The organism is Psychrobacter submarinus (genome assembly GCF_904846685.1).
Classification (GTDB): domain Bacteria; phylum Pseudomonadota; class Gammaproteobacteria; order Pseudomonadales; family Moraxellaceae; genus Psychrobacter; species Psychrobacter submarinus.
Map to the genome: position 1 here is coordinate 230,685 of NZ_CAJHBQ010000004.1, position 57,671 is coordinate 288,355.

47 protein-coding genes and 1 tRNA gene (2 of these 48 cut by a window edge) are annotated in these 57,671 nt (G+C 44.6%); 23 read left to right on the forward strand and 25 right to left on the reverse strand.

All coding sequences use genetic code 11. The features are described from left to right. Nucleotides 1–2,647: the 5' portion of a response regulator gene (locus JMY03_RS11825; protein ID WP_201603915.1), read on the reverse strand. It extends 359 nt beyond the left edge of the window; only the first 2,647 of its 3,006 coding nucleotides appear in the window; it begins with the start codon at nt 2,645–2,647; its stop codon lies off the left edge, out of view. A gap of 363 nt (nt 2,648–3,010) precedes the next feature. Here JMY03_RS11825 and fmt point away from each other — a divergent pair, with 363 nt between their 5' ends. From fmt to JMY03_RS11840, 3 genes are all read left to right on the forward strand, one after another. Continuing rightward, entirely contained in the window at nt 3,011–4,057 is a 1,047-nt protein-coding gene (gene fmt / locus JMY03_RS11830) for a methionyl-tRNA formyltransferase (RefSeq protein WP_201604009.1), read from the forward strand. Between the two features lie 98 nt (nt 4,058–4,155). Further along, entirely contained in the window at nt 4,156–5,712 is a 1,557-nt protein-coding gene (locus JMY03_RS11835) for a transcription antitermination factor NusB (RefSeq protein WP_201603917.1), read from the forward strand. Between the two features lie 80 nt (nt 5,713–5,792). Then, nucleotides 5,793–7,139, forward strand: a complete 1,347-nt coding sequence (locus JMY03_RS11840; RefSeq protein ID WP_201603919.1) for a KAP family P-loop NTPase fold protein — start codon at nt 5,793–5,795, stop codon at nt 7,137–7,139. A 2-nt stretch (nt 7,140–7,141) separates the two neighbouring features. Here JMY03_RS11840 and JMY03_RS11845 read toward each other — a convergent pair whose 3' ends face one another. Beyond that, nucleotides 7,142–7,681, reverse strand: a complete 540-nt coding sequence (locus tag JMY03_RS11845) for a hypothetical protein (RefSeq protein WP_201603921.1) — start codon at nt 7,679–7,681, stop codon at nt 7,142–7,144. 385 nt (nt 7,682–8,066) lie between these two features. Between JMY03_RS11845 and thrC the strand changes: the two genes are divergently transcribed. The 8 genes from thrC to JMY03_RS11885 all read left to right on the forward strand — a co-directional run bounded on the left by thrC (nt 8,067) and on the right by JMY03_RS11885 (nt 16,275). Beyond that, nucleotides 8,067–9,485, forward strand: a complete 1,419-nt coding sequence (gene thrC / locus JMY03_RS11850) for a threonine synthase (RefSeq protein ID WP_201603923.1) — start codon at nt 8,067–8,069, stop codon at nt 9,483–9,485. Nucleotides 9,486–9,697: 212 nt separating this feature from the next. After that, complete coding sequence (locus JMY03_RS11855) at nt 9,698–10,792, forward strand: LysM peptidoglycan-binding domain-containing protein (RefSeq protein WP_201603925.1); 1,095 nt, start codon at nt 9,698–9,700, stop codon at nt 10,790–10,792. A gap of 91 nt (nt 10,793–10,883) precedes the next feature. After that, the gene (gene dprA / locus JMY03_RS11860) at nt 10,884–12,107 is read left to right on the forward strand and encodes a DNA-processing protein DprA (RefSeq protein ID WP_201603927.1); all 1,224 of its coding nucleotides are present in this window, start codon (nt 10,884–10,886) and stop codon (nt 12,105–12,107) included. A gap of 84 nt (nt 12,108–12,191) precedes the next feature. Continuing rightward, nucleotides 12,192–12,833, forward strand: a complete 642-nt coding sequence (locus tag JMY03_RS11865; RefSeq protein ID WP_201603929.1) for an L-threonylcarbamoyladenylate synthase — start codon at nt 12,192–12,194, stop codon at nt 12,831–12,833. Nucleotides 12,834–13,164: 331 nt separating this feature from the next. Continuing rightward, on the forward strand, nt 13,165–13,683 hold the full coding sequence (locus JMY03_RS11870; RefSeq protein WP_025645295.1) for a GbsR/MarR family transcriptional regulator: 519 nt from the start codon (nt 13,165–13,167) through the stop codon (nt 13,681–13,683). A 49-nt stretch (nt 13,684–13,732) separates the two neighbouring features. After that, entirely contained in the window at nt 13,733–14,698 is a 966-nt protein-coding gene (locus tag JMY03_RS11875; RefSeq protein WP_201603931.1) for an epimerase, read from the forward strand. A 42-nt stretch (nt 14,699–14,740) separates the two neighbouring features. Continuing rightward, nucleotides 14,741–15,004 (forward strand): hypothetical protein, encoded by a 264-nt coding sequence (locus JMY03_RS11880; RefSeq protein ID WP_201603933.1) that lies wholly within the window; start codon nt 14,741–14,743, stop codon nt 15,002–15,004. 134 nt (nt 15,005–15,138) lie between these two features. Further along, a complete protein-coding gene (locus JMY03_RS11885) occupies nt 15,139–16,275 on the forward strand; it encodes a metallophosphoesterase (protein WP_201603935.1) in 1,137 nt (378 codons plus the stop codon). 7 nt (nt 16,276–16,282) lie between these two features. Here the strand turns inward: JMY03_RS11885 and JMY03_RS11890 are convergent, their stop codons facing one another. After that, nucleotides 16,283–17,701, reverse strand: a complete 1,419-nt coding sequence (locus JMY03_RS11890) for an alpha/beta hydrolase (protein ID WP_025645290.1) — start codon at nt 17,699–17,701, stop codon at nt 16,283–16,285. Nucleotides 17,702–18,136: 435 nt separating this feature from the next. Between JMY03_RS11890 and grpE the strand changes: the two genes are divergently transcribed. Both grpE and dnaK read left to right on the forward strand, forming a co-directional pair. Beyond that, nucleotides 18,137–18,742 (forward strand): nucleotide exchange factor GrpE, encoded by a 606-nt coding sequence (grpE, locus tag JMY03_RS11895; RefSeq protein ID WP_201603937.1) that lies wholly within the window; start codon nt 18,137–18,139, stop codon nt 18,740–18,742. 298 nt (nt 18,743–19,040) lie between these two features. Then, entirely contained in the window at nt 19,041–20,981 is a 1,941-nt protein-coding gene (gene dnaK, locus JMY03_RS11900) for a molecular chaperone DnaK (protein ID WP_201556988.1), read from the forward strand. 578 nt (nt 20,982–21,559) lie between these two features. Here the strand turns inward: dnaK and JMY03_RS11905 are convergent. Continuing rightward, nucleotides 21,560–22,795, reverse strand: a complete 1,236-nt coding sequence (locus tag JMY03_RS11905; protein ID WP_201603939.1) for an 8-amino-7-oxononanoate synthase — start codon at nt 22,793–22,795, stop codon at nt 21,560–21,562. Nucleotides 22,796–23,086: 291 nt separating this feature from the next. Here JMY03_RS11905 and JMY03_RS11910 point away from each other — a divergent pair, with 291 nt between their 5' ends. The 3 genes from JMY03_RS11910 (at nt 23,087) to JMY03_RS11920 (ending at nt 25,410) form a co-directional block, all read left to right on the forward strand. Continuing rightward, the gene (locus JMY03_RS11910) at nt 23,087–23,629 is read left to right on the forward strand and encodes a porin family protein (RefSeq protein ID WP_201603940.1); all 543 of its coding nucleotides are present in this window, start codon (nt 23,087–23,089) and stop codon (nt 23,627–23,629) included. A gap of 194 nt (nt 23,630–23,823) precedes the next feature. Then, nucleotides 23,824–24,438 (forward strand): NfeD family protein, encoded by a 615-nt coding sequence (locus tag JMY03_RS11915; protein ID WP_201603942.1) that lies wholly within the window; start codon nt 23,824–23,826, stop codon nt 24,436–24,438. Between the two features lie 90 nt (nt 24,439–24,528). Next, on the forward strand, nt 24,529–25,410 hold the full coding sequence (locus JMY03_RS11920; protein ID WP_025645281.1) for an SPFH domain-containing protein: 882 nt from the start codon (nt 24,529–24,531) through the stop codon (nt 25,408–25,410). A gap of 65 nt (nt 25,411–25,475) precedes the next feature. On the opposite strand, the gene hemN is transcribed toward JMY03_RS11920, so the two are convergent. Then, nucleotides 25,476–27,017 (reverse strand): oxygen-independent coproporphyrinogen III oxidase, encoded by a 1,542-nt coding sequence (gene hemN / locus JMY03_RS11925; protein ID WP_201603944.1) that lies wholly within the window; start codon nt 27,015–27,017, stop codon nt 25,476–25,478. 297 nt (nt 27,018–27,314) lie between these two features. On the opposite strand from hemN, the gene JMY03_RS11930 reads away from it, so the two are divergent. Next, nucleotides 27,315–28,892 (forward strand): YifB family Mg chelatase-like AAA ATPase, encoded by a 1,578-nt coding sequence (locus tag JMY03_RS11930; RefSeq protein WP_201556983.1) that lies wholly within the window; start codon nt 27,315–27,317, stop codon nt 28,890–28,892. 158 nt (nt 28,893–29,050) lie between these two features. Here JMY03_RS11930 and JMY03_RS11935 read toward each other — a convergent pair whose 3' ends face one another. The 5 genes from JMY03_RS11935 to JMY03_RS11955 form a co-directional block, all read right to left on the reverse strand. Beyond that, nucleotides 29,051–30,760, reverse strand: coding sequence for a formate--tetrahydrofolate ligase (locus tag JMY03_RS11935; RefSeq protein ID WP_201603946.1), 1,710 nt, complete (start codon nt 30,758–30,760; stop codon nt 29,051–29,053). Nucleotide 30,761: 1 nt separating this feature from the next. Continuing rightward, the gene (locus JMY03_RS11940; protein WP_201603948.1) at nt 30,762–31,451 is read right to left on the reverse strand and encodes a phosphoglycolate phosphatase; all 690 of its coding nucleotides are present in this window, start codon (nt 31,449–31,451) and stop codon (nt 30,762–30,764) included. 116 nt (nt 31,452–31,567) lie between these two features. Beyond that, nucleotides 31,568–32,068, reverse strand: a complete 501-nt coding sequence (locus JMY03_RS11945; RefSeq protein ID WP_201603950.1) for a DUF4385 domain-containing protein — start codon at nt 32,066–32,068, stop codon at nt 31,568–31,570. 200 nt (nt 32,069–32,268) lie between these two features. After that, nucleotides 32,269–32,344, reverse strand: a tRNA-Phe gene (locus tag JMY03_RS11950). 93 nt (nt 32,345–32,437) lie between these two features. Beyond that, entirely contained in the window at nt 32,438–32,860 is a 423-nt protein-coding gene (locus JMY03_RS11955) for a hypothetical protein (protein ID WP_201603952.1), read from the reverse strand. A 237-nt stretch (nt 32,861–33,097) separates the two neighbouring features. On the opposite strand from JMY03_RS11955, the gene hisB reads away from it, so the two are divergent. The 4 genes from hisB to JMY03_RS11975 all read left to right on the forward strand — a co-directional run bounded on the left by hisB (nt 33,098) and on the right by JMY03_RS11975 (nt 36,010). Then, the gene (gene hisB, locus JMY03_RS11960) at nt 33,098–33,736 is read left to right on the forward strand and encodes an imidazoleglycerol-phosphate dehydratase HisB (protein ID WP_201603954.1); all 639 of its coding nucleotides are present in this window, start codon (nt 33,098–33,100) and stop codon (nt 33,734–33,736) included. Beyond that, nucleotides 33,736–34,371 (forward strand): imidazole glycerol phosphate synthase subunit HisH, encoded by a 636-nt coding sequence (gene hisH, locus JMY03_RS11965; RefSeq protein WP_201603955.1) that lies wholly within the window; start codon nt 33,736–33,738, stop codon nt 34,369–34,371. The genes hisB and hisH overlap by 1 nt, the downstream gene beginning before the upstream one ends. A 171-nt stretch (nt 34,372–34,542) precedes the next feature. After that, nucleotides 34,543–34,920, forward strand: coding sequence for a hypothetical protein (locus JMY03_RS11970; RefSeq protein WP_025645257.1), 378 nt, complete (start codon nt 34,543–34,545; stop codon nt 34,918–34,920). Between the two features lie 151 nt (nt 34,921–35,071). Beyond that, complete coding sequence (locus JMY03_RS11975; protein WP_201603957.1) at nt 35,072–36,010, forward strand: DJ-1/PfpI family protein; 939 nt, start codon at nt 35,072–35,074, stop codon at nt 36,008–36,010. Nucleotides 36,011–36,213: 203 nt separating this feature from the next. On the opposite strand, the gene JMY03_RS11980 is transcribed toward JMY03_RS11975, so the two are convergent. The 15 genes from JMY03_RS11980 to JMY03_RS12050 form a co-directional block, all read right to left on the reverse strand. Next, nucleotides 36,214–37,542, reverse strand: a complete 1,329-nt coding sequence (locus JMY03_RS11980) for a valine--pyruvate transaminase (protein ID WP_201603959.1) — start codon at nt 37,540–37,542, stop codon at nt 36,214–36,216. 191 nt (nt 37,543–37,733) lie between these two features. Continuing rightward, nucleotides 37,734–39,446: an ATP-binding protein gene (locus JMY03_RS11985; RefSeq protein ID WP_201603961.1), complete on the reverse strand. Its 1,713-nt coding sequence runs from the start codon at nt 39,444–39,446 to the stop codon at nt 37,734–37,736. Between the two features lie 299 nt (nt 39,447–39,745). Beyond that, nucleotides 39,746–42,373: an ABC transporter permease gene (locus tag JMY03_RS11990; RefSeq protein WP_227675621.1), complete on the reverse strand. Its 2,628-nt coding sequence runs from the start codon at nt 42,371–42,373 to the stop codon at nt 39,746–39,748. Beyond that, on the reverse strand, nt 42,366–43,064 hold the full coding sequence (locus JMY03_RS11995) for an ABC transporter ATP-binding protein (RefSeq protein ID WP_201603963.1): 699 nt from the start codon (nt 43,062–43,064) through the stop codon (nt 42,366–42,368). Before JMY03_RS11995 ends, JMY03_RS11990 begins: the two co-directional genes overlap by 8 nt. A gap of 63 nt (nt 43,065–43,127) precedes the next feature. Beyond that, complete coding sequence (locus tag JMY03_RS12000; RefSeq protein WP_201603965.1) at nt 43,128–43,916, reverse strand: arylesterase; 789 nt, start codon at nt 43,914–43,916, stop codon at nt 43,128–43,130. A 58-nt stretch (nt 43,917–43,974) separates the two neighbouring features. Then, complete coding sequence (locus tag JMY03_RS12005; RefSeq protein ID WP_201603967.1) at nt 43,975–45,231, reverse strand: MFS transporter; 1,257 nt, start codon at nt 45,229–45,231, stop codon at nt 43,975–43,977. Between the two features lie 396 nt (nt 45,232–45,627). Next, nucleotides 45,628–45,873, reverse strand: a complete 246-nt coding sequence (gene nqrM, locus JMY03_RS12010) for a (Na+)-NQR maturation NqrM (RefSeq protein ID WP_025645214.1) — start codon at nt 45,871–45,873, stop codon at nt 45,628–45,630. A 133-nt stretch (nt 45,874–46,006) separates the two neighbouring features. Next, nucleotides 46,007–47,086: an FAD:protein FMN transferase gene (locus JMY03_RS12015; protein WP_390880377.1), complete on the reverse strand. Its 1,080-nt coding sequence runs from the start codon at nt 47,084–47,086 to the stop codon at nt 46,007–46,009. Between the two features lie 329 nt (nt 47,087–47,415). Then, complete coding sequence (locus JMY03_RS12020) at nt 47,416–48,216, reverse strand: SDR family NAD(P)-dependent oxidoreductase (protein ID WP_201556953.1); 801 nt, start codon at nt 48,214–48,216, stop codon at nt 47,416–47,418. Nucleotides 48,217–48,461: 245 nt separating this feature from the next. Next, complete coding sequence (gene nqrF / locus JMY03_RS12025) at nt 48,462–49,697, reverse strand: NADH:ubiquinone reductase (Na(+)-transporting) subunit F (RefSeq protein WP_201603971.1); 1,236 nt, start codon at nt 49,695–49,697, stop codon at nt 48,462–48,464. 111 nt (nt 49,698–49,808) lie between these two features. After that, the gene (gene nqrE / locus JMY03_RS12030; protein ID WP_025645220.1) at nt 49,809–50,417 is read right to left on the reverse strand and encodes an NADH:ubiquinone reductase (Na(+)-transporting) subunit E; all 609 of its coding nucleotides are present in this window, start codon (nt 50,415–50,417) and stop codon (nt 49,809–49,811) included. Further along, nucleotides 50,417–51,088 (reverse strand): NADH:ubiquinone reductase (Na(+)-transporting) subunit D, encoded by a 672-nt coding sequence (locus JMY03_RS12035; RefSeq protein ID WP_201556950.1) that lies wholly within the window; start codon nt 51,086–51,088, stop codon nt 50,417–50,419. The genes nqrE and JMY03_RS12035 overlap by 1 nt, the downstream gene beginning before the upstream one ends. Before the next feature lies 1 nt (nt 51,089). Beyond that, entirely contained in the window at nt 51,090–51,995 is a 906-nt protein-coding gene (locus JMY03_RS12040; protein WP_201603973.1) for a Na(+)-translocating NADH-quinone reductase subunit C, read from the reverse strand. Continuing rightward, nucleotides 51,976–53,211, reverse strand: a complete 1,236-nt coding sequence (locus tag JMY03_RS12045; RefSeq protein ID WP_201603976.1) for an NADH:ubiquinone reductase (Na(+)-transporting) subunit B — start codon at nt 53,209–53,211, stop codon at nt 51,976–51,978. Before JMY03_RS12045 ends, JMY03_RS12040 begins: the two co-directional genes overlap by 20 nt. Before the next feature lie 5 nt (nt 53,212–53,216). Next, the gene (locus JMY03_RS12050) at nt 53,217–54,566 is read right to left on the reverse strand and encodes a Na(+)-translocating NADH-quinone reductase subunit A (RefSeq protein WP_025645228.1); all 1,350 of its coding nucleotides are present in this window, start codon (nt 54,564–54,566) and stop codon (nt 53,217–53,219) included. Nucleotides 54,567–55,289: 723 nt separating this feature from the next. On the opposite strand from JMY03_RS12050, the gene hisA reads away from it, so the two are divergent. Both hisA and JMY03_RS12060 read left to right on the forward strand, forming a co-directional pair. Then, nucleotides 55,290–56,027 carry a 1-(5-phosphoribosyl)-5-[(5-phosphoribosylamino)methylideneamino]imidazole-4-carboxamide isomerase gene (gene hisA / locus JMY03_RS12055; protein WP_025645231.1) on the forward strand — a complete coding sequence of 246 codons (738 nt, stop codon included), beginning with the start codon at nt 55,290–55,292 and terminating at the stop codon, nt 56,025–56,027. Between the two features lie 58 nt (nt 56,028–56,085). Next, on the forward strand, nt 56,086–57,671 hold the 5' portion of the coding sequence (locus JMY03_RS12060) for a mechanosensitive ion channel family protein (protein ID WP_201603978.1). The gene runs 22 nt beyond the window's last position; 1,586 of the gene's 1,608 nt are visible here — the first part of the coding sequence; its start codon is at nt 56,086–56,088; the stop codon falls past the right edge of the window.

Sequence of the window (57,671 nt, forward strand, 5' to 3'; positions counted from 1 at the left end):
GGGTAGTAGCCTTCCTTTCAGCAAGTGTTTGTTTAACCCTTTCAGCGTTAGCTTGTTGGTCTTTAGTTGCTAAATTTTCGCTGGCGGAATTTGTTTTCTCTATTTGTAATCCTGTTGGCGCTGGCTCTGATATTTGCGGCGCTGCTGACTGAGACTGAGACTGAGACTGAGACTGAGACTGAGACAAGCGTATCAGCTCAGAGAGCATTAAGGTAATATTGATAGGTTTGTCTAAGAAGCCATCAAACTTTTCTAGCAACGCTGCAGGTATGCCGCGCTCGGGCTTCCTACTTAGCAGAATCTTGGTTGCAGTGCTATTATTAATGATTGCATCTAGGGCATTGCTAGCATCAGACGATGCTTCAGATAAGGCATCAGGCAGTGTATCATCAGGGTCAGTGTCTGAGCGATCGTCGCCAGGTATATCCTCGATTGTCTTTGAAGAGGAGCGTCGCGTAGCATTATATTCTTCATAAAACTCATAATCTAACAAGAGTATAGGCATCAAGCTTGGCTCACTGGGCGTAAGCTCCTGCTCTAGATGAGCTAGCGTTGCTGCATTTAATTCGTTATAAACACTGATAGTCATCGACAAATAATCGCCGATACGCTGCAAGTAAGTCTCGCGTAGCGCTTGATCGACAACTGCGATTAGATGAATGCTAAGCAGGCTATGATGAAAATGATAGACCGGCTGATAAATAGGCGTATGACAAGGGATATACAGATCAAAAGTACTGCCGCATGCCGCTGCGCTCTCAACATCAATGAAACCACCAAGCAGCTGCGCAAAGCTTTTCGAGATAGCCAAACCTAACCCGGTACCGCCAAACGTTTTTGTGATCTGGGGATTGGCTTGATTAAAATAGGCGAATAATTGCTGTTGCTCCGTCGCTGTCATGCCGATGCCCGTATCTTTAACCCTAAAACGAATCCACCCACAATCGCAATCCTGAGTACTAACGCGGCTACTAACACGAGTACTATCTTGAGTATGAGGCAAAGCGTTAGACGTAGACGTTTTAGACGCGGAGTCTGGCGCGCTGATAGCAGCGTTTGCGGTGCTGAGCTTATTCAACGGGGCTAGGTCAAGCTCAGCCACTTCTTGCGTCGTTACCGCTTCTACAATGAGCGCCACATAACCACTATCGGTAAACTTAACGGCATTGTCCATAAGGTTCAATAGTATCTGGCATAGGCGCTGGCCATCGGTCGTGATATAGCGAGGACAATGAGGCTCAAAATAGTACAACATATCGATATCTCGACGACGGCTGTTGCCTATCATCAGATCGTTAACCTGCTGTCCAAGCTTAAAGATATCAGTAGATTCGTTAAGGATATCTACTTTTCCGGCCTCTATCTTGGCCATATCGAGCATATCATTCAGCATAGTCAGCATAGAGTGACTAGACTGAGTGAGAATGGCTAAAGTCTCGCGCTGCGCGGTGGTCAAACTGTCCTTGTCTACCATGTCTAATGTACTGATAATAGCGTTTAGCGGTGTACGTAGCTCATGGCCGATGACAGATCTAAGCTCAGTAGATGATTTGGCTTGACTCTCAAGGGTGTGATTTTTTAGACGTAGATCTTCGCATTTCTTGACAAAGGAATTAACATTATTCAGCAGCGCCGTAAATCCGCGAACTTGACCATGCGCGCCGAACCAAGGAGAGAGATGCAGCTGATAAGGCTGGTTGTTCTCTAGACCATAAACCAGTAGTGTACGCGTGACGCGCTCAGCGCTAAGATCTAATAATAGTTGCTGCGTGGCTTTGTCACTACCTGTCAAAAAGTCGCTTAAACTATAACTGACTTCATTTTGAAAAACGGTAGCAAAAACCTGCTCAAAACGCGGGTTAAAAAAACTGATTTGTCCTTGCCGGGTGATCGTAAACATAGGTAGCGGCGCGCCATCCACCAAACGCTCCAAGCGGTGTCTTAGGGTGTTGATGCGCCGATGGTCAAGATGCAGCTGATACTTAATACGGCTAAGCGCATGCCCTAAGCGTAAAAATTCAGAGGTAGTCTTCTCTAATGGAAAAGGTGCTGGGGTATAGGCTTCCTTAGCATCCTCACTTAGAGTGTCAGTATAAAGTAGCAGCTGCTGCCAGTTCGCTTGACGGCGAAGCATATAAAGTAGCGCTATTATAAAAAGTACAAGAGCGGCTATCAACGGTAGCCAATAGCGGTAAGATGTCCAGTTGACATCCGGTATATGATGGCGCAACACAAGGTAGAGCTGATACCCTCCTTTAAGACTAATATCCGCTCTGAGCGTTTGGTTGTCTAGTTGATACAAGTTTTTTGCATTGAAGGTAGTCGCTGGAAAACTAACAGCAACAAGCGCAGTCTCATTTGGGCGCGTGTGATTATAGATATATGTCTGACCTGAGGGCAGCATAAAAATCAGCTGATAACTGATGTCTTGGAAATAAGGCTTTTTTAGTATGTTTTCGACATCGTCATTGGTTATCGCTGCATGTTCAGTCACGTCATACTGCAAATTATTAAAAATATCCAGACTACGTCTCTCGCTATGATGCCTAAGCTCCATATAAAGCGCTGCATAATACGAAGACAATAGGATCACTAAGGTCAAAGTATAAAAGAGCAGTAGGCGTTTTAGAGACTGAAAACGTTGCATAAGATTATAATCCTATGCTTGCAAAGAAAGGCAAGCGGATACAGTGATCACTAGAGTCTGAGAGTTAGAGCGGGCTACAAATTTGCAGCATGTTTTTTGCGTTAAAACCTTAGGGTTATTATTTGCTATGCTAAGACCACTATTATAATAGCAAGAAATTTGTAGATAACCTCATCTTAATCATCAGCATGACGCTCAAGGTGCTTAGTCCCTTGCTAACAGACATGGCACAAGCCCTCAAACTCACTTATAATATGACAAACTATAATATCATGTTTACCAGTAGCCGATAGTTAGGGCTTAGTACTGGCAAAAGCTATAAGAATTATAAGGAAAAGAATGACTGCTACTGACGATACATTGATGAATGACGCTGATACTGATACTGGTTTACCACTCTCTACAGCTAAAAGACGTGTGGTGTTTGCTGGCACCCCTGAATTTGCAGCGACTAGCCTACAGGCGCTTATTGCACAGCAAGAGTCGCTAGGTATAGAGATTGTTGCGGTCTATACTCAGCCCGATCGCAAAGCAGGACGCGGTCAAAAACTCAGTACTTCGGCAGTCAAGCAAGTGGCTATAGATAACGATATCGTAGTTGAGCAGCCTGCTACTTTCAAGAAGTCTAGCGCCGAGGGCATGGCCGCTCGGCAAACCCTGCGTACCTACCAGCCTGATGTAATGATTGTCGCCGCTTATGGACTTATTTTACCGATTGGTGTGTTAAAAACGCCGGCTTTAGGCTGCTTAAATATTCATGCGTCATTGCTGCCACGATGGCGCGGGGCTGCGCCCATTCATCGCGCGCTACTCGCTGGGGATGAAGAGACAGGCATTACCATTATGCAGATGGACAAGGGACTTGATACCGGTGATATGCTCTATAAAGTGAGCACTGAGATTACTGAAGACGATAGCGCGGCAAGCTTACACGACAAGCTGGCAGACTTAGGCGCTCAGGCGATCATCACCGTCATGCAAGACTTAGAGAGTTATCAGGCCAAAGCCATCAAGCAAAATGATGCCGAGGCCAATTATGCCGAAAAATTAGTCAAGTCAGAAGGTGAGATTGATTGGGCGCAGTCGGCGGCGACTATTGAGCGGCAGATACGCGGGTTAAATCCTTGGCCAGGTACTTATACCTTTTTGCAGGGTCAGCGAGTCAAGATTCTAGCCAGTTTGCCTGTCAATGAGACGCAGCCTACAGATAAACCTGCTGGTACTGTCATTAGTGTTGGCCGCAAGGCTATCTTAGTCGCTTGTGGAAAACAGGATGATCAAACACAAGCAGGGACTCTAGCGATTACTCAGCTACAGTTTGCCGGTAGCAAGCCTGTCAGCGCCGAGCAAGTCTGCCATGGCAATCAATTAGACGATGGTGATCGATTCACCGCCAATCCTGATCAGTGATAACAGCTGAACAGTAATAACAGCTAGTCAATAACAAAGATCGGCAAACTCTAGCCAAACATGACGCTACTAATCAAACGTCAAGGAAATAAAACTTAATGAGACAACCGTCAACAGCGTCTAACCCTAATAGTAAAACTCCCAAACCTTCAAGTAATCTAAAAATGGTCGGTAGCGTGCGCGTACGTGTCATTCGTACTTTGCTTGCCATCCAAAACGGTCAGTCACTCTCAAGCGTACTCGACCCTCTACTGAACAGCTTGCACGAAGGCGATAAAGGCTTTGCCCATGCACTACTATTGACCACTTTGCGCCAGTGGTTTGCGCTTGAGCGTCTGCTCGATAGCCTAGCGGATAATCCTATCGATGAGATAGAGGTGCGTACGACTATCCTAGTGGGGCTGACGCAGCTGCTGTATCTAGAAGTCGCTGATCATGCCGCTATCCACGAAACGGTTGAATCGGTTAAGGAGATTGAGTTTGCGCACGCAAGCGGCCTGACCAATGCTATCTTGCGCAAAGTCGCTAAGAACCCGAGCAAGTTCCGTAAAAAATGTAATAAAAAACACAGCCTGCCAAACTGGCTCGCCTATCAGCTTAAGCAAGATTGGTCTGAGCATTACGATGAGCTGATGCAAGGTCTACGCCAGCCTGCACCGATGTTCTTGCGAGTAAATACGGTTGATGCTTCAGTAAGTGACTACCAAAAAACGCTACAGCAAGCCGATATCAGCGCTGAATGGGTTGAGGTTAAAACAGGTCTGTCACTATCACAAGCTACTGATAATAAGGATAGAGTAAACACAGTCATTGATCATCAAGCGCTGCGCTTAGAGCAGAGCAGAGCAGTCAGCGGCTTACCTAGTTTTGCTGAAGGCGGCTTGAGTATTCAAGATCTATACGCTCAGCTAGCCGCGCCTATTATCCAACAAGCGCTTGTGCATAAAGAAGCTACTGAGGCGAGTGTAGGCGAGGACAGGGCGGTGTCTAAGCTTACGCTATTAGATGCTTGCGCCGCTCCCGGTGGTAAGCTGGCCCACTGGCTTGAGCTATTAAATAGTGAAGATGGGTCAGCATTGTTTCATGTGAAACAAGATAAGGCTGACGATGCTAATATCAAGCTAGTCGCTATTGATAATGAAGCACCGCGTATAGAGCGCATTCACGATAACTTGCAGCGCTTAAATCTTGAGCAAGCCAATAATAGTATCGATCTAGATATTGTCTGTGCGGATGCGACGCGTTGGCAATTGGCTGAAAAGGGCTCTGATAAGTTAGCAGTATTTGACGCTATTCTTTTAGACGCGCCGTGCACTGCGACTGGGGTCATCCGTCGCCATCCTGATATCAGTATTTTGCGTAGTGAAGAAGACATCGAACAAACTGCTGCCTTGCAGGCAGATATTTTGCATAATCTGTGGCCACAGCTCAAAGTCGGTGGTTATTTACTTTATGTGACTTGCTCTATATTGAAGCAAGAAAACACGCTACAAATGCAGGATTTTTTAAGCAAGAATAACGATGCGACAGCTATCGAGTTTACCGATGACAGCAATTGGGGTATTGAGCAGGACATCGGCCGTCAGTGCTTGCCGATAGATAGCACAGGCGGGGATGGCTTTTATTATGCGTTATTGCAAAAGACTGCTGAATAAACCGTAGCGCAGCAAAGAGCTAATATGAGTGATATTCTAATTTAATAGAATTTTTGTATTAAGACTTTAAGGATGAGGCAATGGAGTTAAGAAGACATAATGTCGAAGTTAATGATGCTGACCCTTTTGCAAATGATTGGTTGGAACGCAAGGGGTTTGCTGACCAACTAACGAATATCGTTGAGAATAATAAACAAGGTGAAGTAGTTATAGGTCTTAGCGGACAGTGGGGTGAAGGTAAAACGACTTTTGTTAAAATGTGGCAAAAGCATATGGAGAACAAAGACATTGCCTCCATTTATTTTGATGCGTTTGAATATGACTATATAGAAGATGTGTTTCTATCTTTAGCTATTGAGATATACAACTATGCCGAGGTAAATGGTCTTACTGCACAAGAGGATTATCTAAACAAGTCTAAGAACACTTATCACCTTCTACAAGCTATGATAGCAAAAACCTCACCTATCAATATAGACTCAAGTCTTCAGGAAAAGCTAGTAGATAACGAGAATCAACCATTTGATATTGCTAAAATTATTAAGGATAATTTAAACTTTTCATTAGATAATGCTTTTGAACAAGCATTGAAAAAGAAAGAAGTGTTTAGAGATTTTAAAAAGTCCCTATCACAACTTGCAACTCAAGCTTCGAATCAAGATATACCTTTTATTATCATAATTGATGAACTAGATAGATGTAAGCCTAGCTTCGCTGTTGAGATATTAGAAAAGATAAAGCATTTATTTTTAGTAGAAGGGGTCGTTTTTGTTCTATCTATGCATCATGAACAGTTAGAAGAATCTATTAAAAAGGTATACGGTCAGAACATAGATGCTCACACCTATTTACAAAAATTCATCGACTATCCGACTAGACTGCCAAAAGCTGATTTATCTAATAATAGTAACCGTAGAAAATACTTTTATAATCAAGTAGATTTTATAGGACTACCTACACGTCCGTCTAGTTCTATGAATAGTTCATATGAACTGTTTCTACTACTTTCGATTCGTTACGACCTGTCCTATAGACAGTTAAATAAAGCTTTACAGAATTATAAGTATCTTTTAGCTAGCTTAGATACTAATTTTGATAACTTGTATCCTAAAATGTTTTTAATGGTTTTTATAAGCATACTTAAAGTAAAAAATGGGCATTTAATTTCTAAAATAAGAAACAACACTGCTACCTATACAGACTTAGTTGAGAATGCTTTAGAAGTTAGAGGGCAGGGTGACTTTAATATTGAAACGCTTCAGAACTTTCTTAAGCTTAGTTTCCTTACCATTGATGGCTTTCAAGAATCTGAGCATGGTTCTCAAGAAGCAAGTTTCTATAATAACTTTGCTGGCTTAATAGGACGAAATCAAAACAAAGTCCTAATGAGTTTGGTTCAACGTTTAGAGTCTTTCGAAGACTATTAGATTTAGCTAAAAAATTTGACGGCTTCCGCAGCTGTCACTCCCAAAATGCTTGCAATAGTCCCGTTATTAAGAAGATCAAGCAGTTTGCTTTTTGCTTCTGGGTCACCGCTTTTTTCAATCTCATTGATTAAGGTCTGTAGATTGATATTAATATCAGTGGCGTTATGAGTATTGGTTTGACTGTTGTTATTGCCAAATTGAGCATTTCCACTAACATTATAATTTGTAGTCATTGCTTCTTCCTTATTATTGGTAATAGCGGTATCTATAGTATTAATTAAATTTTGAGCATTGCATAGAATGCTATCATCAATTGAGAGATTATTATCTTGATTTCTAGTAAATAGGTTGAAAGCTTCTATAACTTCTCTATCGTACGCATTGTTTCTCAGTAGAGCAGAATGACCATGCACAAAAGCTATAAACTCAGTCTGAGTCTCTTCTAAAGCTTGAGCCGTTATAGGATTTGGTTCTGTTAGATGCATACTTAACTTTGTTTTAAAATGTGCAAGTATTGCCAACCAATTTGATTTATAAGACATTTTGTGACCTATGCTATTCTTGAGAGCTACGTTCATATTACCTTATACAGGTATATAAAAACTACGATTCAGATGGTGATTTTCGCTACAGTTTTGCCTTAGGTGCTGTTTAGCCCTGACATGAGCGGTTATCCTGACGGGCTGGGCGAGTTGCGGGCGTGTCGTTTTGAGAGGGTATCGAGGCAACAGGAGCCTCTCAAACGACAGAGCCCGCCTTGCCCAGACTGGCAGATAATAGCGGGTGGCAGGAATAGCTACAAAACCTACCTTAAGAACCAATAAGCCGTTTATTTGAGAGCGTCTTGGCTTAAAAATATGCTACTCTTTCGCTATTTCTCATCTTATATTTAATAGACAAACCATACGATCAAAAACAGGATAAAACATGAAATATATCAGTACCCGTGGTCAGACTGAGCCGATGGATTTTAGTGATGTACTCCTTATGGGGCTTGCACCTGACGGCGGTTTGATGCTGCCTGAGCATTACCCAACCGTTGCCAGCGATGTGTTAGAAGAGTGGCGTCATCTTAGCTATACCGATCTAGCACTAGCGATTATGCAGCGCTTTGCTACGGACATTCCTTATGCGGATCTAAAAGACATTATTGATCGCACTTATACGGCTGATATATTTGGCTCTGATGACATTGTTCCTGTCCGCAAGCTCGAAGACAACTTATATATTTTAGGCTTATCAAACGGTCCGACTTTGGCGTTTAAAGATGTCGCGATGCAGTTCTTGGGTAATGCCTTTGAGTACGTGCTTAAGCGTCAGGACGCGCGTATCACCATCATCGGTGCGACCAGTGGTGACACGGGTAGTGCTGCCGAATACGCCCTGCGCGGTAAAGAAAACGTCGAAGTCTTTATGCTGTCACCACATGGCAAAATGAGTGAGTTTCAGCGCGCGCAGATGTATAGCTTAACCGACGACAATATCCACAATATCGCCATCAAAGGTATGTTTGATGATTGCCAAGATATCGTCAAAGCGCTGCAACAAGACGCTGAGTTTAAGGCAAAATATAACCTAGGAACGGTCAACTCGATCAACTGGGGACGGATACTCGCGCAGATTGTTTATTACTTTAAAGCATATTTCGCAGTGACGGATAGCAATGAGGAGACCGTTAGCTTCAGTGTGCCCTCAGGTAACTTTGGCAATATTTGCGCCGGCCACATTGCGCGTGAGATGGGACTACCGATTGAGCGGCTCATCGTTGCGACCAACGAGAATGATGTGCTCAATGACTTCTTTAACCAAGGCGCGTATCAGCCGCGCACCACGGACAAAACTTACGTCACCTCAAGTCCATCGATGGACATCTCTAAAGCTTCCAACTTTGAGCGTTTTGTTTATCTATTATTAGAAAAAGATAGTGCGCGTGTTCATGAGCTGTTTGAAGGGGTGAAATCAGGGCAAGGTTTTGATTTGTCTGAGGTGATGGAACAGGTCAATAACCGTTATGGCTTCGCGGCAGGCAAGTCCACTCATGCCGATCGTCTGCACACGATCAAAGAAGTATATGAGCAATACGGAGAGCTGGTTGATCCGCATACCGCTGACGGTATTAAAGTCGCTAAAGAATTGCAGCAAGAAGGGGAAGTGATTATCTGCGCCGAGACGGCATTGCCTGTGAAATTCGCTGAGACCATTATTGAAGCGGTTGGGCCGATAGAGATTGCTCGTCCTAAGCATACTGAAGGTCTAGAGGACTTAGAGCAGCATGTAACGGTATTGGATAATAAAGCTGAACTAGTCGCTGAACAAATTCGCCAGCATGTTGCGTCAAATGTCTAGTTGATTAGTTTCACGTGAAACTACGTAATAAGGTTTTAGCCATAAAAGTTATGTTTTTGTAAGTTTGTGTCGCGTATTGTGCTATGGTGCATATCATTGTAAACTGAATTGTCGCAAAAGTTGGCAGTAAGCCTCTGAGATATCTTTAAGAAGGCTTGACTACAGTTGAATAAAGTTATGCCTGTGATTTAATTATACCTTGTGGATATCGCATGAATACCAGTTTAAAAACGATAACAAAGATGCTCGTTGCTACTATGTTTAGTAGCGCTTTACTGATGACTACGGCTCACGCCAATAATCCTGCGCCTGCCATCAAGGCAGATGCTCCCAACCGCTATATCGTCAAAAAAGGCGATACATTATGGGACATCTCCGGACGTTACTTGGAGAGCCCATGGCGCTGGAAAGAGATTTGGGCGACCAATAAGCAAATCAAAAACCCTAACCTTATCTATCCTGATGACATTCTTATTTTATGTATCATTCAAGGCAAGACCTTAGTTGGTATCGATACCGGTGAGGGCTGCGCTGGTATTGAAAAGCAATTGATGGGTAAGGTGGAGCAAGAAGTCGTTGTGACCTCAGTCGCCAATAGTATCCCTGCGATTCCTTTGAGCTCTATTCAGCACTGGTTAGATCGCTATACCGTCGTGCGACCAGAGGATTTTAATAGTACTCCTTATATTTTAGCTTCCAAAAACCGCAATTTGATTACCGCGAGCGGCGATAAAGTCTATGCCAAAGGCGTACCGCTTATCGTAGGTCAGCGCTATGGTATCTACCGTGAAGGCGAACGCTATGTCGAACCTAAAACCCAAAAGGTCATCGGTTTAGAGACCATGCAAGTGGCGAGCGGCATAGTTACTAGTGTCGCTGAAAACGGTATCAGTAGTCTGCAGTTGTCCGAATCTTATGGTAAAGAAGTGCGTGAAGGTGACAGAGTATTCGTTGAGCTAGATAACTCTATTCCGCCAGTGTTTTATCCAGCGCCCGCGCAAGTGAGCCGCGGCGGTATGATTGTACGAGTGATGGACTCTATCAGCTCAGCGGCGCGCGGCAGTGTCGTGGCTATTAACTTAGGTACGGCCCAAGGCGCTAAGCCTGGCGATGTATTGACCGTCTATCAAAAAGGCCCACTAGTACGCGATACTTTAGATAATGATAATGCTGTACGCCTGCCTAGTGAAGAGAGCGGCATGGTGATGGTGTTCAATAGCTTTGATGACATCAGTTATGCTTATGTACTGAGCTCAGAGCTGCCACTGAGTGTCGGTGATCAATTACTACCACCGCCTTACTTATAAAGGCAAATTAGCTAGTTTATGAGCCGAAGGTCAGTAGTTAAATTCAGTTTCTTATTTGCACAAGCACTTCTCTTGTATGAGCTAGACGACTATGACGCCACCGCCTTCATCTCATTTAGATTCTAATCAGTGTGCAATATTAGCGCTGTGGTATGAGGTGAATGCCTCCTTATCCGCCTATCATAAGCTACTTAGTGCTTTTGGCGGTGCTCAGCAAGCTTGGGAAGCTGGCTTTGAGGCTTGGCAAGCATTAGGGATACATGCCGCTCATTTAGCACGTCATAAAAATAAAGAGCAGACATCCGCTAGTATCGATAGGATTGAGCAAGCGCTTACCGCTGGACAGTATCAGCTAATTTTTGCCGATCAAAGCGAGTTTCCAGCCCAGCTACTACAGATTTACGATCCGCCGCCGCTACTGTTCTGCCGAGGTAATATCAACCGCTTGCAGCAAGCACAAATCGCTATAGTAGGAAGCCGAAAGCCAACCGCTCATGCCCAAAAAACCACATTTGATATTGCTCAGTATCTAGCGCAAACCGGCTATGTCGTCACTAGCGGTTTGGCTATGGGAGTAGATAAACAAGCACACTTAGGAGCGCTTGCGCAAACCGATAGCGACTATCAAGGGCGTACGGTAGGCGTGATGGGTACAGGAATTGAGGTCTTCTATCCTAATCATCACGATAAGCTATTTAGTCAAATTATCGAGCAAGGCGGTTGTATCATCAGCGAGCTATTGCCGCATACTCAGCCCCATAAGCACACTTTTCCGCGTCGCAATCGGTTAGTTGCTGGCCTAAGTCTAGCGACGATAGTGACCGAAGCTACTATCAAGAGTGGCTCGCTAATCACTGCCAGACTCACCTCCGAACAAGGCAAGCAAGTCTTTGCGCTGCCAAGTCACATCGATAATAAAAATGCTGAAGGCTGTCATCATCTGATTCGTGAAGGCGCGACGCTGATTTATCATCCCGATCAGGTGCTAAGCGATGTAAACGTCCAGCTTGATTTTTCAACCAATCAATCATCACTTACTGCACCCTCTAAACCATCGACATCGCGCCGTTCATCGCCGCAATCAGCGGCTGATAAGACATCGTCAACTCATAGCATGCCAGCCCATACCTCTTCACCAATCAAAGTGCCTGAGCACCTGTCATCCATTTATGGGCTACTCGACTGGCATGGACAGGATTTAGATGCTTTGTTGATAGCTTCGAAGCTGACAGCGCCTCAGCTTATTAGTCAGCTCATGGAGCTAGAGCTACTCGGCGCTATCGACGTCCAAGGTGGCCGCTATCTACGGTTATAAGATGTGTTTTTGACCTTCTTTTGACGTTGTTAACTTCTTAATCGTTATTAATACACGCACACTTTTATTTAGAGCGTTTAGTTTATGTCTTCCTCTGCACCCTTTGTTACTGATTCAGTCGTACAAGCTGCCCATTGGCTAAACCAAGGCCAGCTATTAGCCTATCCGACCGAAAGTGTCTGGGGGATCGGCTGCGATCCATTCGATAAAAGCGCTGTGCAGCAGCTATTAACCATCAAGCAGCGCCCGCAAGACAAAGGCATGATCGTCGTCACCGACAGTATTGAGCGCATTACGCCGCTACTTGCGCCTCTCAGCCCCGAGCAGCGACAGACGGTACTTGCCAGTTGGCAGCCTAGTGCCGATGTCCTTGTGCAGCAAGCGCATACTTGGTTATTGCCCATCCCAGACTCACTTACCACTCCCATACCGGAGTGGATAACAGGTGCACATGATAGCATCGCCGTACGCGTCATCACTCACCCCTTAGTACAGAATCTTTGTGCGCAGCTAGTATCAGCAAATAATCCCTATGGATTTCTTGTCTCTACGAGCTGTAATCCGTCAGGGCAGACGCCGGCGTTGACGCTTGCTGAAGCTCAAAGCTATTTTTTAAGTGAGAGTAGCCAGTTGCTCAAGCAAGTGGGCTATCTACGCGGTGCGACTTTAGGCTATCAGTTACCCAGTCAAATTGGCGACGCGCGTAGCGGCCAGATTATCCGCTAAATCTTTCTTTTTATAGTTACCAAATAAGCTGAGTTGTTAATTATAGTCTACAAAGATAACGTTTTATAGTCGAACCACTATTAAAGTGTTACGGCGTTAGACTCGTTTAGCCTACTACTGTAGTACTTGCACTCGTCTGCCTTGTACCACTTTTAATATTGATTGACTATATCTACTGATTTCTGTGTTGACAGAAATAAAAGAAAAGCGCAGTATGGCTTATAAGCTGTTTATTTCTCGATAATAAAAGCTATGAGTTACATATTTTAGGGCACTACAAGTATCAATGATAAGCATCAATAAAAAATAATATAAATAAGTGTGAGCCAATATGAAGCTTAATCCTGTCACCGAAAAATTCGTCTTACACTGGGGTGAGATGGGCCCTAAATGGGGCGTGAACCGCACTATGTCGCAGATACATGCGCTGCTATATATCATCGGTAAACCACTAAATGCCGAAGAGATCACTGAGACGCTAGGCGTGGCGCGCTCTAATGTCTCAAATAGTATCAAAGAGCTACAGAATTGGGGCCTAATCCAAAAAGTCTCTATCTTAGGCGACCGGCGGGATCACTTCACGACCAACACTGATGTTTGGGAGCTGGCACGTATCATCGTCGTTGAGCGCCAAAAGCGCGAGCTAGAACCTACCGTACAGTTTTTACAAGATTTGATGGATAGTCCTGAGTTTGAGTATGAAAACAGCGAAGTTAGAACGCGGATAAGTGACACGCAAGACTTCGTAAACACATTAACCACTTGGTCGTCCGAGATGCTTAAACTCCCAACGAGTATGCTCAAAAAGGTGCTCAAACTCGGCGCTAGTATTAAAAAGTTTTTGAGTTAATGATGACTCAGAACAATACAAGCAATAAGCTCACAACAAGGATAGAGATATGAATATTTTAATCAGCGGTGGCTCAGGGTTCTTAGGTAGTGCGTTTAGCAAGGAGATCATAAGTCGCTATGAGAATAAAAAAGAGCAGATAAAGATCACGTGGCTGACGCGCGATAAATCTCAGCAGCACCCTGCTGACGTCAACATGATGACTTATGATGAGCTTGCAACGAGTGATAAAAGCTTCGATGTGATTATAAATTTAGCAGGGGCGGGGATTGCCGATTCGCGCTGGAGCGATGAGCGTAAAGAGCAACTGATGGCAAGCCGAGTAAAACCAACAGAGTCGCTGCTTGAGTTCATCGCTCGCAGTCGTGTGAAACCTAAGCTTATGCTAAGTGGTTCGGCTATCGGCTGGTATGGTACCCAAGGCGATACCCCATTGACTGAGCGTAGCGATTACGAGACAGATTTTTCGCATAAGTTATGTGATGAGTGGGAGAAGCTTGCGCTCAAAGCGGCAGATTACGGCGTGCCTGTTGCCATCGTACGCACTGGGGTGGTGATGCATCCTGAGGGCGGGATGATTGGTAAATTGTTATTACCTTTTAAGTTCGGCGTAGGTGGTCAGCTGGCCGATGGCAAGCAAATTATGAGCTGGATCAGCCGTGAGGACTGGGTCGGGGCGGCGATTTTTATTATTCAAAAGCATTTGGCTGAGACGAGCGAAAAGCAAGTTACGCCCAATAACGAGCTGAAAACTACTAACGATACTCCAGCAGTGGTTTATAACTTAACAGCGCCCAATCCGGTAACCAATCACAAATTTACCAAAGCTATGGGCGCTTGGCTACATCGTCCCACTATTTTTACTTTGCCAGAGTTTTTACTCAAATTGATGTTCGGTGAGATGTCGACTTTACTTATCGATGGACAAAAGGTGCTACCAGAAGCTTTATTAGAAGCAGGCTATGAGTTTAAGTACACTGACATTCAACAAGCCTTAGAAGAGCAAAGCACCTGATATTTCCATACTTGTTTCATGTGAAACAGCCGTAGCGATGCTATGACTTATTTGTGTGTACAAGACTGGTATGGCGGTTGGCATACCCATATGGATGCAGTGCGATTACTGTATAGAACTAGTGGTCTCAAAGGCTCTACGCTTCTGTATCTACCAATTGTCAGACAGCTTGGCGATTTGGCTTATCCTTATGTGGCGCGTAACCGTTACCGAATCCCAAATTGGGTGACTAAACTGATTTATGGCAAAGCGGTGACGCAGGCCTGCGCAAATGGCGTTTGTAACATGCCGCCAAATAAGCGTTAATTAAATTCAAACGCATACTATTTTAAGTACCAGTAGAAAAGCTCTTCGTTGTTTTAACCATGTTCTCTACTGTATCGCTTAACCTTCTCAAGTCATTCGTTTACCTAATACTAAACCTCTCTTTAGGATCCTAGATGCGTTACGCCTTTTTTATTACTATCATTGCTCTATTAGAGCTGTTTAGCCTTGGCGCTGCGCTATCTCTTCAGTGGTGGCTGCAGCCTTGGCTGACATCGAGCTTAACTACCGCCGTTTGGGTTTTAGTGTTTGTTGTGACTAATGCTCTGCTAGCGGTGACCTTTAGCAAGCGCTTTAATAATAGCTATCGCTGGATGAGCGCTTGGATGCTCGTTATGCATTATCTGATACTCACGGCATTATTAATGAGTTTGTTTTATGGCGGGTATCTACTTTTAGTTTCATCGATTTCTATAGAGGGGTATAGCGCTGAGACAGTAGGTTTTGGCTTACGCGTACTGGCGGGGGTTATATTTATAGCGCTGTTTATTTATAGTTTATATAGTGCCTACATGCCTGTGGTGCGCCGATTATCTATCACGATTAATAAACCCTTAGCAAACTCATTGCGTATCGCAGTAGCGAGTGATTTGCATTTAGGTCAGCTGTTCGGTAATAAAGCGATAGATAAGCTACATCATCTGATCCAAGAAAATAAAGCGGATATATTGCTGATGCCAGGCGATATTATGGATGACAATATAAAAGCTTATACCGCTCACAATATGGCGGCTAAATTGACCAAGCTTTGTAGTAGCTTACCCTACGGTGTCTATGCCACTTTAGGCAACCATGACTTATATGGTCATGAGCAGCCGATCAGTAACGCCTTGCAGGATGCTGGCGTGCAACTGTTAAATGATAAAGTACTGAAGCTTGATTATAAAGGCGAGATAATTTGGCTGATAGGCCGGTTCGATAATCATAAACACGAGCGCGTCGCTACTACTGATTTGTTGCAGCAAGTTGATACCAGTAAGCCGGTTATACTGCTCGATCATCGGCCAAGCGATATTGATAAGCATAGTCAGCTGCCGATAGACTTACAGGTCTCTGGTCATACTCACAACGGGCAGATATTCCCAGCTAATTTTATCGTCAGAGCGATCAATCGCTTGGGCTATGGTTATAAACCCATAGGCAAAGGACACTTTGTTGTCTCCTCAGGCTACGGCTTTTGGGGTATTCCTTTTCGCTTGGGGTCGCGCTCTGAGATTTGGCTGATTGAGATGACAGGTCAGTACATAGCGTAAACACTTGCTAAGCGACCAATAATGATTGGGCACTGATGACCTCACGGACAAAACGTGCAAAGTCATTGATAATATATCGCGTTTCTTGCTCTAAGCCATCGTGGACACTCATCAGATGCATAAAGCCGTGCGGCGCACCTAGTACCGTATAAGTCTCAACCGCTATATCAGCAGCCTTTAACTGATCTGCATAAGCAAAGGCTTCATCGCGTAGCACGTCAAGCTCAGAGGCAACGATATAAGTCGGACATACTTTACTATTATCACCAATCATAGGTGAGATCAGCACATGCTCACGTGGTAGCGGGCAGTTCTGCATAAATGCTGCATCAAATACGGCTACGTCAGCATGATCTAATAGCAGGCCTTCGCCGTATAGCTCCCAGCTTGGATAGTCGGTCTCAATATCAGTAACTGGATACAGCGGCATCTGTGCAAGCGGCGCAGGTAGAGTCTGGAGCAGCTTATACATCTGCTGACCGGCCACTCCCAAGTCTGACCATGCCGCCTTAGTTGGGTGAGTCAGCTGCTGCGCAAGTAACGTCGATAAACCGCCACCAGCACTATCTCCTGCTAGAACAATACGTGACGGCGACGCGCCAAGGCTACGACTATTATCAGCCAACCAAGCATAAGCTTTGATCGCATCTTCTAAGGCGGCGGGCGCTGCATGCTCAGGTGCTAAGCGATAGTCCACACTGACCACTGCCCAGCCAGTCTGCGCGCAGACGCGGTGACAAAACTCGTGATGAGTGTCAATATCACCAATACAAAAACCACCACCATGAAAGAACAGCATCACTGTCTCATCAGGATTGTGATTGGTTTTTGCGTGGACGCCCGCCTGATAGCAGCGAATCGTCATATCACCCTCATCAGCATTGGCTATGGTTTTATCTTGCCAATTAACAGCCGCCTCACTGCTTTTGTTAATGAGCTTCAAAGTAGCAAGCTTATTGCTACTTGCTTGTTGCCAGACTTTTGGGTCTTGCATAGCGACCGCATCGGCTGCAAACCTCTTACGCAGCTCTTGCATTTTAGAGAGCTGTAAAGGGGTTTTAAGTTTACCATTGACCGCGATAATCAAGCGTAGATGCGCATTAGCGTTTGGATACTGCTCAGCCGTTGGCCCCTCTAGATAGCTTACTAATGCCTCTAGCATGGTATCAGGTAAGTAGCCTAGACCTTTTAGTACATAGTGCAGGGCATGCTGCTGATAGTCGGTCGCTGGCAGCAAGCTTGCAAGCTTTTTACCGGCGAGTCTATATTTATTGTCCCCTTCGTTCAGGTGCTCAGCCTCAGCTTGGTTTTCGTGCGCTTGATAGCGTTTAACGCCTTCTAGAGGAGCTAATGTCGGCTTAGAGTTTAAGCTCGCCGCCGCTTTATTTATCAAAGCATTAAGCGATGTGATAGAAGAGCTTGGCATGGTGTTCCTCATTATTGAGTACCGGTCTTTATGACTTTTTATAGCCTTTTATGGTTTGGATTTATGGTTTCGATACTTTATATCGTTTACTATCATTTAGTTTATAGTTCAGTATTTTTTATAAGTAATAGTTGGTAAATAGTCAGTGAGGTCATCATAAATCAATCAAAAGTGAATTTAAGTATCGTTTGGTAATCGTTTACGAGCGAAAAGTAAACTATAAATAATGAGTTAGCTTTAAATGCGGTTTGAGTTGTCCTAGTTTGGTTTATAGAGGTTAAACCTCAAAATTAAAAAAATCCTCGGTTTTAAGCTTGAAATATGGCCTCATAACCTTTATCAATCAGCTATTGAATATGGTTTATAGCGAAGACATTAAAAAGACACTAAACCCTAAATGCATTACAAAATTATCATAAATAATCAGGAGTTATCATGAGCGAACAAAACCCAAACCTACAAGCTGATGACAATAGCGCGAAAGCTGCACACAGTAACCTTGAGCGCAATGAGAGCGTCCTACAAGAAACGATGGATGAGTTTGACCCGCAAAACAACTCAGGCGATGACGCCACTATCGATAACGAGATCGATATCAGTGTTTATGAAGCGCGCATTGCTGAGCTTGAAGGCGAAGTCAAGCAGGCCCGTGAGACCACTGCCCGTGCTAATGCTGAGACTTATAATGCGCAAAAGCGTATGGAGCAAGAGGCCGATAAGAGCAAAAGATTTGCGCTACAAAAGTTTGCCAAAGAGTTATTAGAAGTCGTTGATAACTTAGAGCGCGCTATCGAAAACGCCACTTCAGACGACCCTGTTACCGAAGGGGTACGCTTAACGCACAAAGCGCTATTAGATGTACTAAACAGAAACGGCGTAGAGGTTGTCGAACCACAAGGTGAGACATTCAATGCAGATCTGCATGAAGCAGTCGGTATCGATGAAAATGCCGAGCCTGATACGGTTGGTACGGTATTACAAAAAGGCTATAGCCTAAATGGTCGTCTGCTGCGTCCTGCTATGGTTCGCGTCGGCCAATAAGCTTATAAGCTTAGCTAATAAGTGAGAGTAGTAAAGAAAACAAGCGAATAAACCTTATTAAATGTAAGGGTATTCACAAAAAATCACACAAAAGCAAATTTTTGCGCTGTTATTGACTTGAAAAAATACTAGCGCAAACCGATATAAAGCAACAAGTGACTATATATGGTCTGATAGTTTGATTTTAGCTTGAGTTTTTGACAGTTTTTTTTGATAGTTTGAACGCAAAAATAGTTTGAACGCACAAAAACGGCAAGCAACCCCAATATAAATTTAACAACATTTGGAGCAAATAATTATGGGTAAAGTAATAGGTATTGACTTAGGAACCACTAACTCATGCGTGGCGGTAATGGAAGGCGATAGCGTTAAGATTATCGAAAACGCGGAAGGTACGCGTACTACTCCTTCTATCGTCGCTTATAAAGATGATGAGATTTTGGTCGGTCAATCTGCCAAACGTCAAGCAGTGACTAACCCAAACAAAACCTTGTTCGCTATCAAGCGTCTGATTGGTCGTCGTTTCGATGACAAAGTCGTGCAAAAAGATATTGGCATGGTACCGTACAAAATTGTCAAAGCTGATAACGGTGATGCTTGGGTCGAGATTAATGACAAAAAACTTGCGCCACCACAAGTCTCTGCTGAAATCTTAAAGAAAATGAAGAAGACAGCTGAAGACTATCTGGGTGAGAGCGTATCAGAAGCGGTTGTAACCGTACCTGCCTACTTTAATGACTCACAGCGTCAAGCCACCAAAGATGCCGGTAAAATCGCAGGCCTTGATGTAAAACGTATTATTAACGAACCAACTGCCGCCGCTCTTGCTTATGGTATGGACAAAAAGCAAGGCGATAGCACCGTTGCCGTTTATGACTTAGGTGGTGGTACGTTTGATATCTCAATCATCGAGATCGCTGATGTAGACGGCGAGCAGCAATTTGAAGTACTCGCGACTAACGGTGATACTTTCTTAGGTGGTGAAGACTTTGACTCCGCGCTTATCGATTATTTAGTTGATGAGTTTAAAAAAGAGCAAGACTTCAACCTAAAAGGCGACTCTCTTGCGATGCAGCGTCTAAAAGAAGCGGCAGAAAAAGCGAAGATTGAGCTATCAAGCGCGCAAAGTACTGAAGTAAACTTGCCTTATATCACAGCTGATAGCAGTGGTCCTAAGCATTTGGTCATCACTATTAGCCGCTCAAAACTTGAGAGCTTAACGGAAGATCTTGTCAAGCGTACGATGGCTCCTTGTAAGATTGCTCTAGAAGATGCTGGTCTAAAAGTTGGCGATATCGATGATGTCATCTTAGTTGGTGGTCAGACGCGTATGCCATTAGTACAGAAGCAAGTAGAAGACTTCTTCGGTCAAGAGCCACGTAAAGACGTTAACCCTGATGAAGCAGTAGCAGCAGGGGCAGCGATCCAAGGCGCAGTATTGTCAGGCGACAAAACCGACGTACTATTGCTTGATGTCACGCCATTGACGCTAGGTATCGAAACGATGGGCGGTGTGATGACGCCAGTTATCGAGAAAAACACCATGATTCCTACCAAGAAATCACAAGTGTTCTCGACGGCAGAAGACAACCAGCCAGCGGTTACCATTCAGGTCTATCAAGGTGAGCGTAAGATTGCTAACCAAAATAAACTATTGGGTCGTTTTGACTTGACTGATATTCCACCAGCGCCGCGCGGTCTACCGCAAATCGAAGTAACTTTCGACATCAACGCTGATGGTATCATGAACATCTCAGCGACTGATAAAGGTACGGGTAAAGCACAAAGTATCCAGATTAAAGCAGACTCTGGCTTGTCGGATGAAGAAGTCGAGCAAATGGTACAAGACGCTGAAGCGAACGCCGCTGAAGATGAGAAGTTTGCAAATCTTGCGCAAGTGCGTAACGAAGCAGACGGCCGTATCCATGCAGTACAAAAAGCCCTTAAAGAAGCAGAAGATAAAGTCACTGAAGAAGAGAAATCATCAGTAGAGACTGCTATCTCTGATCTTGAAGCCGCGACTAAAGAAGACGACCATGACGATATCAAAGCTAAGCTTGAAGCGCTAGATAACGCTTTCTTACCTGTCAGCCAAAAGATCTACGCTGATAGTGGTGCTGGCGCGGAAGGTATGGACCCAGGTCAGTTCCAGCAAGGCACAGAATCAGCTGACGCTACCCAAGCGGATGATGATGTCGTAGATGCTGAGTTCACTGAAGTGGACGAAGACAAGAAGTAATACCAAACCCAAAAACGCGATTAGCTTTGTCAAACTCGCTTAGTCTACTCAATGTAGTCCTTACGCCCGTTTTCCTTGCTACTCACGTTTTTGAGAATGGTAGAATTGGTAAGTAGTTAGATCAAAAAAACGCATCTTTCGAGGTGCGTTTTTTTATGGGTGATATTAGGGCATGTCCTCAACCTGAGCAAAAGCGACTAAACAGACGAAAAATGGCCAAATATTGTTAAACTGTATCAAATAGTCGGACAATATCTCGATATTATCTGTACTATTTTCTTTGTTTAACGATTATTTATTTCATTTTTATCACCATTTCCAAGGTGAGGACACGTCATAAGGTCTATTGAAGTGCGCGCAAATAATATTTGAAAACGCGGCATTAATCGCTTTATGCCTCTAAACCCTGCTTTATCGAATGCTGATTGCCATTCGAATATCACTGAATAAATCAGCCTTTTATTTGCAAAAAATTATTGAGGTGTAGTGGACGCAGTACTACTAGGCGTAGCGCTAAGGTGTTTTATAGTATTTCTTCAGCCTATTGTTTTACAGTAATGAATAAAGTCTAGTTGCCATCATATTGTTACGTGCGCCATCAAACGCTCGCAGTCGGCATGGGTGATGGCGGCGTTCAATACCAAGCGAATACGTGACGTATTGGCAGGGACGGTCGGTGGTCTGATGGGTAGGGCATAAAATCCAGCGGCTTGTAACTGCTGTGCCTTGGCTATAGTGCGCGCATTGTCACCCAAAATATAAGGCACAATAGGCGATTCATAGATAGGATTGGGTGCTGCTGATGATGCACGATGTTCAGGACTGATCGCTTTGCTTAATTGCAAAGAAATCTGTGCCAAATGCTGTCTGCGCATCTGTAACTGCGGCATTTTTGCCAAAATAAACCGTGTCCATGCATGATTGATTGGCGGCAGGGCCGTACTAAAAATTAGCGAGCGCATATGGTTAATAAGCCATGACTTAACCGTTTCATCACATAAAATATAAGCGCCAACCGATGCAAACGCTTTACCAAAAGTACCAACCAAATAGTTAATATCAGCAAGGGTTTGCGTTTCCTCAGCCAATCCTAACCCTTGCTTGCCAAGCACACCGACTGCATGCGCCTCATCAATATACAGCTCAATGCGGCTGTCAGTGGCTTTGAGCTCGACCAAGGCCTGCAAATCAGCTCGATCACCATCCATGCTAAAGATGCTTTCGGTGACGATAATGATACGCTCAACATTATTTTCAGCTTGCTCGATCAACTCCGCCAAATGAGCGTAATCATTATGTCGATAGCGACAATAATCGCATAGCTTGCTTTTGCTAAGCCGAATACCATCAATGACACTGGCATGTATCAGTGTATCTGAAAGAATAAGTGTCTTGACAGGTAGCGCCGTTAACGCTGGTAATATGCCAATGTTGGCATGATAGCCGCTGTTTAGTACTAGCGCTGATTTTGTCGCAGTTTTGTTTGATGTCTCTGCCATCTCATACCATGCTTGCAGCTCGTCTTCTAGCGCTTGTAGCTGCGCATCATTGCCTGTCAAGAGCCGTGACGATGTGGCGCTCATTTTTGGCAGGTACATTGTTGGTTGCTGCTCTATATAGTCAAAAAATTCACGCTGAAGCCCAGTATCACTGCCCAAGCCTAGATAGTCGTTGCTGGCAATATTGAGTAGAGTATTACCGCCACTGACCACATATCGGCCCTGATGCTCAATACTTGGTAGCTGACGATACTGCTGTTTGTCTTTGAGTTGTAAGAGCGCGGTGTGCAGCCGCGTGTTAATAGAAGCTGGCATATAGAATTGTCCTTTAACTTGTTTTTCTTTAAAAATGACGATAACTGAAAGCTAATGAGTAGGAATTATTGCACAAAAACGTGATGTGTAACAAAAAGTTTCATATATCAGCCTTTGTAACCCACACACTGATAAACGCTTTCAAATCTTAACTCGCATATCATTAAACACTGACAGAGTGTTTGAAATAGTTTGTTACTATGTACTCATCGTTAGCAAACAGGACGATAGAGCAAAAAGCTCACATAAATACATAACTTGTTTGTCATATTTAAATTAATGGAGAATACAATGAAAACTCTACAAAAAACATTACTCGCATTAGCTGTTGGTTCGTTCGTTAGCGTTGGTGCACAAGCTGCTGTTACTTACGGTAATGGTTATACCGGTCAGCCGTACGTTGGTGCTAAGATTGGTCAGTTTGACACTGATGTAGACGGTGATGATCCAACTGCTTATGGTATCTATGCAGGTTATAACTTTGACCCAAACTTTGGTATGGAAGTAGAATACGTCGGATCAGATGATGCGGATCTAGATAGTGGCTTCAATGGAGAGTATGACGTCAAGACTTACGGTGCCTACGGTACTTACCGCTATGCTTTCCCGAACACAGCCTTATATGCAAAAGGTAAACTCGGTATTGCTAAAACAGAATTAGAAGCTGATTTTGATGGCGGTGGCAGTGACTCTGTAAGTGATACAGGCATTGCTGGTGGTATCGGTTTAGGATACTCAGTCAATCAAGATTTCAGTTTTGAAGCTGAATATGCCATGATGGATAGCGATGCTGATGCGTCACTTCTAACATTAGGCGCTCATCTGAAGTTCTAGTATTTTATTACTATAATTGATATAAAAAACGATCACCTTGGTGGTCGTTTTTTTTGTGCCAATTTTAATATTCACCATGCTTGTTTTATTGAAACAACGCACCATAAATAATAATAGGTAATTGATTTTTAAGATAATATAAGCTACAAAACTGTGCTACATTGGAAGGTGAGCAGATACAGGAGTAGACAGCGATGATTGAGACTATCTGGATGATTGAACCTTGGCATTGGTTGGTGTTGGGCTTCTCCTTGATGATTGCTGAGATTTTTATTCCAACCTTTGCTAGCCTCTGGTTTGGTGCGGCTGCGGTGATCGTTGCTGCCTTAGCATGGTTGCTGCCCATTTCGCTATTATTTCAGGTATTGATCTGGCTTACGCTATCGGTTTTATTTATGTTTGCTTGGGTCAAATACATCAAGCCGTTGTCCATGAGCCGTAAAAAGGCTGCGCAACATAGTAATTTAATTATTGGTGAAACGGGCATGATCGTGGTCAAACCACAAAAAGGTATTTCAGGTATGGTGCGCTTTAATGTGCCCATTTGGGGTGCAGATGAGTGGCCATGCCGCACAGCAGGCGTGAATGTCGAGACAGGTGATCGTGTGGTGGTTATAAAGGTGGTCGGCGATGAGCTAATCGTTGCGCCCTCGCAGCGCCTCCAAGCACCTAAAAGTATGCACCCCAATATCACCCCGACGATCAACAGTGAAGTACCTGCAAGTAGCCAAATGCCGACCAAACAATCTAAAGCGAGTAGACTGAGTTTGCACAAACCCGATCTCAAAGAGACAGGTACTAGCAAATAAACGTTATCAGGTACTAAAGATTTTTAAATTAAGAAAAAAAGGACATAAATCACGTCGCTGGCAAATAAAGCAAGGGTCAAGGAGAATGAGATGAACAGTATCTTGAGTAGTTTAAATGGTGTCGGTATCGTGATGCTGGTATTAATAGCATTGGTGATTTTTACCGTTTTTAAAGGCGTTTGTATTGTCCCGCAAGGATACAAATGGGTCGTGCAGCGGCTGGGTAAATATCAGCAAACGCTGGAGCCAGGATTTAGCATTATCATTCCTTTTGTGGATAGAGTCGCTTATAAAGTCACCACCAAAGACATCGTACTTGATATTCCATCGCAAGAAGTCATCACTCGTGATAACGTCGTGATCATCGCCAATGCCGTGGCATATATCAACATCTTGCGTCCAGACAAAGCGGTCTACGGTATTGAAGATTATGAACATGGTATCCGCAATTTGGTACAAACCTCTTTGCGCTCGATCATCGGCGAGATGGATCTAGATAACGCTTTATCGAGTCGTGATGAGATTAAAGCCTTGCTCAAACAGGCGATCTCAGAAGACATCGCAGATTGGGGTATTACCCTTAAAACCGTAGAGATTCAAGACATTAACCCCTCGCAAACCATGCAAGCCTCTATGGAAGAGCAGGCCGCGGCAGAGCGTCTACGCCGGGCTACCGTAACGCGCGCCGATGGTCAAAAGCAAGCGGCTATCTTAGAAGCTGATGGTCGTCTTGAGGCTTCACGCCGTGATGCTGAAGCGCAAGTGGTACTAGCTAAAGGTTCTGAGGAGTCCATTCGCTTGATTACCGCTGCAATGGGTGATGAAGAGATGCCCATTGTTTATCTGCTAGGCGAGCAATACATCAAGTCAATTCGTGACTTGGCAGAATCGGACAACTCAAAAATGGTGGTACTGCCTGCCGACATCTTGAGCACCGTCAAAGGTATGGTCGGTGATAAGTTTAAAGTGTAGTCCTTAATCTAAAAAAAGACCTCGCTTGAGGTCTTTTTTTTGGCTGCTCTTATGACTATGAATGGTTAAATCACTTTAGAGAAACGGTCTTTATGTTTGACGCTTAGATACTCATCAAACACCATCGCTACGTTGCGACCAAGCAGGCGACCTCTGGGCAAAACGCGAATACCCGCTGCATCCATATCTATCAGCTTATCTTTTTGCATAGCATCTAACTGGCTGATCTCATCAATAAAATAAGTCACCGCATCAATGCCAAATTTCTGATTAACGTCTTTAAAATCAATATAGTCATGGCAGAGTAAGTTCATAATCACATACTCACGCAGACGATCTTTGATAGAGGTTTTAATGACTTTCGCTGCGGGCATAACATTAGGATTGCTGCGGGCTGCGTTAATCGTCTCTTGATAAACCGTCAAATCGGTATGATTTTGTAAAATATAGCGGGTGTTAGCATTTGCAATCTGACTGATGGCAGAGACGCCAAAACCTAACAAATCACAGTCGCCCATGATAGTGTAGCCCTGAAAATTACGGTGCAATTTGCCCGCACGCTGGGCTATCGCCAACTCATCATCCGCTTTGGCAAAATGATCGATACCGATATATTGATAGCCTGCTGTAGTGAGCATATTGACCGTATTGCCAAGCATAGTGAGCTTGTCGCTAGGGCTAGGTAGATCCTCATCCTTGATCTGCCGCTGCGCTTTAAAACGTTCAGGCAAGTGCGCGTAGTTAAACACAGACAGACGATCAGGTGACATCTCTATGATGCGTGCAACGGTTTTATCTAAGGTATCAGGGGTCTGATGCGGGAGACCATAAATCAAATCAATGTTAATAGAGCCAAAACCAAGCTTGCGCGCCTCAGCCAAGATATGAGCAATCAATTCTGCTGAATGGACGCGGTTGACGGCGATTTGCACCGCGTCATCCAAATCCTGCACCCCTAAGCTAATACGGTTAAAACCAAGCCTGCGCAACGTTTTGAGGGTATTATCTCCAAGCTCGCGCGGATCAATCTCGATAGAGTAATCCCCTTTATCCTCATCCAAAAACTCAAACTGCGTCTGCAAAAACTTCCACAGTTGCACCAGCTCCTCATCGCGCAAAAACGTCGGCGTACCGCCGCCTAGATGCAGCTGTTTGACGATAGGCTTATCACTACCCTCTGGCGCAGTTAGCAAACGGCGTTTTTGTTTTACCTCATCGATCAAATACGCTAAATAATCGCCCGAGTCGCTGTTCTTTTTAGTGATGATTTTATTACAAGCGCAGTAATAGCAAAGGTGACGACAAAAGGGAATATGAAAATATAGCGATAAGGGCGCGCGTGCTTCACGGCTTTGAAGGATTTTAGTCTCTAAACCATCAGCTATCTCTGTAAATTCTAAAGCAGTCGGATAGGAAGTGTAGCGTGGCCCTGAGCGATTATATTTATGAATAAGTGCCTGATCAAAAGTAGGCAGCTGCTTATTGCTGCTATCGCCGCGTAAACTTGCATAAGGGTTTTGGATTTCAACGACAGGACGTGCGGTAGTCGGTTGCTCACCTGCATGATTATAAGGCTGCTGAGTGTTCTGTTCTGAATAGTCTGTCATGCGGTATTCCTCGTTTTGACCCATAGTGGCTATAGCATCGCTTTTTTGTGCTGCCAGATGATAACGTTTGCAGTAACAGCTTGGCTATTATAGCAACTGTCTTAAAATATGGTCATTATTATACCAAATCCCTACTTTTAGTATGGTATATCGTGATGGTTTTTAGCATCAATATTGACGGCTTTGGTTTTAGATGATTGTTTTAATGTCCTACCTATATTTTTTATAAAACACGACATTTGCACGCTGATAAATAATACTTTATCATCGATTAATCTCTAATATTAGGAAACGCTCATGTCGTTTGCGCAAGTTTATACCCGTTCGGTCGTCGGTCTACATGCGCCAAAAGTGATTATAGAAGTACATTTATCCCAAGGTCTGCCAGCGCTTACTATCGTCGGCTTACCAGAAGCGGCCGTACGCGAGAGTAAAGATCGAGTACGCTCCGCTATTCTTAATTCTGGCTTTCAGTTTCCTAATCGGCGACTAACGATCAATCTAGCACCTGCTGATTTGCCAAAGGACGGCGCCCGTCTTGATTTGCCAATTGCTATTGGTATCTTAGCCGCAAGTGGTCAGCTCGATCCGGAGGTGTTAGCAGGGTTTGAGTTTATCGGCGAGCTGGCGCTCAATGGCGATCTGCGGCAGGTAACGGGAAGTTTGGCAGTAGCGCGAGCGATAAGAGCAGAGGCCTTGGCGGCAAAGACTGCAAAAGCAGTACCAGCGCAAACAAAAAATTCAGCAGACAAAATCGCCGCAAACCCGTCTATACAATTAGTCGTGCCTATCGATAATGGTATGGAAGCCAGCCGCGTTGAAGGCGTAGAGGTACTAGGCGCGACAAGCCTACAGTCGGTATGTCAGCACTTACAGTCGTTAGCAGACCCAAACGCAAGCACTGAGCGCTTAGAAGTCGTCACTCCTAGTACAGCGCAAGAGCGAGTAGGTTATAAAGTGGACTTGGCAGATGTTAAAGGTCAACACCATGCACGGCGAGCGTTAGAGATTGCAGCGGCTGGCGGGCATTCACTACTATTCACAGGACCGCCGGGTTCGGGCAAGACGTTAATGGCGTCAAGATTGCCAACGATTTTGCCAGACTTAAGCGCTGAGGACGCGCTAGAAGTGGCGAGTACTTACTCCGTCGCCGATAGCGATTATGATTATGGTACGAGGCCTTTCAGGCAAGTTCATCACACGATATCAGCAGTGGCACTCGTTGGCGGCGGCTCACGCCCAAAACCTGGCGAGATAACTTTGGCCAATAAAGGCGTGCTGTTCCTTGATGAGTTGCCTGAGTTTGAGCGCAGCGTGCTTGAAGTATTGCGTCAGCCATTGGAGGCTAAGCAAATCACCATTAGCCGCGCTAACTCACAGATGACTTTTCCGGCTAACTTTCAGCTCGTTGCGGCGATGAATCCTTGTCCTTGCGGTTATGATGGCGACGTCTCTAACCGCTGTCGCTGTCGTCCTGAACAGATTAAGCGCTATCAAGATAAGCTTTCAGGACCGCTATTAGACCGCATTGATTTGCATATCACGGTGCCGGCGCTCCCTATAGCCGACTTGCAAAATAGTAGTCGAGGAGAGAGCTCAGAAACCGTTAGAGCGCGCGTCACGGCTGCCAATGAACGACAAATCCGCAGACAGAATAAAGCGAATAATGAGCTAAGTCCTAGTGAGCTTGATGAATACGTGGAGCTCGGCGCAAGCGAGCAGCAGCTATTACAAATGGCGCAGCAGCGCTTGAACCTATCAGCGCGTGGTTACCACCGGGTACTGCGAGTGGCGCGTACCATTGCTGATCTGGCAGACAGTACTGATATTACTAGTGCTCACGTCTCTGAGGCGCTCAGCTATCGCAGTAAGTAGATTATTATAAAAACCTAGTTGGCGTAGGCTGCGGCTTTAGCCCAGCTCAAAGTTCTGCAAAAGTACAGGGCTTGGCTAAAAGCGCCAGCCTACAAAGTCTAAATAAATTCAAAATTTAGCTAATCAGTATTTATCAATGGCTATACAGCCTCTAGTATTTAAAACAAGTCCATAATATGACCCGTATCATCGACATCGATACGCTCAGCTGAGGGGTGTTTAGGCAAGCCAGGCATTTTCATAATAGTGCCACACATCACTACGATAAACCCCGCGCCACTTGAGACGCTGATGTCGCGCACATGAAGGGTAAAATCAGTTGGTCGTCCTAGCAGCTTGGCATTATCGCTCAGCGAGTACTGAGTCTTAGCAATACAAACTGGCATCTTATCTAAATTCAGCTGCTCTAACTGGCGTATCTTTAATTGAGCAAGCGAGCTGATATCGATATCAGCCGCGCCATAAATACGCTGCGCCACCGTGCGGATTTTATCGGCAATACTATTATCACTATCATACGAAAACTGAAACTGGCTTGACGGGTTTTCTTCGTTCTCAAATAACTGTAGTAGCGTATTTGCCAACTCCTCACCGCCCGCGCCGCCTTTTTCCCAGACTTGCGTTAAGGCAACCTCGACGCCATTCGCTTGGCAAGCCTGCCGAACCAGCTCAACCTCTGCGTCAGTGTCGCTGACGAAGTGATTGATAGCGACGACGACGGGTAGGCCGTACACTTCACGCATATTTTCAATGTGTTTAAATAAATTAGGCAACCCTTGCTCAAGCGCCGATAGGTTCTCTTGGGTCAGCTCGTTTTTAAGGGCGCCGCCGTTATATTTTAAGGCGCGAATGGTGGCGACGATAATCGCGGCATCGGGCGCAAGTCCTGATAGGCGACACTTTATATCACAGAACTTTTGCGCGCCAAGATCAGCACCAAAGCCCGCTTCAGTAAGCGTATAATCGGCTAAATGCTGTGCCACACGGGTCGCGATAACTGAGTTACAACCATGAGCGATATTAGCAAACGGACCGCCATGTACCAAGGCTGGCGTGCCTTCTATCGTCTGTACCAAATTAGGTTTGATCGCTTCTTTTAACAGCGCTGCCATAGCGCCTTGTGCCTTAAGATCACGAGCATAGATAGGCTGCTTATCTGTGTCTAAAGCGACTAAGATATTCCCTAAACGCTGCTTGAGATCACTTAAATCGGTAGCCAAACAAAATATAGCCATCACCTCTGAAGCTACAGTAATATCAAAGCCGTCTTCTCGGGCAACGCCGTCAGTGCGCTTGCCTAAGCCGCCGATGATACTACGCAGTTGTCGATCATTCATATCTACCGCGCGCCGCCAAAATACTTGCTTGTGATCGATGCTGAGCGCATTACCTTGATAAATATGATTATCAATCAGTGCCGCTAATAAGTTGTTAGCCGCGCCAATCGCATGGAAATCGCCAGTAAAGTGCAGATTGATATCTTCCATCGGTAGCACCTGCGCGTAACCGCCACCCGCTGCGCCGCCTTTCATCCCAAATACTGGGCCTAAGGAAGGTTCACGTAAAGCCACGGTGGTCAACTTACCATCGCCTTTTTTTCTATGCAGACGATTTAGCGCGTCGGCTAGGCCTATAGTGACTGTGGTTTTACCTTCGCCTGCGGGCGTCGGATTGATCGCTGTGACTAATATTAATTTGCTGTTTTTGGCTTTAGCGGGCTTGCTCAGCACCTCGCTGACATTTATTTTCGCTTTATAATGGCCATAAGGCTCAATATCATTTATCGATAGATTTAACGTTTTGACGATATCTTTTATAGGGTACAAAGTTGCATTTTGGGCGATAGCAATATCACTAGGAACGTCCATATTAAAGCTCTTTTTTATCTAAAAGGTAGCGAGTCAAAGTGGCAAAGTTATCAAAGGCCTGCGTCGGCTGAAAGTCGCGAATATCTTGACCGTAGTTATACCCATAAGAGAGCGCGAGGGTATCCATTCCAGCATTCTGCCCGGCTAATATGTCGTTCTTTGAGTCGCCTATCATCACCGCCTTATCTGGCATGACTCCTAACTTATCACAAACGTGCAATAGCGGCGCAGGATCCGGCTTTTTGGTTGGTAAGCTATCACCGCCGAGCACTACTACAAACCAATCCTGCCAGCCAAACGAGCGCAAGATTTTGGGTACAAAACGAATGGGCTTATTGGTCACTAAGGCTAAGGTAAATCCGGCGTCATGCAGTTGTTTTAGACCTTTATCAACATCAGGGTAAGCGACCGTTTTGCTCGCTTTAAGATTGCTATAAGCGTCAAGAAACAGCTGCTCAGCATGATCAGCCTCTAGCTGGGTCAGCTCGTTTTCGCCGACTTCTGTCTTGCCAATCAAAGCGCGCTCTACTAGTAGCCGTGAGCCATTACCGACCCAACCTTTTATAGTTTCAAGTGAGTAGGTGGGCAAGCCTAGCTGTTCAAGCATAATATTAATCGCTGCTGCCAAATCAGGAACGCTATCGATCAAAGTACCATCAAAATCAAAAATCAAAAGTTGTTTATTTTGCATAAGTTTTTACTCATCATTACGGCGTGTTATTTATTCAAAGAAGCCAAAAAACCGCTGTCAGCTGCACCACTCTAACACAGCAAAAGTTTCAAATTATTCAGTTATAATGATATAAGTTACTCAACGTCCTTATAACGCTCGCGGTGCTGTTTTTTCATTCTTAAGTAGTCCTCATTTTTGCGGCACTCGTCCCACTTAGCTTTAAATATCCGCGCCGATTCTGCCTTAACGGGGTCTTCCTCTTGACGAGGTAATTCCTCGCGACCATGCGCGCCGCTTTGACCTTTTTTATCATCGGGCACAGGACCTTTGTACTTTTTACCGCCTTTATGGTTGGCATAGCGGCGAGCACGAGTGTAACCCATCTGGATGAACTTACGTGCCATATCCGCGCCAACGAAGTCATCATCTGCTAAATAATCTAAAAACATCTTATAAATGGTTTCACTGCTCTCATGCGCAATATCAGGGGTAGCAAAGCGCCAATGCGGCAGTATCTCAGATTTATAAGGCTCAACAAGCAACACGCCTTGCTCGCCGCGGCCGACACGGTATAGCTCAGGATGCTTACGTAGATCTAGATTCTTATAATCCAAATCGTAATCAAACTCTCTCATCTAAACGCTCCTATCATAGCTGCCTTTTTATCAATAGTACCCTTTGTCAGTAGTGCTACTCAGTATACTGAGCAAGTCACGAGGAGAAGTAGCGTAAAAATGTTATGAATGGGTGCGTTTCTTACAGGCATAAAAAAACCTCAAACGCGAACGTCTGAGGTTTTAGGTGCTTATTTAAAAGCTAAATGAGATCAACGAAATGGTGGCTCGAGGCAGGATCGAACTGCCGACACACGGATTTTCAATCCGTTGCTCTACCGACTGAGCTATCGAGCCGTCTTCGCTGAGGACGCTATTAAACTAAATATAAGCGGTGCTGTCAAGACATTTTTATCTTTTGTGGCTAAATAATCAGATTCGATGCAAATCTTAGTCTTTAACTCTGATTAATTCGTAGTCGCTCATGATCTGATGGATATCGTTATCGACAGGGACAAACTGACGCACGCCTTTTTTGACCTCCGCGTCATAGACCATCTTGATGAACTTCGCATCGATTGCGCGGCCTTTGTTTTGCTCATGCACAGTTAAGTATTGCAAGCGCTTAGCATTGGTCTGCCCATCATCAAAGCAGCCAACTGCGGCAATGGGCTTGTCATTGAACATGCCGACATATAGGTATTGGCCACGCTTAAAGCCATTTTCGATGATATTTAATACCTCCTCGCCGCTAGGCTGCGTATCGTCAGCGTCATACATGGCCTTTAAGCGCTCGGCAAGCTCATTGTCGCGAGCAGGTTTTTTGATTAAAGGCGCATTTAAATCATTAATCGCAATGGCTTCTAAAGGCATGATATATCCTATTGTCTTATGAGTGCTAACCGTATTAAGTAAAAAAACCGACTAAACAAGCGTCATTAATAAAACTTAAGGCAGTATTTTAACAGATTGAGACAAATAGCGCCTTGCTTTACCGTCCTGCCATAGCCGTCATGACGCCATTTTGCTATGATAAGCTTATATCTACATTTCCTTAATGTCTATTTAAGTGTCTATTTACTCCCCACCCTTTATTTATAGAGAGTAGCTATGTCTGCCGATATTAATCAAGCGCAAAATTCAAACCTGTATGGTCGCCCAGCGCGCACCGCCACTGTTGAACGTAACACTGCTGAGACGCAAATCACTTGTACCGTTAACCTTGATGGTACCGGTCAAGGAGTGGTCGATACTGGCGTGCCATTTTTGGATCATATGATTGATCAGATCAAGCGTCATGGTTTATTTGACTTAGATATCAAATGCGTCGGCGATACCTATATCGATGACCATCACAGCGTCGAGGACACCGGTATTACTTTGGGCCAAGCGTTTAACAAAGCTTTGGGCGATAAAAAAGGCATCCGCCGTTATGGGCATTTTTATGCGCCGCTTGATGAGTCATTGACTCGCGCGGTCGTCGATCTATCAGGGCGTCCAGGCTTGCATATGGATATTCCGTTTACGCGCTCACATGTCGGCACCTTCGATGTCGATCTGTTTAGCGAATTCTTTTACGGCTTCGTCAATCATTCATGGATGACCGTACATTTGGATAATCTCAAAGGCAAAAATAGCCATCACCAAATCGAATCTACCTTTAAAGCTTTTGCTCGCGCGCTGCGTATGGCCTGTGAGTATGATGAGCGGGCATTGAATACCTTGCCATCGACCAAAGAGGCATTCTAATGACCAAAATTGCACTATTAGATTATGGCATGGGTAACTTGCACTCGGTCAGCAAGGCACTCACCAATGTCGGCGCGGAGGTATCCATCACTAACGACCCCAAAGTCGTGGCTGCCGCTGATAAAATCGTCTTCCCTGGTGTTGGTGCTATGCGTGATTGTATAATCGGCATGCGTGAGGCTGGCATCGATGACGTCGTGCGCAAGGCTATCTTTAACAAGCCGGTGATGGCGATTTGCGTGGGTATGCAGGCCTTATTTGAGCAATCGGCTGAAAATGGTGGTACAGATTGCCTTGGCATCTTAAACGGTACGGTAGAAGCGTTTGATCCATCGTGGACAGATAAGCAAGGCACAACGATAAAAGTACCACATATGGGCTGGAATACGATTAGTGGTATGGATTTTGACCATCCGCTTTGGCACGGTATCGAGGACAACGCGCACTTTTACTTTGTGCACAGTTATTACTGCGCGCCTAACGATAACTCTCAAGTCGCCGCTATCTGTGATTATGGCCAGCCGTTTTGTGCCAGTATCATCAAAGACAACCTATTTGCCACTCAGTTCCATCCTGAGAAGAGCAATACCGCTGGCTTGCAACTGCTAAAGAATTTTGTCGAGTGGAATGTGTAGATAGGCAGTAAACGTAAATTGCACATTTGCTTCAGAATAGGGTGGATTATCGCTTGTATAATCTACCTTTTTTATTCTCCACTATTGTCATTCTTAACTATCAATTTTTAGTTATTATTGTTTAGTGATACGCTCAATCATTTTCTGCTCGCTTATATTTGGAATACTCTAGTGGACTTTAACACCTTTAAAATAAACGTTGTTGAGACGACGGGTCTTGCCAAAGACGCGTTACACATTTACGTCGGCGTCGGCGTCTATCTGCTCAGCATGTTTATCTTACGCCCTATCATTAAGAATCAGACTATCAGAGCCTTTTTAGCACTATTAGTCGTCATTAGCGTAGCACTGCTAGGTGAATATTTCGACAATCGTCACATCATTGTGCCAAAAGGCCTTCTGGCTCTAAAAGGTACAGATATCAAAGCAAGTATTCATGATCTCATTAATACCTGCCTGCTGCCTTTCGTGCTGTTTGCTTTAAATAAGTGGACAAGGATTTTTCAAGCGAGCAGCTCACCAAGTAAGCTACTAAAGAAAACCCGTTAAAACAGTTTTTCGATCCTGCTTTACAAAGCTTACGAAACATAAAAATTCTCATCTATTTAATGCTGTCTTCATTTGTTACCTTAGATTTATCATTTCTAGCTACCCAATAAATAGCTACTCAATAAATATAAATCATAAAAAGGAAGCCACTATGAATATGCAAGATCTATTAGATAAAGCCAAAGACACCTTAGACAACGCCAAAAATACTCTAGGCTTAGAGCCGCAAGAAACTGAAGCAGGCATTTATATTCCCTCAACATCATCGCTAAAGATAGCTGCGCCGAATAAAACCAACTACGATCATACTAATTACGATAATCCCTATACGGGCGATAAGAAAATCATGATGGTCTGTACCGAAGAGCAGTACATGACTATGGAGAACGGCAATAAATTTGATACCGGTAATCATCCGGTGGAGATGATGGTGCCGTTATTACATTTTAAAAAAGCAGGCTTTGATGTCGATGTGTTTACGCCAACAGGCGAGGCGGTCAAGGTCGAGCAGTGGGCGATGCCAAAGGACGATGACGACGTTAAACAAATTTATAGTGAGTACGAGTCCAAGTTTAACAATCCCAATAGTATCGCTGATTTTGTTAAAAATGATATGGCAGATAGCGATGCCAGTGATGAGTATGCAGCGATCTTTATTCCCGGTGGTCACGGCGCGATGCTCGGCTTGCCGGAAGATAAAAACCTTGGCGCATTGCTACGTTGGGGACACGATAATGATCTCTTTACCTTAGCGATTTGTCACGGGCCTGCAGCGTTATTGGCGGCTGACCTTAATAGTCCTGACAGTTCTGATGAAGGTAATTCCAAGCGTGACTTTATCTTTAAAGGCTATAAGATGGTAGCCTTCCCGACTGTTATGGATAAGCAAATGCCAAAAATTGGCTATCTGCCTGGTACGATGCCGTGGTACTTTGCAGAAAAGTTAGAAGATTTAGGCGTTACTATTGATAATAAGCTCGTCTCAGGGCAGACGCATCAAGATAGAAAGCTTATCTCAGGCGATGGGCCACTCGCGGCAAATGACTTTGGTAAAATGAGTGCTAAAGCTTTACTAAAAGAGTTTAGTTAGATCGTTTTCATAAAGTCATCATATAAAAAACGGACTATTTATTAGTCCGTTTTTCGTTTTTGATATTATATCAAACTCAAAAAATAGGGTGAATAATACTCAACTGCTTTAGCTTTTGTAGGATGTGCCCCGCGCACCGATAGCGGGGTAATAGCCTACGACTGGTGCGATGGCATGCAACTTATGCCTAAGCGTAAATGATTCTACTTAGCCCCATCATATAACCCTCGAACCACCTCGCCAATCACCGCAATACCATCCCGCAAAGTCTGTTCATCTGCGGCAATACTCATGCGAATACACTCATGCGCGTGCTTATAGTCGCTAATATCAACACCTGGGAAGAAGTACTCACTCGGCACGATAAGCGTACCTTTTTCTTTGAGAATCTCATACAGCTCAGAGGTACTAATCGGTAAATCCTTAAACCACAACCATAAAAATATCGCGCCCTCAGGCTTATGAATGGACAACGGATAGTCGCCCAATTCATTTTTAAGTAAGGTAACTGCGGTCTTCGCTTGCTGCTGATAAAAAGGCTTAATATCGTTATCAGACAAGTCTTTGATAGCGTTATTTTCAACCAGCGGCGTGGCAATAGATGCGCCAAAGCGTGTTGGTGAAAGATTAACCACGGCATTCATCGCACTAACCGCTGCAATCACCTCAGGCGCGGCAACGATAATACCGGTACGCACTCCGGGTAAGCCAATTTTGGATAAGCTAAAACACAGAATGGTATTGTCATCCCAATTAAGGGTAACGTCTGAATAAATAATATTAGGGAAGGGCATACCATAAGCGTTATCGATAATCAGCGGTACATCGTAACGCTTAGCAATCTCCGCCAAATGCGCCATTTCGTCATCGGTTAAGACATTACCCGTTGGATTGGTCGGACGCGAACAACAAATCGCGCCGATGCGTCCTTCCTTGAGCGCTGGCAAGTTCTCCAACGCGTCAAAATCCACGCGATATTTAAAGAAGCCTTCTTCACCATCATGCGTCACTTCATCGATATGCGGTAATACGGCGGTAAAATGCTGACCTTCCACATGCACATCACTATAGCCAATATATTCAGGGGTCAATGGTAGTAAAATAGACTTGTCGACAGATTCGTTCTGCTCATCAGTGAACGCACCGCCAAACAAGTTAAACAAATAGAAAAACGCATTCTGCGAACCATTGGTTAAAGCGATGTTCTCACTCGTCAAATTCCAATCATAATGTCGATTAAAAAACCCTACTAAGGCATCGATAAAAGCGGCATCGCCCTGCGGATTGGAGTAATTCGCCATGCTACTCGTCGCCGTGCTATTGGTCTCATCGCTATTATTAAAGCTACCATCATTGCCCAGCGCTTGATAAGTCTGCAAAAACAGCTCATTCACCGCTTCAATACGCGCTGGATTACCGCCGCCTAGCATATTGACCGGCTTATCGCTTTTGAGCGCATCGCCCAGATCATCCATCAATTGCGAGATGCCCGTAGGCTGAATAAACTTTTGACCGAACTTTGAGAATTTCATAAGGCTACCATGCTGTTTGGGAGGGTGTTATAAGTTGGTATTTAACCGATAAAGTTGGGCTAGTATAGCAAATGGTGGGGATAAGGTGAGCATGCAGTAGTGTAGATATTGGTTTATATATTTATACGATAAATGAATTAAAAAACGCCTTCTAAGTGAATAGAAGGCGTTTTGGTTTGAGTTCGTAGAGACTAAGAGTCTATATCTTTTAAAACTTTTTTGAGGTCTATTATATATACTGGATTAGTTATACCGCCCAACTGCAATTCATGGGTTGCATGTGGAAATGATTTATTGCCACCTAATATAGAAAAACCATCAACATCCTCTATAGAAATAGATTTTTTGTGTAAAGCTCTCTCATCTTCTTCGGTTACATCCCAACAAACAACACAATCAATTTCATCGAACAGTTTTTGCTCAGTATTAAAGTCTTTTAGGATATTTCTTAACTCAGACTTAAATTCAATTACGACTTTTTTGTTACCCCATTTAGCATATAAGTCATATCTACCCTTATAGCCGCTTGTGAGAAAAACTAGGTTTTTAATAACTCCTTTTCCTACTAACTCATAGAACATAGCACAAACTTGTGCCTCTTGCCCTTTAGGAGACTTCTGAAATAGAGAATGTTTATGGTTGTAAGTAAGCATATCTTCAATTTGTCCGAAAACTTCATCTCTATCCCAATCGTTACTATTGACTCCGCTATCCCTACTAACATAACGCGTAATAAATTTTAAATACTGATTAAAAATATCTTTCGCATGTTTATTAAGTACGCCAGCTTGACGACCATGTATCGACTTTCTACCAATATCAAATTTTAACTGTGAATCTTCAAATATAATGAAAATATTGCTCCAATAACCAGCATAACCTGTGTCTGGAGGTGTGATACCTATGCCTGTTGGCATGCCTTTAACTGAAGTGAAAATCCCAGGTTTTATTAAAGCATAACTGAAATTAGACAAATAATTCTCATCTTCAGCTTTTTCTTCTTTGACTAGACCCCATTCTTTTGAGAACTCGTTCCACATAGAGCGTTTTGGTAAAAAGTAAGAATAATAATAGATAACCCTATTATCATTATGTGTAATCTCACCTTTATCGTAGATTACCTTACCAAAAAGAGCTCTCCTTTTTTCTTGGTCTGTTTTGCCTGCTTCACTGAAGTTTTTGATAAAGTCTTTTAAGTTTATAGCACTTCTTTTATCAACATTTTCTGGTAATAAGAGGTATCGGAATGGTACTTCTTCATGTTGAACTTCACCGTTTTGATCCGTAAACTTTAAGTTTATTTCAATGTTTATATCATCGTTCCATATACTTCTTGTGTTACCTATAATCGTTTTAGTTCTAAGTATGAATTTTAGTTGATCAAAGCTTAGATCAAATATAGGACTATCTATAACTTTTTCTAAGGTAATCGAAGTTCCTGCTTCATGATATGATTCATTGATTTTTAATTCTAGTTTTTCGTTACTATTACTATTTTGCCAGTTATACGCGTCCTCTATAGTTGCTTTTGCTGATTTCCCTTGGTAGTTTGTTGTAAGTTCAAACCAGTTGCTAGAGAAAATAACGAAGGATAAACCAACGCCTTTTTCACCTACAACTGAATTATCGCCTTCTTTATCAGTTGAAAAAGGTTTTAATAGAACTGGTAGTTGATCAAACTTTATTCCAATTCCATTATCAGCAACTGTAATTCGATTTTGTTGGGAATCAATAATAATATCAATTTTATTTTCAGTGTTATCTGCTTTTCTAATAGCGTCAACAGAGTTCTGTAATAATTCAGCTAAAATATCCCATTCGTTATTATAGCTATCCTTAATGCCTTTAATACTTTTTCGAATATGGTTGATACCTGGTGATAAAAAATCATAACTTCCACTCATATATTTTCCTTAATTTCTATATTTCAGAGGTTTCTTTCAATGAAGGTGATTTTAGATTTAGCTTAATTTTATTAGAGAGACTGTAGAGTCTTAAATACTAACAACATTTATAAATGAAATCTATATTTACTTTAATAGTTCTAGATAGTATGAAAACTGGATTAGAGGAGCCGTTTAGGTCTGACAGCTGCGGTATATAGACCAAACTTTACATACTATACCACCTAGATTGATAGAAAATAATGTATTAAAAAATCCCAATTAAGGGACTTTCTTCGCAAATCTAAAATCCAATATGCTTAAATCATAGCCCGAACCCGAGCCATAATTCCGCGCCCAATCACCAATCGTACATAAATAATGGCAATAGCAAACAGCAACACGACTAATGCCGCACCGCCAACCGCCAAGCTCGTCCACGGCACACTATAGCGTAAGTCAAACCACTGGGTAATCGCAAACCACGAGCCAGCGCTGGCAATCGTCATCGCAAACACTGCCGCGCTAACGCCAAGTACCCCAATCTCCAAAATATTTAGCTTATATAAATCAGACTTTTGCATGCCTAATAATCGGAATGACGCGCTCTCGGTCATACGGTCCTGTGAGGTGGACAGCAAGGAGCTAATCAGTACCATAATACCTGTGAGCAGTGCCAGCAAGGTAAAAACATACACTAAGCGGCTCATCTGCTGCACGAGACCTTGGATTTGCTCGGCGATCGCCGTACCATCGACCGTAGTGACGGCAGGGAACTGACGCACCAGCTGTCCTTGCACCTCAGCGATACTGTCCTCAGGGATATGCGCGGTGGCAAACTGGATTTGCGGGGCGGCGGCTAACAGCTCAGGCTCAAATAAGAAATAAAAGAACGGGCTGGGGCCGCGCTCAAAGCGCGAGCGGATACTGGTAATCTCTCCAGTTATCTCAATACCTTGAATATTAAACACCACTTCATCGCCCATGCTGACGTTTAGCAGACTGGCGGCACTATCTAAGATAGATAACGGCTGTACTTGTTGCAGTGCGGACTTAGTAGAGTCTTGACCGTCGATAGGGCTATATAGCTCGTTATTAGTGACCGCATCGACGATGTATTCAGTATCCATAATCGTGTCGGCGTAGCTTAAATTGAACACTCGCGTTGGGTCATCCGCCCCTTGAGTGGCTTTGATATCTTCTGCCGCCACGCCGCCAGCGGTGACGATACGCGCGCGAATGACGGGGTAGTAGCTGACCGGTGTGCCAATGATATTATTAATCGCGTCGTGTTGCTCGCTTTGCACGTCAAGCAAGAATATATTGGGCGCATCTTCTGGATAAGCATCGACGAACTGGGCGTTGATACTGTGGTTTAAAGTAGTAATCAGGGTCAATACCGCGACCGATAGCGACAGCGTGACGAAGAATAGCGCCGATTGATTGCCTTTGCGCGCCAGATTATGAATGGCGATACGCTGCATCCAACTGATGTTTTTATTTTTCGCCAAGCGTGATAATAGCCACAGCCAACCGCGAGCCAGCGCCCAAAATATAGCGACAAAGCCAATCAACCCGATAAGCAGCTGCGCTGATAAGCGCCAAGAGCCGACTTCATAAGTGAAGAATAAATACAGACCGATAAACATCCCCCCGTACCAGAGTAGGGGCGTGCGCTGATACCAAGGTTGCTTTCCTGATTGTTGACTTGCGCCTTGATTAAGTAGAGTAGCGGGTTTAGTAGTACTCAGCTCATTAAGGCCGCGCTGGGTAATCACCAAGGTCAATATAATAGCGATAATCAGCGTTTTAATAATGCTAAGCGGACTAATCGCTAAGCCAAGGTCTTCAGGTAATATGGCGGTGAGATAAGGCTGACCGACTTTTAATAGTCCGAGACTGAGCACCACGGAGGCGATACTGGCAATGATGGACGTGCCCAATAACAGCCGATAATAGCTAGCTTTGATTTGACGGGCCGGTTCGCCCATCGCCATACGGATGGCGTTGCTGGCTTGCTGTTTGGTCGCAAAGGCAGTGATAACGCCATACATGGCGACCGCAGATAATAGCAGTACCGCAATGACCAGTAATTTCAAAAACATCAATACATTGTCAGAGATGCGCGAGACTTGTGTGTCCTCAGAGTCGATATCGGAGAGCCTGATGTTAGGATAGCTGGTTAAGGTTTGCTCTAATTGCTCATTTAATGCGGCTATGGTGTCCTCGTCGCCTGCCATCTCGATACGATAACGCACACGGCTACGCTGACCGAGCAGATTGGTTGCCGCTAAGCCGTCCTCTTGCATCAATACATGCCCGCCAAAATCAAAAGCGCTCAAGGGGCGGTCTGGCTCTTTGGTCAGCACATCGCTGATGGTAAATTGCCCATCGCCAATAGTAACGCTGTCGCCAACGCTTGCATTTAACCCTTGTAACACCTCTGGCGCGATGACGATGGTGTCCGGCCTTAGCTGTTGCCATAAGGGTTTGCCAGATTCGGTTTGTGCCTCGCCATATAAGGGATAAGCAGGGGTGACGCCTTTTATGCGCACCAATAAGGTTTGCTCTTTGGTCACCGCCATGGAGCTAAACTGGTGGTCATAAACGACTTGGGTTTCAGGTAAGCTGCGCACTTGCTCTATTACTTGCGCTGGCCACTCTTGATTGCTCTCGAGCACCAAATCACCACCGACCAGCGCGCGCTGATTATCGGTGATATAGGTATTCACCGCTTGCTGAATCGAGTCAAGTGTGAGGTAAGTGGCGAGCGATAGCGTTAGAGTGATTAAAAATAATACCGGATACACCCAGCGCCGCCACCAGCTGCGAGTCAGGGCTTTGGTGCCAAGGGTGGAAGCGAAAAGCTGGCTTATTATACTGTCAGCAGCGCTTGAATTATCATCGACATGATGACGAGTTTGATTATTTTTGGTGATGTTATCCATTGGCGTAAGTTCCGTCTATCAACCCATCATGCATCGTAATCACTCTATCCGCCATCTCAGCAAGCGCTGGGTCATGCGTTACCACCACCAGCGCGGAACCGGTTTGTTGCCGTAAATCCAATAACAGCTGCATAACTTGGTCGGCATTTTGCTCGTCCAAATTACCGGTTGGCTCATCAGCAAAGACGATTTTGGGACGCGACACCAAAGCGCGGGCGACGGCGGTACGCTGCTGCTCACCGCCAGATAATTGATTGGGCAAGCTATCACGCCTATGCCCAAGTCCGACCGCGTCGATGAGTTCATCGACCCGCGCATTGTCAGGACGACGTGCAATATCGAGCGGAAAAGCGATGTTCTCGCTGACCGTCAATGTCGGCAGTAGATGAAAGGATTGAAACACAAAGCCCATCTCGCGCTGACGAATAGCCGCAAGCTTATCCTCATCAAGCGCACTTAAGGTTTGCTCGCCCAGCTTAACCGAACCGCTATCGGGATAATCGAGCGCTGCGAGCAAACCAAGCAAGGTAGATTTACCCGAGCCGGACTTACCCATAATCACCACAAACTCGCTGGCATCGACATGGATACTGACGTCTTTAATAATCGCTAGCGATTGCTCGCCGACTTGTACGGTTTTATTGAGGTTTGCGGCGGTGAGTAGGGTATTGTTGGTAGGTATGGCGGTCATTGGACAGTCTCGATTAACGTATTTGTGGCTATGGATTCACGACGAATAGTGTAGCAAAAGTTCTTAATCAGTCTCACTTGCTACCATACTCTCAAGCTCCGGCTTAAGCACAGGCAAGATATTATTATTCACAATAATAGTATAGCCTTCCTTAGTTGGATGGATAGCATCTGCTTGGTTTAATTCGCTAACACCGCCCACGCCTTCTAAGAAAAACGGAATCATCGGCACATCCATATCTTCAGCGATACGCGGATAAATGGCTGAAAAGGACTGCACGTATTCACTCCCTAAATTATCATAAATCTGCATACCGCCTAAGATAACCTCGCTACCATTGTCTTGTAGATGGGTGATCGCAGTGCGAATGTTTTCCTCCACCGTTGCCACGTCGAGCCCGCGCATAGCGTCATTGGCACCGATAGTGAGTATAGTAATATCTGGCTCAGTTTGCGTTACCCAGTCCAAACGATTCACCAGTCCCGTGCTGGTCTCGCCGCTTAGTCCTGAATTGACTACATCGACATTGACGTAGCCCATGTCCTTTAGCTTAGTTTGTAGTTGTGCCGGATAGTTGCCGTCACGCTCGACGCCTAAGCCTTCAGTTAACGAGTCGCCTAGCGCTAAGATAGTGATAGGCTGCGATATCAGTTGTTGCTCAGTGGTATTGATATTAGTCGCGTCTTCTACATCTAAAGGGCTATCGACCGCCGCTGTTTCGGTAGTTTGTGGCTCTTTAGTTTCGGTTTCTGGTTTGTCTTGGCAACCACTTAGCAGTAAGCCTGAACTTATCATGGCGATCGTTATGAGATAAAGAGGACGCGTAAGTAGGCTGGTTTTTTTATTCTTCATAATGGTCATATCCTTTAATCAATCGAATAAGTGTAGCAAATGGTGCGTTGATGTCGGCTTAAGCTTTCTGACCATCGACCATGACCGGACGACTGACCAACCACGCAAGCCCAACGTTGATAATCATTAATGTCAGTATCAATAATAAAGGCAAGTCCCAACTATCTGTCGCTTCATGGAGCCAACCAGTGCCGAGGGGGCCAAAAAAAGCAACCAAGTAACCGACGAACTGCGCCATACCGGACAGCTCGCTTGATTGATTGGTGGTATAAGTGCGCAAAGAGAACAGCATCATACTCAAAGTGAAAATCGCCGAACAGCCGGCACCCATAAAGCCTGACCATAGCCATGCCAAATCGGTAGAGGCATAACTCAAGCCTAAGATACCAATGACATTGAAACTAGCAGCAGTGATAGCGAGCGCTTGAATAGGGCGACCACGGTTGATAAGCCAAGTAACAATCAAGATAGCGAGCGGAGCCATAAACTGAAACACCGCTCCCATTTGACCTGCATTCACAGCACTCATACCTTTACTAACCAAGATAGAAGGTAAAAAGCTAGCAACGGTATAATATAGCAAAGACTGAATACCCAAAAACATAGCAATTTGCCAGCCAAAAGCAGAGCGCCAAATGGATATCTTAGCTGAGGTAGTGGCAGAGGTAGGTATAGGTTGATGATTAGAGGAGCCTAAACGAATACGCAAAAATATCCAAAGAATAAGCGCAAAAACACCAAAAATAGACCAGCCCCCTATAGCCCATTGCCAGCCAACCCACTCAGATAAGGGCAATACTACCCCCGCAACTATACCTGCACCGATTGTCATAGTCAGACTAAATAGGCCAGTCACTAATGGAATATTTTTCGGCGTGCGCTGTTTGATAATAGGAGCGGCTAAAGTATTAGCAAAGCCTATGGCTAAAGTGAGCATGACCGTACCAGTCAAAAACCCAAGCCAAGTGGGCACCACCGAGCGCAGTACCATCCCAAAGGTAAGCAGTGCCACCATGACGATCAGCGTATTTTCAAGGCCAAAACGCTTACCAATAGAAGGCGCAATCAACGCCCCAATGGCAAAGGTCAACATCGGCACTGCGCCAAGCCAACCGATCTCGGTCTCAGAGATACCCAGCGCGTCTTGTACCACAGGCGCGATAGAACCTAGCGCTACAATAGGCGCGCGCATATTAGTGGCTAGCAAAATCATCGCAAATAGCACTAACCAAAAAATAAACTTTGAGGAAGGTGTCTTGATCATGCTTGACTTATTTGCAGATGAATTCGAGAGTAAATCGTTAGAGGTAGACATAGCGGAACGACTATAAAATTAGGGAAAACAAAAGGTTATGGCTAAAGGCTGACAAAAGAGCACTGTTAGAATAACCTCAAAAAATTCCACCAAGACGGTGGTTAAGAAAATGCGTTAATAGTTAGGTAGAACGAATAAAAATTGATGTAAGCAATGAACTAATCGAATAATGAAAATATTTTAACAAAACTTCGTTGGTTAATTATCTTAGTGAGCTATCCTAAAAAGATAAACCATACCCAATAAAAAAGTGCTAAGCATCTTAAAAATACTTAACACTAGTATAAGAGTAGAGAGGGCAAAGTACTACCAGCGTATGGTAACTAACCGCTAGAAACGCTAGAGCGTCAATTTAACAAGTAACTAAAAACTACAAACGGTCAAACCAAGACAGACTTAAACCGACTTACCCAGTTGAGCGGCTTTTAAGGCAGTGTCTTGCTGCTCTGCTACGACTGAGTCACACTTATTGGGATCGTCACCGCAAAACGAGCATCTCTCATCACCCATCAAATTGGCGACACCGCCACACGAGCCTTTAAGCGGCTGCTTTTTGAACATATAGCCGATACCCATGAGCAAAAAGAACAGCACAAAGACGGTAAAAGTAATGGCAAGTATTGGTAGGAGTTGGCTAAGCATAGCGTGACCTCACATTTATTTTTCGATATTTTATTAATGACATTGATGTTTATTATTATAGCAGATTTCGGTCTTGCTCGCTGGTACAAGTGTTTTATTATCAATACTTTACTACCATAACCGCTAAGAGCGGTTAAAAGGGTTTATCTGCTCGCAGTGCTTGCATAGCAGAGGTCTCAACGATCTGCCAGTCCTCTACACTATCAGCATCAATATTGCTATTATCGACTAATATCACAAACATTGCTGCTATATCTTGCTGTTCAGCAGTAGCCAGTGCTTGCTCATACGGCATGGCGGTCAGCGCCGTGGCCCAAGCATCAGCAAGCCCTACCGACTCTGCCGCTACCGTCACGGAAGGGGCGCCGCCTATGATAGGTTCACCAGTAGTCGGATCTATGGTATGGCTATAGCGTTTATTATCAAAAATAACAGAGTTTCGATAATTGCCAGAAGTAGCTAAATGCATCTTATTACCCATCGATTTGGGTTGACGAATAGCGGCGATGGTTTGACGCTCAGTCACCGTACTGCCTTCTATTGGCGCGTCAATAGCGATTTGCCAAGGCTGAGTTTGTGCGTTGACCCCAGATGAGGCCACTTCACCGCCGATCTCGACCATATAATTACGAATCTGATAGTCTTGTCTTAGCACATCAGCGATGACATCAACACCGTAGCCCTTTGCTACAGCTGAGAAGTCTAAGCCTACGCCATCTTTGGTTTTATAAAGGCTATCGCCTTCTTGTACCACGCTTTTGAAGTCGACTAAGGCTTTAGCCTGCGCAATCTCAGCCTGACTTGGCGGGCTTTGTAAGCGCTCAACCGTCATGGTACTGCCAAAACCCCAAGTATCAATCAAGGGCATCACTGTCGGATCAAAAGCGCCGCCAGATTGCTCATAAACCTGTCTTGACGTCTCCAAAACATGACTGAAGTCTGCATCGATAGTGATAGGCGTATTAGCAGTTAAACGATTGAACTTTGATATAGTGGAGTCGTCTATATAAGTCGACATACTGTCGTTGATCTGCTGTAGTCTCTCATCGATAGAAGCTTGAATAGCGGCCTCATTAGTACCATCTGGGAGCTGATAGCTAATATGGTAGCTGGTACCCATAGTCTCACCGCTCAAAGTATTAAAGTCTGCAGTTGGCTGCTGGCAAGCACTCAGAGCCAAAAGGCAAGAGGTACTAACTGAGGTTAAGCCCATCATACGGGTTAATTTAGAGGAGTTTTGCGATAAATTTGTCATAGTCATGTTGTTGCGGTGATAAAAGTAATAGACATAAAATTAGGGGCGTGAATAGCTTTTATCTATTCTACACCCCTAATGGTTTTTAATCATGGCAATAGGCCAAAATCTGGTTAATCTTATAAAAGCATTCTATAGCCGCTTCACTTTAAAAACGATATAGTGCTACTAGGATAAATTTTGCGCAGCCTTTGGAGTGCGAAGCGCACAGCAAGCAAGGAAAAGTTGTATCAGTAGCACGACGTTATTAACGTATCGATTTCATTTCGTATTGGCTATCGATCAAGCTACCTAACTTGCGACTGCCGAATCAGCTTATAAAGCTTAGGCGGTGATAAGCGATTGACTCTAGTCGCCATTCTTTCTTGGCGCCCGCCAACGATGATATATTCTTCACCTTTGCTAAGTGCTTTAACCACTTGCTTAGCAAATTCGGACGCAGTGAGTCCTTTGCTCGTCGCCTCATCCATCGTACCTAGAGTGCTACCGTCCCCTGTCAAAGCATTAATCGAGACATTGGTTTGAATAAAACCTGGGAATATCGTAGCGACCTCAATGCCTTGATCGTAGAGCTCAGCGCGCAGGCTGTTGGCCCATAGATGAATAGCGGCTTTGGCTGCACTATAAGCGCCGCGATATTGAGTACCTATCAGTCCTGCGATACTAGATATCATCACAATTTTACCGCCGCCTTGCTCGAGCATGGCAGGCAGTACCAGACGCGTCAGCCGCGTTTGCGCAAAGTAATCGAGCTCCATAATTTGGCGCTCTACGTCTTCCGAGGTTTCCATAATCAATGAGCGCTGGGAGACCCCAGCATTATTAATGAGCCAGTCGATTTTACCCGCTTTATTGATAGCGCTCTTATAAGCCGCTTGAGTCTGCTCGCTATCACTGATATCAAAAGGTACGATATGATGATTTTTAGACTTTTTGCACTGCTCTTTGACCGCTTCTAACTTGTCCTCATTACGACCACTCAAGATAATAGTCGCGCCTTTTTTGGCAAAAGCAAGCGCTAGCGCCTCACCTAAACCACTCGACGCCCCAGTGATCCAAATCGTTAGGTCTTTAAATTTCGTTTTCATAAGCATCCTTACTTAGTAAAAATAACCATGTCAAAAAGTATCTATGTCAAAAGTAACTATTTTAAAAGTAACTATTTCAAAACTATCCATGTCAAAAATATCAATATGAATGATCAACACTATAAAAAAGTCGCACTCAGATTGCTACTCGAATTTGTAAAATGAGAAAAGCCCGCCTTTAAATATCAGCCAAAAAAAAGAGTCTCAATTGAGACTCTAATTTTAACCACTATATTAAGACTACATTAACCACCAAAGTCATCAAGCATGATGTTTTCATCTTCGACACCGAGGCTATGCAACATATCGATGACAGCAGCGTTCATCATCGGTGGCCCACACATGTAGTATTCACAGTCTTCTGGGTTTGGATGGTCTTTTAGGTAATTTTCAAGTAGCACATTATGGATAAAGCCGGTCGGACCATCCCAGTTATCTTCTGGTAATGGATCAGATAGCGCCACATGCCACTCAAAGTTATCGAACTCTTCTTCGAGCTGATCGTAGTCTTCGACATAGAACATCTCGCGGATCGAGCGCGCACCGTACCAGAAGCTAATCTTACGATCAGAATTTAGACGTTTTAGCTGATCGAAGATGTGCGAGCGCATCGGTGCCATACCCGCACCGCCCCCGACGAAGATCATCTCAGCATCGGTATCTTTGGCAAAGAACTCACCATACGGGCCTGATACCGTCACCTTATCACCAGGTTTTAGGCTAAATACCCAAGACGACATCTTGCCCGGCGGGATACCTTCAGGACCACGCGGCGGTGGACTGGCGATACGGATGTTAAACTTAATGAGGCCTTTTTCTTCTGGGTAGTTGGCCATCGAGTACGCACGAATAACAGGCTCATCGACTTTTGAGACGTATTTGAAGACGCCGAACTTTTCCCAGTCTTCACGGTACTCTTCGCCGATATCAAAGTCTTTGTAATGTACTTCGTGCGGCGGCGCTTCTAACTGCACATAACCACCGGCGCGGAAGTTTACCTCTTCGCCTTCTGGAATCTTTAGTACCAGCTCTTTAATAAAGGTTGCAACGTTGTCGTTAGAGATGACTTCACATTCCCACTTTTGGACATCGAAGAATTCAGGATCAATCTCAATCTCCATATCTTGCTTGACCGCTACCTGACAGGCTAGGCGCATATGATTGCGAATCTCACCTTGAGTGAAATAGCCTTCTTCGGTCGGCAAAATAGAGCCGCCGCCTTCGATCACTCGGCAACGACACTGAGCGCAAGTACCACCGCCGCCGCAAGCTGATGATAAAAATATACCTTCGCTTGCAAGCGTCTGTAGCAGTTTGCCACCGGCAGGGGTGACAACATCATTATCAGGATTTTCATTAATGCGAATGGTAACGTCCCCTGAGCTGACCAGTCTTGAGCGCGCCGCTAAAATAATAGCGACAAGGCTCATGATGATCACAGTGAACATAGCAACGCCACCAATCGCCGTAGCATAATCCATGGTAGGTATCCTTAATTTATGGGGTAGGGGATAAGAGCTGACTGTAGTGGCTCTCTAGCCCCTTCCAAATAAATGAGTTAAATGGTTCAATAAGCTAATAGTGCTCAGTGCCTAAATTGACATACCGCCGAACGACATAAAGCCAAGCGACATCAAACCGACAGTAATAAAGGTGATGCCCAAGCCTTGTAGCGGTCCTGGAATGTCTGAATATTTGAGCTTTTCACGGATACCCGCCAAAGCGACAATAGCGACTGCCCAACCAAAACCAGCACCAACGCCGTAGACGACAGATTCGCTAAAGTTATAATCACGCTCGACCATAAATAGTACGCCGCCAAGGATGGCGCAGTTAACCGTAATCAGCGGTAAGAATACCCCTAGAGCGTTATAAAGCGCCGGCACAAACTTATCTAAGAACATCTCTAGAATCTGAACCGTCGCTGCGATTAAGCCGATATAGCTAAGTAGACCTAAGAAGCTAAGATTGATATCAGGAAAGCCCGCCCAAGCCAAAGCGCCACTTTTTAGTATGAACTGAAAAAGTAGGTTATTCAGCGGTACGGTAATCGCCATAACGACGATGACGGCAACCCCAAGGCCAATAGCTGTTGAGACTTTCTTTGATACTGCTAAGAAAGTACACATACCTAAAAAATAGGCCAGCGCCATATTCTCAATAAAGACTGAGGTTATAAATAAGCTAACATAATGTCCCATTAGTGACCGCCTCCATGTGCCATGCCTTTAGATTGCGGCTTCATTACAAAGTCAGCTTCTTCAATTTGTTCTGGCTTCCAAAAACGCACAATGGCGATAAACAAGCCGATGATAAAGAAGGCTGAAGGTGGCAGTAATAATAGACCGTTAGGTAAGTACCAACCGCCGTCAGTCACTGGTTGCAATATAGTGATACCGAACCAAGTACCTGAGCCTAATAGCTCACGAATCGTCGCGACGAATAAGAGTACTGCTGAATAACCAAGACCATTACCGACACCATCTAAAAAACTAGGAATCGGTGGATTGCTCATCGCAAACGCTTCGGCGCGGCCCATCACGATACAGTTAGTGATAATCAAACCAACGAATACCGAAAGTCCTTTACTCACGTCATAAGCGACGGCTTTTAGCACCTGATCGACTAAGATAACTAGTGAGGCAATAATTGTCATCTGTACGATAATACGAATACTAGACGGGATTTTTTTGCGAATAATCGAGATAAAAAAGCTCGAAAACGCAGTGACTAAGGTCAATGCGACACACATGACCATCGCATTGGACATGCTGGTCGTCACGGCGAGTGCCGAACAGATACCTAATATTTGTAAACCAATAGGGTTATTGTCAAAAATAGGCGTAGTTAAAATGCTTTTGGTGTCAGCCATGTTATGCCTCCTTGCCAGTTGCTAATGGTAGAGCCGCTGCCAGTTCAGTTGTTGGCTTGGCTTGCTCAAGGTTTGCTTGGCTAGCTTGGGCGTCAGCATTATCGATAGTGGCACCGCTTTCTTCGCGTAGCGCATCTAGATAAGGTTTATAGCCTTGCTCGCTAAGCCAAAACTGAATCATGTTACTCACGCCGCGACCAGTCAAAGTCGCACCACTAATACCGTCGACCCAGTTCTCTTTTGGATTACCGGCTTTGGTAACACCAGTCGCAACCGCGCCATTTTCATCATAAGAATGAATACCGCTCCACTGCGCACGCCACTCAGGCTCTTCAATACGAGCGCCAAGTCCTGGAGTTTCTTTATGCTCATAAAAGCTGATACCTTTAATGGTATTCATATCGCTCTCAAGCGTTAAGAAGCCATAAATCGTACCCCATAGACCATAACCTTGAATCGGTAGTACAACCATTTCTGGATTACCGGCGTCGTCATTTTTGACGTAGACTTTGGCGTATTTAGGGACACGGCCGATGCCAGCAGGATCATTAGCGCCCAAATCATTACTGAGTGCTTGGTTCTTGGTCGCTTGGCTTGCGTCATAGTTGTTACGATCAGGGATGCCAACTTCGACGAGCTGTTCGTCATCTAAATAGTTACCGGCTTGCAGATCAACGATTTTGACATCGAAGTCTTCAAAGCGATTAGCGACATCTTCGGCAGTATCTTGCTCGGCATCATACATGCCCGCCGCGACTAAGATATTTTTGTTACGATCTAGGCGCGCGTTTTCGATTTGCGCGGGTTTGAGCCCGACCGCGACTGCTGAGACTAAGACTGAGCAGACTAAGCATAGCGTTAACGCGACGCTAACAGTTTTTGCATTATTACTTTTGGGCTTGGACATAACGAACCCTCCGTGCAGTTTGACGCTTGATATTGGCTTGCGTGACAAAGTAGTCAAACAAAGGCGCAAATAAGTTAGCAAATAAGATAGCAAGCATGATGCCTTCTGGGAAGGCTGGGTTGATGACACGAATCAGAACGGTCATAAAGCCGATCAAAATACCGTAAGCCCAGCGGCCTTTATTGGTATGTGCAGCTGAGACCGGATCGGTTGCCATAAACACCGCACCAAAAGCGAAGCCACCAATGACTAGATGCCAATAAAAAGGCATACTCATCATCAGGTTATCTTCAGAGCCGATTAGATTAAAGACGAGGGAAGTGGCGATAAGACCAACCACACAGCCTGCCATAATACGCCATGAAGCGATACGCGCCCACAGCAGCACCACTGCACCTAACAAAATAGCTAAGGTTGAGACTTCACCGACACTACCTTGGATATTACCAAAGAACGCATCACTCCAAGTGATAGCGCGGCCATAGACATCAACGAACTGATCAGGCGTGACGCCAAGGGCGGCTAGACCTAGCGGTGTTGCGCCAGAAAAGCCGTCAACCGCTGTCCATACCGAATCGCCCGACATATAAGCAGGATACGCAAAGTATAAGAAAGCACGGCCTGATAGCGCTGGGTTTAAGAAGTTTTTACCCGTACCACCGAAGACTTCTTTTGCTACGACAACACCGAAGATAATACCTAAGGCCACTTGCCATAAAGGAATATCGGGCGGCATGATAAGCGCGTACAGTACTGAGGTGACAAAGAATCCCTCATTGACTTCGTGCCCACGGACTACTGCAAACAGTATCTCACAGGCAATACCAACCACGAAGGTGACGAGATAGATGGGCAAGAACTGCATAGCCCCGTAGACGAAGCTGGCCCAAATACTATTAGGGTCGTAGCCTACCATACTAGTGATCACCGTGCGCCAGCCCTCAGGCTCAAGTCCGAGCTGAGAGATAGCGGTCAAAGCTTGATGACCGACGTTATACATCCCAAAGAACATCGCTGGGAAGGTACAGAGCCAAACGGTAATCATAATACGTTTTAGATCGATACCATCACGCACGTGCGATGAGGTGAAAGTTGTTGTACCAGGTTGACGCAAAAACGTATCGAACATCTCAAAGATGGCGTAGTACTTCTCGTGTTTGCCACCCTTAGTGAAGGACGGCTGCATACGATCGAACATATTGTGTAAAAATTTCATCGTGGTTAGCCCTCCAGCTCAATGCGCGTTAGGTTATCACGCAAGATATCGCTGTATTCATATTTACCAGGAGAGACGAAGGTGCACAAAGCCACATCCTCTTCGTCCAGTTCGAGTACGCCCAAATCAACCGCAGAGATGATATCTTCGACAATCAAAGCGCGCAGTAATTGCGTAGGTAGATAATCTTGGGGCATGACCTCTTCATAGATACCGATCGGCACCATCGCCCGCGGCGAGCCATTGGTAGAGGTGGTAAAGTTAAACTTTTTCTTAAAAAACTGCGAGATATAAATCGGCAGCTTTGAGAAACGGTTTGCACCTGGGCTAAAGAAGTGAAAAGCAGGGCGCTCATAGCCTTCAGGCAAAGAGCTGACTTGATCATGGAAGCGGCCAAGATAAGCGACATTAGCAAACAGCTTACGGCCAGAGAGCACTGAGCCTGAGATAATACGGTTATCACCTGCAATCAGCTGCCCTTTCGTCAACGCCATCAGATCCGCGCCGCGCTCGGTTGCGATAAGATGCGGATTGGTTACTGCTGGACCGGCTAGACTCACTAAACGGCGCGTATATAAGCGGCCAGTGGTAAATAATTTACCCAAGGCTATGACGTCTTGAAAGCCGATCGTCCAGACGCTAACACCGCGCATGATAGGATGCAAAAAGTGAATATGCGTACCCGCCAGACCTGCCGGATGCTTACCTGCAAAGCTATGATATTCAGTGACGTTATCACTAGCAGTTTTGGCTACTTTTGGTAAGCTTGCCTCGGCATGATGACAGACAAAGGTCTTAGGACTCAAAGTCGACAGTACCGCTAAGCCATCATTGAATGCTTGCAGCTCTTCATTGATCAAAAGCATAGGGTCAAAAGCTAGTGGATTGGTATCCATAGCAGTGACGAAGATAGCATGCGGACGCGCGCCAAGCTCAGGGGCTCGGCTATAAGGGCGGGTACGAAACGCCGTCCATTCACCAGAAGCAAACAGCTGTTTTTCAACGATTTCGGAGTCAAGATCGGCCAGTTGTTCAGAGTCGTAACGGTCAAACTCTACTTCCTCACCATTGGGGTCAACGGCAATCACCAGACTTTCGAACACTCGGCGTTCACCGCGATTGACGGCGACAACTTTACCAGCAGCAGGGGCAGTATAAATGACGCCAACGCGTTTTTTGTCTTCAAAAACGGGCTGGCCTTTAGCGACGATGTCACCTTCTTTGACGTTCATAGTAGGCTTCATGCCCACATAGTCATAGCCAATCAGTGCCACATGTGCAGGTCTGTGCTCAGTTATCTCGCGAGAGGGTTCGCCGGTGATGGGCAAATCCAAACCTTTTTTGATGGTAATCATAAGCGAAAACTTAGTCCATAGTCTAAAACGATACCAGACGTCCTGTATGGTATAAAGGTAGTATAAACAAGCACTACTCAGCAAAGCGTCCACCTGCCAAGGTTATGGCAAAACGGCTCAATGCTTTATCAGTTATGCTCGATTATTCCTACTATCAAGAGTATCAACGCTGACCTTAGACTCCTTAACAACACGTTAATATCTTATTCGACTTACCAAAGTGGCGACTGGCTACCAAGATGCATGCTAAGAGTATTAGCTTCAATCCGCCTGTATAAAATAGGAATTGAATAAATAGTCTTTCCATACCTTTTATTAAAATCTTGAAACGAGCAATGCTCGTATTATGTTATTCAATAACTTCCTAAGGATCGCTTACCAATCAAAAAATCGACTCAGTAAACGTTTTGTTGACTAAGTCTGTAAAATGATAGGTAGGGAGATACACATAGGACGATTTTGAATAGAAACAAATACAAATTTACCTAGGATTATACGCTAAATTGACCTAAAATTGCCAGTTAGTAATTGAATTTACTTAATATTGTGGGTGCTTTAAGACTAGGAAACTTCTAGTTATCATTTACTTACCTCTCAGTCCGTTTTACTACCTTAAGAGTAGGTGAGTCCTTCATTATGCTTTTATCTCTTTTATTAGATAAAAGCGACCGTTTTTAAGCTAGACTTGCTAACCTTGTTCAAATTTTATATTAGGAGTGTGTTATGTGTGCTGCGCCAGTGATTATTCCTGCTATTGACCTTAAAGATGGCAAATGTGTCCGCCTAAAACAGGGTCGTATGGAAGACGATACGGTGTTCTCTGACGATCCTGTTGCTATGGCAACGCGCTGGGTAGAAGAAGGCGCGCGTCGTTTACATTTAGTCGATCTAAATGGTGCTTTTGATGGCGTCCCTGTGCACAAGCGCGTGGTTGAAGACATCGCCAAAGCTTATCCAAAGCTGCCGATACAACTAGGCGGCGGTGTGCGCACCTTGAATACGATTGAACAATATATCAGTGCTGGACTGACTTATATCATTATCGGTACTAAGGCAGTCGAAGATCCAAGCTTTGTGAGCGAGGCTTGCCGCGAGTTTGCCGGTCATATCATCGTCGGCATAGATGCCAAAGACGGCATGGTCGCTACTCATGGCTGGGCCAATGTCACTGATACCAAGGCCACTGAGCTTGCCAAGCGCTTCGCTGATGTTGGTGTATCCTCTATCGTCTATACCGATATCGCTCGTGATGGCATGATGCAAGGTGTCAACGTTGAGCAGACGGTCAATCTAGCTCGCGAAGGCGGCATTCCGGTTATTGCTTCAGGCGGCGTCACCGATATGAAGGATATCGAGCTACTTAAACCTTATGGCGACTGTTTAGAAGGTATCATTACTGGCCGCGCTATTTATGAAGGCTCACTAGATTTTGGCGCCGCTCAGCGTTATTTAGACCAGTAAAGATGCATTGCACGTAAGAGCTTTGAGCTAATAAGACTGAATTTTCTCAAGGATAGTTATGATTATAGAGTATAAGCATTTATTAGCAAATAAGCTCAAAGGTGGTGTACATCTTCTACTTTTAGTATGCGTTATAGTATTTGGCGTCTCAGCTTATGCTGCCGAAGCTGAGCTGGCTGAAGTGGCGACAGCGCTGGGCGTTAATAGTGAGGCCGAAGCAAGTGAATCTGGCGATAGTAGCACGGCGGATGCGCAACCTAAGCCACCGGTCATTATGGGTGAGAGTACCAATAACGCTGAGATTGAGACTAAACCTACCCCCAAAAAGGACAATGACATTCGTCAGCGTATCCAAGGGATATTTTCTGAGATTGATGGTCTGCAAGCGGTTAGTATCAGCGTGACCCAAGGAGTAGTGACGCTCACAGGCGAGACCGCCAATGAAAAAAAAGCCCAACAAGCGATTAACCTAACCAATCGTATCACTGATGTCGTCACCGTTGAAGATAAGATAGAGCGTACGCTTGATGTACAGGACAATGTCAGCACCGTCTATCAAGGCCTAAAAAACCAATTTAGAAACCTAATCAAAGCCTTACCGCTACTGTTAGTGGGTATTTTTATTTTCGCCATTGTTGCTTGGTTTGGCAGCTTTTTGTCTAATCGCAAAAGTATGTGGCAGCGCGTCACCCCCAATCCTTTTGTGGCAGAGCTGCTTGCGCAGACCATAAAGGTGATTTTTATTATTTTTGGTCTGATATTAGCGCTGAGCTTAATCGGTGCTGAGACGATTTTAGGTACATTGCTTGGCGGGGCAGGGGTGATTGGTATTGCCGTGGGTTTTGCGGTTAAGGACACTATTGAGAATTATATTGCCTCCTTGATGCTTAGTATTCGCCAACCTTTTCGCGCGCGCGATCAGGTGGTTATCAATGACTTAGAAGGTATCGTCGTGCGCCTGACTTCAAGGGCGACGATTCTGATGACTTTAGATGGTAATCAGCTACGTATCCCTAACGCCGAAGTGTTTAAGGGGGTGATTCTTAACTACACCAAAAACCCCGAACGGCGCTTTACCTTTGAGCTTGGCGTGGATGCCAATGACGATCCACTAGCAGCAATAAAGGTTGGTTTAGATGCTATTCATACTTTAGAGTTTGTACTGGATGAACCAAAAGCCATTGCGGTTATTAATAATGTTGGCGATTCTAATATCATTCTAGAGTTTCAGGTCTGGGTCAATCAGTCCGAAACTGATTTTGCCAAGGCTCGCAGTATCGCCATTCGCGAGACAAAACACGCGCTTGAAAACGAAGGCTTTAGCTTACCTGAACCCATTTATCGCCTACGCTTCAACGATAAAGTAGAAAAAGCGCTAGAGATGGGACAAGGAGAAAAAGCGGATGACAGTGCAAATAAGTCAGATATGAGCATTACTCCGGTTACCCCAGAGTCTGTTGAAGACGTTGAGCTTAGCGACGTAATAGAAGATGATGAGGAGAAAAAGCGCGCAAAAGCCCGTGCTAAATATATCCTGCAAGGCCGTAATGCAGACGAGGTGCTCGACGCAAGACCAGATGCCAAGCTAATGGAAAAAGTTGAGCAAGAGATTGCTGAAAATTCAGATGAAACGGACTTATTAAA

What these genes read in the sequence shown, in the direction of transcription:
- fmt (WP_201604009.1), top strand. Translation starts at nt 3,011, where the DNA reads ATGAATGACGCTGATACTGATACTGGTTTACCACTCTCTACAGCTAAA.
- JMY03_RS11835 (WP_201603917.1), top strand. Translation starts at nt 4,156, where the DNA reads ATGAGACAACCGTCAACAGCGTCTAACCCTAATAGTAAAACTCCCAAA.
- JMY03_RS11840 (WP_201603919.1), top strand. Translation starts at nt 5,793, where the DNA reads ATGGAGTTAAGAAGACATAATGTCGAAGTTAATGATGCTGACCCTTTT.
- JMY03_RS11845 (WP_201603921.1), bottom strand. Translation starts at nt 7,681, where the DNA reads ATGTCTTATAAATCAAATTGGTTGGCAATACTTGCACATTTTAAAACA.
- thrC (WP_201603923.1), top strand. Translation starts at nt 8,067, where the DNA reads ATGAAATATATCAGTACCCGTGGTCAGACTGAGCCGATGGATTTTAGT.
- JMY03_RS11855 (WP_201603925.1), top strand. Translation starts at nt 9,698, where the DNA reads ATGAATACCAGTTTAAAAACGATAACAAAGATGCTCGTTGCTACTATG.
- dprA (WP_201603927.1), top strand. Translation starts at nt 10,884, where the DNA reads ATGACGCCACCGCCTTCATCTCATTTAGATTCTAATCAGTGTGCAATA.
- JMY03_RS11865 (WP_201603929.1), top strand. Translation starts at nt 12,192, where the DNA reads ATGTCTTCCTCTGCACCCTTTGTTACTGATTCAGTCGTACAAGCTGCC.
- JMY03_RS11870 (WP_025645295.1), top strand. Translation starts at nt 13,165, where the DNA reads ATGAAGCTTAATCCTGTCACCGAAAAATTCGTCTTACACTGGGGTGAG.
- JMY03_RS11875 (WP_201603931.1), top strand. Translation starts at nt 13,733, where the DNA reads ATGAATATTTTAATCAGCGGTGGCTCAGGGTTCTTAGGTAGTGCGTTT.
- JMY03_RS11880 (WP_201603933.1), top strand. Translation starts at nt 14,741, where the DNA reads ATGACTTATTTGTGTGTACAAGACTGGTATGGCGGTTGGCATACCCAT.
- JMY03_RS11885 (WP_201603935.1), top strand. Translation starts at nt 15,139, where the DNA reads ATGCGTTACGCCTTTTTTATTACTATCATTGCTCTATTAGAGCTGTTT.
- JMY03_RS11890 (WP_025645290.1), bottom strand. Translation starts at nt 17,701, where the DNA reads ATGCCAAGCTCTTCTATCACATCGCTTAATGCTTTGATAAATAAAGCG.
- grpE (WP_201603937.1), top strand. Translation starts at nt 18,137, where the DNA reads ATGAGCGAACAAAACCCAAACCTACAAGCTGATGACAATAGCGCGAAA.
- dnaK (WP_201556988.1), top strand. Translation starts at nt 19,041, where the DNA reads ATGGGTAAAGTAATAGGTATTGACTTAGGAACCACTAACTCATGCGTG.
- JMY03_RS11905 (WP_201603939.1), bottom strand. Translation starts at nt 22,795, where the DNA reads ATGCCAGCTTCTATTAACACGCGGCTGCACACCGCGCTCTTACAACTC.
- JMY03_RS11910 (WP_201603940.1), top strand. Translation starts at nt 23,087, where the DNA reads ATGAAAACTCTACAAAAAACATTACTCGCATTAGCTGTTGGTTCGTTC.
- JMY03_RS11915 (WP_201603942.1), top strand. Translation starts at nt 23,824, where the DNA reads ATGATTGAGACTATCTGGATGATTGAACCTTGGCATTGGTTGGTGTTG.
- JMY03_RS11920 (WP_025645281.1), top strand. Translation starts at nt 24,529, where the DNA reads ATGAACAGTATCTTGAGTAGTTTAAATGGTGTCGGTATCGTGATGCTG.
- hemN (WP_201603944.1), bottom strand. Translation starts at nt 27,017, where the DNA reads ATGACAGACTATTCAGAACAGAACACTCAGCAGCCTTATAATCATGCA.
- JMY03_RS11930 (WP_201556983.1), top strand. Translation starts at nt 27,315, where the DNA reads ATGTCGTTTGCGCAAGTTTATACCCGTTCGGTCGTCGGTCTACATGCG.
- JMY03_RS11935 (WP_201603946.1), bottom strand. Translation starts at nt 30,760, where the DNA reads ATGGACGTTCCTAGTGATATTGCTATCGCCCAAAATGCAACTTTGTAC.
- JMY03_RS11940 (WP_201603948.1), bottom strand. Translation starts at nt 31,451, where the DNA reads ATGCAAAATAAACAACTTTTGATTTTTGATTTTGATGGTACTTTGATC.
- JMY03_RS11945 (WP_201603950.1), bottom strand. Translation starts at nt 32,068, where the DNA reads ATGAGAGAGTTTGATTACGATTTGGATTATAAGAATCTAGATCTACGT.
- JMY03_RS11955 (WP_201603952.1), bottom strand. Translation starts at nt 32,860, where the DNA reads ATGCCTTTAGAAGCCATTGCGATTAATGATTTAAATGCGCCTTTAATC.
- hisB (WP_201603954.1), top strand. Translation starts at nt 33,098, where the DNA reads ATGTCTGCCGATATTAATCAAGCGCAAAATTCAAACCTGTATGGTCGC.
- hisH (WP_201603955.1), top strand. Translation starts at nt 33,736, where the DNA reads ATGACCAAAATTGCACTATTAGATTATGGCATGGGTAACTTGCACTCG.
- JMY03_RS11975 (WP_201603957.1), top strand. Translation starts at nt 35,072, where the DNA reads ATGAATATGCAAGATCTATTAGATAAAGCCAAAGACACCTTAGACAAC.
- JMY03_RS11980 (WP_201603959.1), bottom strand. Translation starts at nt 37,542, where the DNA reads ATGAAATTCTCAAAGTTCGGTCAAAAGTTTATTCAGCCTACGGGCATC.
- JMY03_RS11985 (WP_201603961.1), bottom strand. Translation starts at nt 39,446, where the DNA reads ATGAGTGGAAGTTATGATTTTTTATCACCAGGTATCAACCATATTCGA.
- JMY03_RS11990 (WP_227675621.1), bottom strand. Translation starts at nt 42,373, where the DNA reads ATGGATAACATCACCAAAAATAATCAAACTCGTCATCATGTCGATGAT.
- JMY03_RS11995 (WP_201603963.1), bottom strand. Translation starts at nt 43,064, where the DNA reads ATGACCGCCATACCTACCAACAATACCCTACTCACCGCCGCAAACCTC.
- JMY03_RS12000 (WP_201603965.1), bottom strand. Translation starts at nt 43,916, where the DNA reads ATGAAGAATAAAAAAACCAGCCTACTTACGCGTCCTCTTTATCTCATA.
- JMY03_RS12005 (WP_201603967.1), bottom strand. Translation starts at nt 45,231, where the DNA reads ATGTCTACCTCTAACGATTTACTCTCGAATTCATCTGCAAATAAGTCA.
- nqrM (WP_025645214.1), bottom strand. Translation starts at nt 45,873, where the DNA reads ATGCTTAGCCAACTCCTACCAATACTTGCCATTACTTTTACCGTCTTT.
- JMY03_RS12015 (WP_390880377.1), bottom strand. Translation starts at nt 47,086, where the DNA reads ATGGGCTTAACCTCAGTTAGTACCTCTTGCCTTTTGGCTCTGAGTGCT.
- JMY03_RS12020 (WP_201556953.1), bottom strand. Translation starts at nt 48,216, where the DNA reads ATGAAAACGAAATTTAAAGACCTAACGATTTGGATCACTGGGGCGTCG.
- nqrF (WP_201603971.1), bottom strand. Translation starts at nt 49,697, where the DNA reads ATGGATTATGCTACGGCGATTGGTGGCGTTGCTATGTTCACTGTGATC.
- nqrE (WP_025645220.1), bottom strand. Translation starts at nt 50,417, where the DNA reads ATGGGACATTATGTTAGCTTATTTATAACCTCAGTCTTTATTGAGAAT.
- JMY03_RS12035 (WP_201556950.1), bottom strand. Translation starts at nt 51,088, where the DNA reads ATGGCTGACACCAAAAGCATTTTAACTACGCCTATTTTTGACAATAAC.
- JMY03_RS12040 (WP_201603973.1), bottom strand. Translation starts at nt 51,995, where the DNA reads ATGTCCAAGCCCAAAAGTAATAATGCAAAAACTGTTAGCGTCGCGTTA.
- JMY03_RS12045 (WP_201603976.1), bottom strand. Translation starts at nt 53,211, where the DNA reads ATGAAATTTTTACACAATATGTTCGATCGTATGCAGCCGTCCTTCACT.
- JMY03_RS12050 (WP_025645228.1), bottom strand. Translation starts at nt 54,566, where the DNA reads ATGATTACCATCAAAAAAGGTTTGGATTTGCCCATCACCGGCGAACCC.
- hisA (WP_025645231.1), top strand. Translation starts at nt 55,290, where the DNA reads ATGTGTGCTGCGCCAGTGATTATTCCTGCTATTGACCTTAAAGATGGC.